This is a genomic window from Streptomyces sp. NPDC052109 (assembly GCF_040680195.1).
In the GTDB taxonomy this organism is placed as follows: Bacteria; Actinomycetota; Actinomycetes; order Streptomycetales; family Streptomycetaceae; genus Streptomyces.
The window spans coordinates 57,672-112,664 of record NZ_JBFAWF010000027.1; the positions used below are offsets into that span (position 1 = coordinate 57,672).

52 protein-coding genes and 9 pseudogenes (2 of these 61 running past the window's edge) are annotated in these 54,993 nt (G+C 71.2%); 21 read left to right on the top strand and 40 right to left on the bottom strand.

The genetic code is table 11. The annotated features are described in order from the left end of the window. From AB0L59_RS36155 to AB0L59_RS36180, 6 genes and pseudogenes are all read right to left on the bottom strand, one after another. Positions 1-1,467: the 5' portion of a SpoIIE family protein phosphatase gene (locus AB0L59_RS36155; RefSeq protein ID WP_365590972.1), read on the bottom strand. Its footprint begins 198 nt before the window's first position; the window shows 1,467 of its 1,665 coding nt (coding positions 1-1,467); it begins with the start codon at positions 1,465-1,467; the stop codon falls past the left edge of the window. A 456-nt stretch (positions 1,468-1,923) separates the two neighbouring features. Continuing rightward, positions 1,924-2,397 carry a Fur family transcriptional regulator gene (locus AB0L59_RS36160; protein ID WP_365590974.1) on the bottom strand — a complete coding sequence of 158 codons (474 nt, stop codon included), beginning with the start codon at positions 2,395-2,397 and terminating at the stop codon, positions 1,924-1,926. A 929-nt stretch (positions 2,398-3,326) separates the two neighbouring features. Further along, positions 3,327-4,328: a cytochrome c oxidase assembly protein gene (locus AB0L59_RS36165; RefSeq protein ID WP_365590976.1), complete on the bottom strand. Its 1,002-nt coding sequence runs from the start codon at positions 4,326-4,328 to the stop codon at positions 3,327-3,329. Between the two features lie 168 nt (positions 4,329-4,496). Further along, a pseudogene (locus tag AB0L59_RS36170) lies at positions 4,497-6,272 on the bottom strand (molybdopterin-dependent oxidoreductase); the annotation flags it as partial. Between the two features lie 413 nt (positions 6,273-6,685). Next, positions 6,686-7,243 (bottom strand): lamin tail domain-containing protein, encoded by a 558-nt coding sequence (locus tag AB0L59_RS36175; protein WP_365590978.1) that lies wholly within the window; start codon positions 7,241-7,243, stop codon positions 6,686-6,688. A 670-nt stretch (positions 7,244-7,913) separates the two neighbouring features. Further along, positions 7,914-8,681, bottom strand: coding sequence for an alpha/beta hydrolase (locus AB0L59_RS36180; protein WP_365590979.1), 768 nt, complete (start codon positions 8,679-8,681; stop codon positions 7,914-7,916). Between the two features lie 337 nt (positions 8,682-9,018). Between AB0L59_RS36180 and AB0L59_RS36185 the strand changes: the two genes are divergently transcribed. Further along, positions 9,019-9,672, top strand: coding sequence for a methyltransferase domain-containing protein (locus AB0L59_RS36185; protein WP_365590981.1), 654 nt, complete (start codon positions 9,019-9,021; stop codon positions 9,670-9,672). Between the two features lie 91 nt (positions 9,673-9,763). Here the strand turns inward: AB0L59_RS36185 and AB0L59_RS36190 are convergent. Together AB0L59_RS36190 and AB0L59_RS36195 are read right to left on the bottom strand one after the other, a co-directional pair. Beyond that, positions 9,764-10,737, bottom strand: a pseudogene (locus AB0L59_RS36190) (helix-turn-helix domain-containing protein); the annotation flags it as partial. Positions 10,738-10,833: 96 nt separating this feature from the next. Continuing rightward, positions 10,834-11,781: a GNAT family N-acetyltransferase gene (locus AB0L59_RS36195; RefSeq protein WP_365590983.1), complete on the bottom strand. Its 948-nt coding sequence runs from the start codon at positions 11,779-11,781 to the stop codon at positions 10,834-10,836. 337 nt (positions 11,782-12,118) lie between these two features. Here AB0L59_RS36195 and AB0L59_RS36200 point away from each other — a divergent pair, with 337 nt between their 5' ends. Next, entirely contained in the window at positions 12,119-13,369 is a 1,251-nt protein-coding gene (locus AB0L59_RS36200; protein ID WP_365590985.1) for a class I SAM-dependent methyltransferase, read from the top strand. A 47-nt stretch (positions 13,370-13,416) separates the two neighbouring features. Next, positions 13,417-13,671 carry a hypothetical protein gene (locus AB0L59_RS36205; protein ID WP_365590986.1) on the top strand — a complete coding sequence of 85 codons (255 nt, stop codon included), beginning with the start codon at positions 13,417-13,419 and terminating at the stop codon, positions 13,669-13,671. Positions 13,672-13,764: 93 nt separating this feature from the next. Here the strand turns inward: AB0L59_RS36205 and AB0L59_RS36210 are convergent, their stop codons facing one another. The 3 genes from AB0L59_RS36210 to AB0L59_RS36220 all read right to left on the bottom strand — a co-directional run bounded on the left by AB0L59_RS36210 (position 13,765) and on the right by AB0L59_RS36220 (position 16,110). Further along, the gene (locus tag AB0L59_RS36210) at positions 13,765-14,262 is read right to left on the bottom strand and encodes a hypothetical protein (RefSeq protein WP_365590988.1); all 498 of its coding nucleotides are present in this window, start codon (positions 14,260-14,262) and stop codon (positions 13,765-13,767) included. Between the two features lie 43 nt (positions 14,263-14,305). After that, positions 14,306-14,941: a DUF1345 domain-containing protein gene (locus AB0L59_RS36215; protein ID WP_365590990.1), complete on the bottom strand. Its 636-nt coding sequence runs from the start codon at positions 14,939-14,941 to the stop codon at positions 14,306-14,308. A gap of 212 nt (positions 14,942-15,153) precedes the next feature. Further along, on the bottom strand, positions 15,154-16,110 hold the full coding sequence (locus AB0L59_RS36220) for an SDR family NAD(P)-dependent oxidoreductase (protein WP_365590992.1): 957 nt from the start codon (positions 16,108-16,110) through the stop codon (positions 15,154-15,156). Between the two features lie 110 nt (positions 16,111-16,220). Here AB0L59_RS36220 and AB0L59_RS36225 point away from each other — a divergent pair, with 110 nt between their 5' ends. Beyond that, positions 16,221-16,808 (top strand): TetR family transcriptional regulator, encoded by a 588-nt coding sequence (locus tag AB0L59_RS36225; RefSeq protein WP_365590994.1) that lies wholly within the window; start codon positions 16,221-16,223, stop codon positions 16,806-16,808. Positions 16,809-17,226: 418 nt separating this feature from the next. Here AB0L59_RS36225 and AB0L59_RS36230 read toward each other — a convergent pair whose 3' ends face one another. The 3 genes from AB0L59_RS36230 to AB0L59_RS36240 all read right to left on the bottom strand — a co-directional run bounded on the left by AB0L59_RS36230 (position 17,227) and on the right by AB0L59_RS36240 (position 20,292). Beyond that, on the bottom strand, positions 17,227-18,417 hold the full coding sequence (locus AB0L59_RS36230) for a DSD1 family PLP-dependent enzyme (RefSeq protein ID WP_365590996.1): 1,191 nt from the start codon (positions 18,415-18,417) through the stop codon (positions 17,227-17,229). Positions 18,418-18,462: 45 nt separating this feature from the next. Continuing rightward, a complete protein-coding gene (locus AB0L59_RS36235; RefSeq protein ID WP_365591062.1) occupies positions 18,463-19,068 on the bottom strand; it encodes a PAS domain-containing protein in 606 nt (201 codons plus the stop codon). A gap of 234 nt (positions 19,069-19,302) precedes the next feature. Beyond that, positions 19,303-20,292, bottom strand: a complete 990-nt coding sequence (locus AB0L59_RS36240; RefSeq protein ID WP_365590998.1) for a WYL domain-containing protein — start codon at positions 20,290-20,292, stop codon at positions 19,303-19,305. A gap of 105 nt (positions 20,293-20,397) precedes the next feature. Here AB0L59_RS36240 and AB0L59_RS36245 point away from each other — a divergent pair, with 105 nt between their 5' ends. Continuing rightward, positions 20,398-20,898, top strand: coding sequence for a hypothetical protein (locus AB0L59_RS36245; protein WP_365590999.1), 501 nt, complete (start codon positions 20,398-20,400; stop codon positions 20,896-20,898). Further along, the gene (locus AB0L59_RS36250) at positions 20,895-22,211 is read left to right on the top strand and encodes an amino acid permease (RefSeq protein WP_365591001.1); all 1,317 of its coding nucleotides are present in this window, start codon (positions 20,895-20,897) and stop codon (positions 22,209-22,211) included. Before AB0L59_RS36245 ends, AB0L59_RS36250 begins: the two co-directional genes overlap by 4 nt. A 74-nt stretch (positions 22,212-22,285) precedes the next feature. Here the strand turns inward: AB0L59_RS36250 and htpG are convergent, their stop codons facing one another. Then, positions 22,286-24,196: a molecular chaperone HtpG gene (htpG, locus tag AB0L59_RS36255; RefSeq protein WP_365591003.1), complete on the bottom strand. Its 1,911-nt coding sequence runs from the start codon at positions 24,194-24,196 to the stop codon at positions 22,286-22,288. Between the two features lie 247 nt (positions 24,197-24,443). Between htpG and AB0L59_RS36260 the strand changes: the two genes are divergently transcribed. Further along, positions 24,444-24,794 carry a DUF1330 domain-containing protein gene (locus AB0L59_RS36260; protein ID WP_365591005.1) on the top strand — a complete coding sequence of 117 codons (351 nt, stop codon included), beginning with the start codon at positions 24,444-24,446 and terminating at the stop codon, positions 24,792-24,794. 286 nt (positions 24,795-25,080) lie between these two features. Next, positions 25,081-25,173 (top strand): annotated as a pseudogene (locus AB0L59_RS36265) (IS5/IS1182 family transposase); the annotation flags it as partial. A gap of 50 nt (positions 25,174-25,223) precedes the next feature. Here AB0L59_RS36265 and AB0L59_RS36270 read toward each other — a convergent pair. The 4 genes and pseudogenes from AB0L59_RS36270 to AB0L59_RS36285 all read right to left on the bottom strand — a co-directional run bounded on the left by AB0L59_RS36270 (position 25,224) and on the right by AB0L59_RS36285 (position 27,394). Further along, positions 25,224-25,588 (bottom strand): annotated as a pseudogene (locus tag AB0L59_RS36270) (peptidase inhibitor family I36 protein). A gap of 476 nt (positions 25,589-26,064) precedes the next feature. Continuing rightward, entirely contained in the window at positions 26,065-26,505 is a 441-nt protein-coding gene (locus AB0L59_RS36275; RefSeq protein ID WP_365591006.1) for an SRPBCC domain-containing protein, read from the bottom strand. Between the two features lie 89 nt (positions 26,506-26,594). Continuing rightward, complete coding sequence (locus AB0L59_RS36280; RefSeq protein ID WP_365591008.1) at positions 26,595-26,933, bottom strand: metalloregulator ArsR/SmtB family transcription factor; 339 nt, start codon at positions 26,931-26,933, stop codon at positions 26,595-26,597. Further along, positions 26,930-27,394, bottom strand: coding sequence for an SRPBCC family protein (locus AB0L59_RS36285; protein WP_365591010.1), 465 nt, complete (start codon positions 27,392-27,394; stop codon positions 26,930-26,932). The genes AB0L59_RS36280 and AB0L59_RS36285 overlap by 4 nt, the downstream gene beginning before the upstream one ends. A gap of 557 nt (positions 27,395-27,951) precedes the next feature. Here AB0L59_RS36285 and AB0L59_RS36290 point away from each other — a divergent pair. Further along, the gene (locus AB0L59_RS36290) at positions 27,952-28,227 is read left to right on the top strand and encodes a hypothetical protein (protein ID WP_365591011.1); all 276 of its coding nucleotides are present in this window, start codon (positions 27,952-27,954) and stop codon (positions 28,225-28,227) included. Here AB0L59_RS36290 and AB0L59_RS36295 read toward each other — a convergent pair. After that, complete coding sequence (locus AB0L59_RS36295) at positions 28,198-28,626, bottom strand: ester cyclase (RefSeq protein ID WP_365591012.1); 429 nt, start codon at positions 28,624-28,626, stop codon at positions 28,198-28,200. The two genes, AB0L59_RS36290 and AB0L59_RS36295, sit on opposite strands and share 30 nt — an antisense overlap. 306 nt (positions 28,627-28,932) lie before the next feature. Here AB0L59_RS36295 and AB0L59_RS36300 point away from each other — a divergent pair. The 3 genes and pseudogenes from AB0L59_RS36300 to AB0L59_RS36310 all read left to right on the top strand — a co-directional run. Then, positions 28,933-29,089 (top strand): annotated as a pseudogene (locus AB0L59_RS36300) (chitinase); the annotation flags it as partial. Positions 29,090-29,207: 118 nt separating this feature from the next. Further along, positions 29,208-29,960: an NPP1 family protein gene (locus AB0L59_RS36305; protein WP_365591064.1), complete on the top strand. Its 753-nt coding sequence runs from the start codon at positions 29,208-29,210 to the stop codon at positions 29,958-29,960. A 128-nt stretch (positions 29,961-30,088) separates the two neighbouring features. Further along, positions 30,089-30,412, top strand: coding sequence for a hypothetical protein (locus AB0L59_RS36310; protein WP_365591066.1), 324 nt, complete (start codon positions 30,089-30,091; stop codon positions 30,410-30,412). Between the two features lie 117 nt (positions 30,413-30,529). Here the strand turns inward: AB0L59_RS36310 and AB0L59_RS36315 are convergent, their stop codons facing one another. The 6 genes from AB0L59_RS36315 to AB0L59_RS36340 form a co-directional block, all read right to left on the bottom strand. Then, complete coding sequence (locus tag AB0L59_RS36315; protein WP_365591014.1) at positions 30,530-31,111, bottom strand: NAD(P)H-dependent oxidoreductase; 582 nt, start codon at positions 31,109-31,111, stop codon at positions 30,530-30,532. Further along, positions 31,108-32,100 (bottom strand): RNA polymerase sigma-70 factor, encoded by a 993-nt coding sequence (locus tag AB0L59_RS36320; protein ID WP_365591015.1) that lies wholly within the window; start codon positions 32,098-32,100, stop codon positions 31,108-31,110. The genes AB0L59_RS36315 and AB0L59_RS36320 overlap by 4 nt, the downstream gene beginning before the upstream one ends. Continuing rightward, positions 32,097-32,402 (bottom strand): hypothetical protein, encoded by a 306-nt coding sequence (locus tag AB0L59_RS36325; protein WP_365591017.1) that lies wholly within the window; start codon positions 32,400-32,402, stop codon positions 32,097-32,099. The genes AB0L59_RS36320 and AB0L59_RS36325 overlap by 4 nt, the downstream gene beginning before the upstream one ends. Before the next feature lie 89 nt (positions 32,403-32,491). Continuing rightward, a complete protein-coding gene (locus tag AB0L59_RS36330; RefSeq protein WP_365591018.1) occupies positions 32,492-33,229 on the bottom strand; it encodes a hypothetical protein in 738 nt (245 codons plus the stop codon). Between the two features lie 487 nt (positions 33,230-33,716). Continuing rightward, complete coding sequence (locus tag AB0L59_RS36335) at positions 33,717-34,124, bottom strand: LysE family translocator (protein ID WP_365591020.1); 408 nt, start codon at positions 34,122-34,124, stop codon at positions 33,717-33,719. 89 nt (positions 34,125-34,213) lie between these two features. Next, positions 34,214-35,335, bottom strand: a complete 1,122-nt coding sequence (locus tag AB0L59_RS36340) for a diaminopropionate ammonia-lyase (protein ID WP_365591022.1) — start codon at positions 35,333-35,335, stop codon at positions 34,214-34,216. Positions 35,336-35,448: 113 nt separating this feature from the next. Between AB0L59_RS36340 and AB0L59_RS36345 the strand changes: the two genes are divergently transcribed. Then, positions 35,449-36,369 (top strand): LysR substrate-binding domain-containing protein, encoded by a 921-nt coding sequence (locus AB0L59_RS36345; protein WP_365591023.1) that lies wholly within the window; start codon positions 35,449-35,451, stop codon positions 36,367-36,369. A 46-nt stretch (positions 36,370-36,415) separates the two neighbouring features. Here AB0L59_RS36345 and AB0L59_RS36350 read toward each other — a convergent pair whose 3' ends face one another. Both AB0L59_RS36350 and AB0L59_RS36355 read right to left on the bottom strand, forming a co-directional pair. Next, positions 36,416-37,867 carry a cytosine permease gene (locus tag AB0L59_RS36350; RefSeq protein WP_365591025.1) on the bottom strand — a complete coding sequence of 484 codons (1,452 nt, stop codon included), beginning with the start codon at positions 37,865-37,867 and terminating at the stop codon, positions 36,416-36,418. Positions 37,868-38,024: 157 nt separating this feature from the next. After that, positions 38,025-38,885, bottom strand: a complete 861-nt coding sequence (locus AB0L59_RS36355) for a polysaccharide deacetylase family protein (RefSeq protein ID WP_365591026.1) — start codon at positions 38,883-38,885, stop codon at positions 38,025-38,027. Positions 38,886-39,184: 299 nt separating this feature from the next. Here AB0L59_RS36355 and AB0L59_RS36360 point away from each other — a divergent pair, with 299 nt between their 5' ends. Then, positions 39,185-39,406: a hypothetical protein gene (locus AB0L59_RS36360; protein ID WP_365591028.1), complete on the top strand. Its 222-nt coding sequence runs from the start codon at positions 39,185-39,187 to the stop codon at positions 39,404-39,406. A 171-nt stretch (positions 39,407-39,577) separates the two neighbouring features. Here AB0L59_RS36360 and AB0L59_RS36365 read toward each other — a convergent pair whose 3' ends face one another. The 8 genes and pseudogenes from AB0L59_RS36365 to AB0L59_RS36400 form a co-directional block, all read right to left on the bottom strand. Next, on the bottom strand, positions 39,578-39,700 hold the full coding sequence (locus AB0L59_RS36365) for a 50S ribosomal protein L36 (RefSeq protein WP_365591030.1): 123 nt from the start codon (positions 39,698-39,700) through the stop codon (positions 39,578-39,580). Between the two features lie 36 nt (positions 39,701-39,736). Beyond that, a complete protein-coding gene (locus AB0L59_RS36370) occupies positions 39,737-39,997 on the bottom strand; it encodes a type B 50S ribosomal protein L31 (RefSeq protein WP_365591032.1) in 261 nt (86 codons plus the stop codon). Positions 39,998-40,044: 47 nt separating this feature from the next. Next, positions 40,045-40,209, bottom strand: coding sequence for a 50S ribosomal protein L33 (gene rpmG, locus AB0L59_RS36375; protein WP_365591034.1), 165 nt, complete (start codon positions 40,207-40,209; stop codon positions 40,045-40,047). A 587-nt stretch (positions 40,210-40,796) separates the two neighbouring features. After that, positions 40,797-41,852: pseudogene (locus tag AB0L59_RS36380) on the bottom strand (acyl-CoA desaturase); the annotation flags it as partial. A 198-nt stretch (positions 41,853-42,050) separates the two neighbouring features. After that, positions 42,051-43,049 (bottom strand): type I glyceraldehyde-3-phosphate dehydrogenase, encoded by a 999-nt coding sequence (gene gap, locus AB0L59_RS36385; RefSeq protein ID WP_365591036.1) that lies wholly within the window; start codon positions 43,047-43,049, stop codon positions 42,051-42,053. A gap of 101 nt (positions 43,050-43,150) precedes the next feature. After that, entirely contained in the window at positions 43,151-44,107 is a 957-nt protein-coding gene (locus AB0L59_RS36390) for a helix-turn-helix domain-containing protein (RefSeq protein ID WP_365591037.1), read from the bottom strand. A 123-nt stretch (positions 44,108-44,230) separates the two neighbouring features. Continuing rightward, positions 44,231-45,679 (bottom strand): argininosuccinate synthase, encoded by a 1,449-nt coding sequence (gene argG / locus AB0L59_RS36395; protein WP_365591067.1) that lies wholly within the window; start codon positions 45,677-45,679, stop codon positions 44,231-44,233. 69 nt (positions 45,680-45,748) lie between these two features. Further along, a pseudogene (locus AB0L59_RS36400) lies at positions 45,749-45,994 on the bottom strand (LLM class F420-dependent oxidoreductase); the annotation flags it as partial. Between AB0L59_RS36400 and AB0L59_RS36405 the strand changes: the two are divergent. Further along, positions 45,995-46,193 (top strand): annotated as a pseudogene (locus AB0L59_RS36405) (LLM class F420-dependent oxidoreductase); the annotation flags it as partial. It lies immediately after the preceding pseudogene. Between the two features lie 238 nt (positions 46,194-46,431). Here the strand turns inward: AB0L59_RS36405 and AB0L59_RS36410 are convergent. Then, positions 46,432-46,989 carry a YciI family protein gene (locus AB0L59_RS36410; RefSeq protein ID WP_365591039.1) on the bottom strand — a complete coding sequence of 186 codons (558 nt, stop codon included), beginning with the start codon at positions 46,987-46,989 and terminating at the stop codon, positions 46,432-46,434. Between the two features lie 240 nt (positions 46,990-47,229). Between AB0L59_RS36410 and AB0L59_RS36415 the strand changes: the two genes are divergently transcribed. After that, the gene (locus tag AB0L59_RS36415) at positions 47,230-47,778 is read left to right on the top strand and encodes an O-methyltransferase (protein ID WP_365591041.1); all 549 of its coding nucleotides are present in this window, start codon (positions 47,230-47,232) and stop codon (positions 47,776-47,778) included. Between the two features lie 113 nt (positions 47,779-47,891). On the opposite strand, the gene AB0L59_RS36420 is transcribed toward AB0L59_RS36415, so the two are convergent. Then, on the bottom strand, positions 47,892-49,550 hold the full coding sequence (locus tag AB0L59_RS36420) for a penicillin-binding transpeptidase domain-containing protein (RefSeq protein WP_365591043.1): 1,659 nt from the start codon (positions 49,548-49,550) through the stop codon (positions 47,892-47,894). A 141-nt stretch (positions 49,551-49,691) separates the two neighbouring features. Here AB0L59_RS36420 and AB0L59_RS36425 point away from each other — a divergent pair. Further along, positions 49,692-49,986 (top strand): annotated as a pseudogene (locus tag AB0L59_RS36425) (Tat pathway signal sequence domain protein); the annotation flags it as partial. A 139-nt stretch (positions 49,987-50,125) separates the two neighbouring features. Here AB0L59_RS36425 and AB0L59_RS36430 read toward each other — a convergent pair. After that, positions 50,126-50,692 carry a helix-turn-helix domain-containing protein gene (locus tag AB0L59_RS36430; RefSeq protein WP_365591045.1) on the bottom strand — a complete coding sequence of 189 codons (567 nt, stop codon included), beginning with the start codon at positions 50,690-50,692 and terminating at the stop codon, positions 50,126-50,128. 84 nt (positions 50,693-50,776) lie between these two features. Between AB0L59_RS36430 and AB0L59_RS36435 the strand changes: the two genes are divergently transcribed. From AB0L59_RS36435 to AB0L59_RS36450, 4 genes are all read left to right on the top strand, one after another. Next, positions 50,777-51,700: an SDR family oxidoreductase gene (locus tag AB0L59_RS36435; RefSeq protein WP_365591047.1), complete on the top strand. Its 924-nt coding sequence runs from the start codon at positions 50,777-50,779 to the stop codon at positions 51,698-51,700. Between the two features lie 382 nt (positions 51,701-52,082). Continuing rightward, positions 52,083-52,481 carry an ACT domain-containing protein gene (locus tag AB0L59_RS36440; protein WP_365591048.1) on the top strand — a complete coding sequence of 133 codons (399 nt, stop codon included), beginning with the start codon at positions 52,083-52,085 and terminating at the stop codon, positions 52,479-52,481. 505 nt (positions 52,482-52,986) lie between these two features. Next, positions 52,987-53,637 (top strand): methyltransferase domain-containing protein, encoded by a 651-nt coding sequence (locus AB0L59_RS36445; protein ID WP_365591049.1) that lies wholly within the window; start codon positions 52,987-52,989, stop codon positions 53,635-53,637. A 100-nt stretch (positions 53,638-53,737) separates the two neighbouring features. Next, positions 53,738-54,712 (top strand): MerR family transcriptional regulator, encoded by a 975-nt coding sequence (locus AB0L59_RS36450; protein WP_365591051.1) that lies wholly within the window; start codon positions 53,738-53,740, stop codon positions 54,710-54,712. An 87-nt stretch (positions 54,713-54,799) separates the two neighbouring features. Here the strand turns inward: AB0L59_RS36450 and AB0L59_RS36455 are convergent, their stop codons facing one another. Further along, positions 54,800-54,993, bottom strand: the 3' portion of a protein-coding gene (locus AB0L59_RS36455; protein ID WP_365591052.1) for a hypothetical protein. Its footprint extends 43 nt past the window's final position; 194 of the gene's 237 nt are visible here — the last part of the coding sequence; its start codon lies beyond the right edge, outside the window; it ends in the stop codon at positions 54,800-54,802.

Below are 54,993 nucleotides of genomic sequence, written 5' to 3' on the forward strand. Positions count from 1 at the left end.
CAGTTCCGTCGGTCCGGTCGCGTAGCGGATGGCATTGGTCACGAGTTCACTGACGATCAAGGCGGTGGTGTAAGCGAGTTCGTCGAGCATCCATGTCCTCAACTGCCGGCGGGTCCAGGCGCGGGCGGCGGCGACAGCTGCGGGGTCGGACGGTAGGGCCAGGCTCGCGACGTTCTTTGCGTCCAAGGCCTGTGCACGGGCCACGAGCAGGGCCGGCTCATGGCCCGGGGCCACGTCGCGACGGGCGCTCTCGATGATCTTCCGCACGTCGGGTCCAGACCGGTTCACCACCTCACGGAGGTGTTCTGCGGTCGCGTCGCCATCGGGGTGCGCATCGTCGATACCGCCGCTCTTCAGGAGCAGGACCGTACCCGGGGGTACGTCGACCTCGGTGGTCTCGTAAGGATGCCCATCGGAGCCCAGAGTCGGATGGGAGGGCAGGCCCGGTGCGCTGACGACACCGTCCGGGCGGATGACCACGAGCTGCGAAGCGCCGGCCCGTGACGAGATGCAGCGCCCGGTGACGGGGTCGTAGACCACACAGAGGCAACTGGAACCCGCGTACTTCACGTCGGACGGGAGCCGGCCGGACACCAGGGGCTCCCCCAGGCGGTTCGCCATGTCGTCCAGGCGCGCGAGTATCTCGTCCGGCGCCAGGTCCTGTATGGCCAGCGCGACGATCATCGCTCTCAACTGGCTCATGCCGACTGCGGCATCGACGCCCCGCCCTTGTGTTGCTCCCACCACCAGGGCCGCGCGTGCACCGGACAGCGGGATGATGTCGAACCACTCGCCACCTGAGCCCTCCACCGGAACCTGTCCTTCGGCAGCCTCGAACGCTCCGAGGGACGGAAGCACCTCAGGAAGCAGGTTTCGCTGCAGGAGCCGGGCGTGGACGCGTCCCTGGATCCGGCCACGGACGACGTCCAGACACTGCGCGGCCCGCTCCGCGAACCTGATGGCCGCCTGGAGGTCGTCCACGTCGAAGGGAGCGGATTCTGCCCGTCGATACATGCCCACCAGCCCGAGAACGGCGCCACCGACGATCATGGGGACCACCATGGCGGAGTGGGCCTGCGCCTCCCTGATGCGGTGTGCGCGGGTGGGATCGTGCACCAGCCACCGCCCGTCGCGGACCAGGTCGAGGATGAGGCGAGGGTGCAGATCGACGAGGGTCTGCCGGTAGGGGGTCGCACGAGGGATCCGGGACACGTCACCCACCGCGTACGCGGGCCTGACGTCGGTTCCGGGCTTGGACTGGAAGGCGGCGCGTCGAAACGGTGTGCCGCTGCACAGAGGGCGGGGCGTGGACACGTCGCCGTGCAGTGTCGGCTCCGACACCTCGATGGCGACGAAGTCGGCCAGGTCGGCCACCGCTGCCTGAGCGAGCTTGTCCGCGGTGTGGAAGACGTCTGTGCTGGTGCCGAGGGCGGTGCTCTCCGGCTCTGGGCGGATGCAGGTAACCACGATGATCGTCCTGTTTTGGGTAGACACCGGTTCGCGAGGCGCCGAGCGCGAACCCACCCCATGGACGCAGGCAAAGCGCCGCTGGTGGATGTGACCGCGCCTTGTAGTGCTGCTGTGGCCCGTTCCTCCGCGGCCACCGGGAGCGCATCGCCTTGGCGAGTGAGAGTGAGACGTCCTCTCAGCTGAACTCTGCGCCGTTCGGGATCCGAACCTTCTTGAGCTCCACTCTAGTTTGTGGAATGACTCAAGACAATGGAGAAATTAAAATATCTTGCGTCTACTTGAGCCTGCCGCTTGAGCCTGAATCGGGACTGACCTCGGGACGCACCATCGACAAGACGTGCTGCCGCGCCAAGCCGCCCCCGAAATCAGCACCGACGAACATCGGATCGGCCCCGCACCTCGGGATACGCCGCACCCAGCGCCAAGCCAGGCGTCCATGTGCCGGCGAAGCGATCAGCGCCGCTCGGCGTCACCGGACGACTCGCCGGAAGTACCGGCCGAGGATGCGCAGCGTTCGCAGGTACCCCAGAAGGTGACTGCGGCTTCGTCGATCCGGTAGGAGGCGGGAAGGTTGGCGTCAAGGCAGGGAGCCGCACCGACCGCGCACTCCACATCGATGATGTCGCCGCAGACGCGGCACACGAAGTGGTGGTGATTATCTTTGCGTTCGGGTTCGTACCGTGCCGGAAGACCTGCGATCTGGGTACAGCGGATCATGCCGGCCTCGGTCAGCACACGAAGGACGTTGTACGTGGCCTGCAGCGACAATTGGCCCGTCACCTGCTGCGCACGGGTCCGAATGGCTTCGACGTCCGGATGTCCGGGCAGCTCGTCGACAGCGGAGAGTACGGCCATGCGCTGCGCAGTCACCCGAAGCTGCGCGTCGCGCAGACGCGTGGCAGCTCGGGCCATCGGCTCCTGCTCCACTGGACCCCCGTCCGCTGCCGCGGCATGACGGGCGTCTCGGCGCCCGGTGCCGGCCAGAATCGATCGATTCCTAGCCATCACTGCCTCCAGAATGTGCAGAACGCGAGCCAATACCTCGACAAGGACGATCGGTCGCAGCCGTACCTGTCACGCACACCCGGACCCGTCGCGAGGCCACGGCGGCGCCGGCTCGCCGTCGACGCCGTTTGCACGCTTCATCCGTAACCTTTATGTACCCAATCTAAATTCTGGAGCGACTCAAGTCAATGGAGTGCGCCGTTAAAATGCAGCTACACGTCTGCTTGAGCGTGTTGTCAGCAGCCTGCGGCTTTGCACACGACGACCTCCTTGCTCTCGCGGCTGCCTTCGGTGCCTTCCCTCGTCGGGGATTGTCGGGCCGTCCGCTCACCGTGTGCGGCCTGGCGGGGTGATCGTCGGCCTGGGCGGAACCGCACTGCTGCCCCGCTTCGCGCCGCTCGACGTCGCGCCCCGGCTCGCAGTCCCGGCCCTGTTCTCCGGCGGCGTCGGAAGCGGTTCGTGGTCTCCCCCAGCACCACCCTGACCCCGCGCGGGACGTACCCGTTGCATGGCGGGCGCGGCGGGCGGCGCCCTGCAGACCGGGCGGCGGCTCGGTGCGGCGGTGGGTACGGCCGCTCCGCCCGGCCTCTTCCACCTCTGCTCGGCAGGAGCCACGACCACCGCGGCGCCCTCGTCACCGTGCTGGGCGCGGCCCTCCCCGGCGGCATGGCGGCGTCGGCGCTCGCGACGTTCGACTGGCGGCCCGCCCGGTGGATGCGCCGGCGGCACCGGAAGTGCCCGGACGAGGTCGCCAAGGAAACCCGATGCGCTCCCGGCAGACCTGACCGACGCCGTGCGCGCCGGGCAGCCGGTCTCCGACGGCCCCGCCGGGAGCCGGGGGCCGTCGTCGGTCACTTCTCCCGGTGCTGGCTGCGGATCCTCGCGGCCACGTCGTTCTGTTCGGTCTCCCACCAGGGGCGAACCCGCTCGGCGGACGGTGCCTGGTCGTGTTCCGAGGCAGGCACGGTGGCGGGGGCGAGCTCCGCGTCCAGGCGACGGTCGAGGGCCGCGGTCTGGACCCGCTCCGCGCGCGCCCACTGGTACAGCAGCGCCAGCAGGAAGGGCAACGCGACCAGCTCGGCGATGCTGAGCATCGCCCCGCCGCCGATCTGCTGATCGTGCTGGACGTCCGGGGACCAGGTCGGCGCGTGGTGCAGGTACCAGGCGCCCGCGATCAGGGTGCTGTGCGTCATGACCACCACTCCCGGCACCGCGTCGACGACGCCGTCCAGGAAGACCAGCGCGGCCCGCACCGGATGCGTGCACCAGGCGGGCAGCGTCTTCTCGTGGGTCAGCACCGGTACGACGAAGAGGCAGCCTGCCACGAGCAGGTGCAGATACATCAGCTCGTGCAGCCAGCCAACGCGCAGGGCGGTCTCGAAGTACGGCGTGAAGTACACCGTGAGCTCGGTCGCGAGCACCAGGGCCGTACTGACCAGGGGAAACGTCACCACACGCACCAGGCGCCCGGTCATGGCCCGGCGCACTCGCGCGGCGGAGTCCTCCGGCAGGGCGTGGACGGCGAGGCGCAGGGGGTCGCCCAGGGCCAGACCCAGGGGCGCGACGAGGTCGAGGAGGATGTTCTGCACGGCGGCCGGCCAGAACAACACATGGTCGTAGACGGCCAGAGCGGACATCGTGGCCACCACCAGCGCGCCCAGGCCGAGCAGCGCGAACGCGGCGACACGGGCGGGCGGCCATGGCTCGCCCCGCTTGCGCAGCCGGGCGACGCCCCAGCCGTACAGCGCGCCCAGGGCGATGACCAGCAGCAGCGCAGGGACGTCCAGGTGCCAGGTGGTCAGCAGGCGCCCTGTGGTCAGTTCCGGGAGCTGGCCGGCCGACAGTTCGGTCATCGCGTGACCATCCATCGCGATTCGTCCTCCTTCGACTCGACACGGAAGAACCGGCTCGCTCCGTGCCGGGAAAACGCTAGTCCCCCACGGCTCCCCGGCGGGCATCGGGGTGAGGCACGCCGGGGTGAAATCCGGGGATCCGGCTGGACCGGCGCTCATGCGGCCCGCTCAGTACACGTCCCGCACATACCGCCTCTCGGCCGCGAGCTGCTTGACGTACGCCGCCGCCTGACCCGCGTCCAGGCCGCCGTGCACGGTGGCGATCTCCTGGAGGGCCCGGTCGACGTCCTTGGCCATGCGGGAGGCGTCGCCGCACACGTAGAGGCGGGCACCGTCGAGGAGCCAGGACCACAGCAGCGGGCCGTGTTCGCGCATCCGGTCCTGGACGTAGATCTTGGCGCGCTGGTCACGGGAGAAGGCGGTGTCCAGGCGGGTGAGCGTGCCCTCGGCCAGGAACGCGGCCGGCTCCGCCTCGTAGTAGAAGTCCGTCGCGCGGTGCTGTTCTCCGAAGAACAGCCAGTTCGGGGCTCGGTGGCCGCGGGCGCGGCGTTCCTCCAGGAAGCCGATGAAGGGCGCGATGCCCGTGCCGGGGCCCACCATCACCGCCGGTGTGGCGGGGTCGGCGGGCGGGCGGAAGTGCGGGGCCCGCTGGACGCGGACCGGCACTGGCGTGCCGCGCTCGGCGTCGGTGAGGAAGGGGGAGCAGACCCCCTGGCGGGGCCGGCCGGCCAGGTTCTCGTACCGGACGACGGAGACCGTCAGGGACACCAGGTGCGGGTCGGTGAGGGGACTGGAGCATATGGAGTACAGGCGGGGGTTCAGGCGCCCCAGCACGTCGGTCCACTCCTGTGCCCCGGCCCGGATGCCGAACTCGGTGACCACGTCGACGGCCTGGCGTCCCCAGGACCACTGCGCCGGCTCCCCCTTGTTGTCCGGCCGCGGCAGCTTGCGCAGCTCTCGCGGGTCGCGGGCGCGGTCGGCGACGAAACGCAGCAGGTCGGGCGACGCGGGTGATGTCCAGATGGCGCCGCAGGGCCTCGGCGAACGGCATGTCTTCGGCGCTCTTGACCCGAACCGGCGCGTCCGCGTCCAGTCCGGTGACCGCCAGCCATTCCGTGACGAGGCCGGGCTCGTTCAGCGGGTGGACCGACAGGGCGTCCCCCGCTTCGTAGACCAGCGGTGTGTCGCTGTCCCGGGTGTCAATGGTGAAGCGCCGGACTTCATTGCCGGCGCCGGGCAGGCTGAGCAGGCGGTTGCCGGTGAGGCGTGACGTGCGGGCAGGCGTGGAGGGCCGCACGGCAGGTCGCGGTCGGGAAGGTGGGTGAGCCGTCCGCGCCGACGTACCGGATCGGGTTGCGGTCCGAGCCGTTCGCGGTCGCCGCCGGCCACTGCACCGGGGTGACCCGCAGTCGCTCATAGCTCGCTCCGCGCAGGTCCCAGCCGGTCGCCGGGTTCCAGGCGCGCTTGAGCTCCTCGAATACCTCTTCGACGCTGTCGTACCCGAACCCCTTCTCGTAACCCATCGCACGGGCCACGGCCGCGATGATCCGCCAGTCCGCCGTGGCCTCGCCGGGTGGATCGACGGCCGGCCGGGCCAGCGTGAGGTTGCGTTCGCTGTCGATCAGGACGCCCTCGGTCTCGGTCCACAGCGCGCCGGGCAGGACGACGTCGGCGTACTCGTTCGTCTCCGTCTCGGCGAACACGTCCTGGGTGACGACGAACTCGGCGGCCTCCAGGCCTTCGATCACCGTTTTCCGGTTCGCGACCGAGGCGACCGGGTTGGTGCAGATGATCCAGCACGCCTTGATGTCCCCGTCGGCCATCTTCCGGAACATCTCGACCGTGCCCTTGCCGACGCCGTCGGCGCGCAGCGTGCCCGGCTCCAGGTCCCACAGTTCCTCGACGAAGGCCCGGTCGGCGTCGACCAGGGACCGTATGGCGCCCGTCCGGTCCGCTGCCGGCGTCGAGGACGATGCCGGAGCCCACGCCGCAGTACGAGCAGACCGTCCGCACCTTCGTCGTGCCCTCACTCCGCGAGCCCGGCGCGGCCACGGGCGTCACCCCTCTCGTGTGCTCGACCTGATCTCACCCTTCGTGACCGTACGAACCGCTCATTACGCGGGTGTCTCCGAGCCTGATCATCAGGGGTTACGCCCATCGCACAGGGGCTGGGAGGCGGGTGTGAGCACAGGGCCTGTTTCGGGGGAGTTCCGGGGAGCGAGGAGTCCGAGGTCCGGCCGGCCGGCACCTTGCACAGCAAGGGGTCAGGCCCCGGTCGGCGCGAAGGCCGTCCGGTGCCTGACCCGTGCAGAGGTGTGTCAGCGGTGGTGCACCCGGGGCGTGGGCCGCGGGCCGGGTCAGTGGTGGCGACCGCCGACGTGGTCGCCGCGGTGCTGGAGACCGGCGTGGTGCCAGCCGGCCCCGTCACGGCGGCCCGCGCCGTGGCTGCGGTGGCTCTGGCCCCAGGAGACGGAGTCGACGAGGCGGCCGCGGGCGTCACGCAGGACGGCGGTGTCGGCGTTGGCGTCCCACACGCGCGTGCGGCGGTCCTGGTAGACGTCGGTCCGGGTGTCGCGGCCGACACCGGTGTGGACGCGGACGGTGCCCCGGCCCGCGAGGAGCACGTGGTGGAAGGTGTACGTGTGGCCGTCCCGGTCGGACAGCGTCCAGCTGTCCAGGTTCATCGCCCGGCGGGTGTTGTTCGTGATGGCCACCCACTGCTTGTTCAGGGAGCGGTTGGAGCGGTCGTCCCGGCTCTGCCAGGCGTGCTGTACGCCACTGATGAACACGGCTCCGTGCCGCGCATGGCCCGGCTGGTGACCGACGGCAGCGGCCGGGAGCGCCAGGGCGCCTACCGTGGCGGCGGCCACGGCGGCGACGGCGGTCGTACGGCGGACGGAAGAAGCAACGGACACGAGGTCCCCCTTCGCGAGGATGCGCGAGTCGGCGGCCGGTCGGCCGCACAGCCACACCCTGCAACCTGCGCCCGGTTTTGGTGGGGTACCGCGCACAGCATTACGCATCCTGCATAAATCCATGACTCTCGCATGCAACGACCATTTATGTCCTGAATGCTGGAGTCTGGGCATTTATCAACCGCATGTCCCCTTGGAAACACAAGCCCGAGGCAACCGATCGCCAGGCTGCGCCACCCCGCCCACCGCCCATGCGGTCACCCGAAAGTGGGTAACGAACCGCTACGCCGACCGGAGCAGCCGCATGAGGGGTGCGGGAGGGGTGCGCGGGTCGGCGCGCGGGGAGGATCCGGGTGTGATGGATGCGGACGGCGACCAGGTTCCGCGGGCCGAAGCCCAGCAGCCGCAGGATCGTCGGGGCGATCTGCGTGGTGTGGACCGGTCCGTGGACGCGGACGCCGCGCGGGGTGGCGGCGCCGGAGACGACCAGCGCAACGCTGCATCGACAAGATCCGGGCATGGCGGGGCCTGGCCCCGCGCTACGACAGGACGCCCGCGAGCTGCATGGCGGGGCTCCAACTACGCCGCTCCATCATCTGGATGCGCAGCCTCAATCCGGGGCCGCCGTCGCGGCGCCCGGCCGGCAAGCCGGACGCCGCAACCGCGCATGTCAGGCCGGCGAGGTGATCGGCCGGCCGAAGTGCCGGGCGAAGAACCGGACCGCGCTGTCGGCCTCGAACCGGGGTAGCTCCTTGTGCTTGCCCGAGTTCACGTGCAACGACTTCTCCTCTGAGGCGAAGGCGTCGAACAGCGCGAGGCCCTCCTCGCGCGAGATGTGCTCGTCGTCCCACTGCAGGTCGAACTCGATCGGGATGGTGATCTGCTTTGCCTTCTGGGCCAGGGCATCGGGCCAGTGCTGGCCGAAGACCGCGGCGGTGATCCTGGGTTCGATCGCCACGAACGGTATGCCGATCGCGGTGCCCATGTTGATGCCCCAGAAGCCGACCGGCCCGTCGGTGCCGATCTCCGGGAGTTCCTGGAGGGCGTCCAGGGTCGCCTGGTACTCGGGCACGGCGAGCTCCGCCAGGTGCGCGTTGTAGCGCACGACGATCGGGCCTTCGGGCTCGCCCGCCGCCCGCGCCCGGAACAGCTCGGCGATTTCCGCCTCGTCGTGCGTCGTGCGCGGCCGGTCACCGTGTCCGGGCGCGTCGATTACGGCGACGTGGAAACCGCAGCCGGTCACGAGGAGCCGGGCGCGGCCGGACATCGCCGGATGCTTCTTGTGGTTGCCGCCGCCGTGGGCCATCAGGACCAGGGGCGCGCGATCGGCTGCGCCGGAAGCCGGCGACCAGAGAACGCCGGGGACGCCGCCCACGATGAAGTCGCGTTCGATCATGCCGTTCGACGACGACTCGGCGGTGAACTGCAGAGAGTACATAGGTGTTGCCTTTCGGGAGTGCCTTGTTGTCGAGGCGCTCCCGGCGACACCTACGTCAATCGCCTGCCGTGATGGGAAGGGGGAGCACCCACGTTGATACAGCGTTCATGGGTCTCACCTCCTCGGGCGGTGTCACGGTCGACTGAAAGCTACCAGCCCGATGATCACCCCTCAACCCTTTTCCCGTCACGTCGTTACGACTTCGGACAGGCCCTCGTGCTGTGACCGCATCAGGTTCGTCGGGTCGGTGTGGCGGCCGGGTGTCTGCAGGGGTGGATGTCGGGCAGGTCAACAAGGTCGTGCCGGCCTGTCAGTTGTCTGGTCTAGGGTCGCCCGCATGGCCGAGCCTTCCTTTCTGACCGCTGTCCGGGAGTCGTACGACACGGTCGCCGCCGACTATGTCGAACGCGTCCCGCCTCCAGCAGAGATGGACCCGCTGTCCCGCGCGATGCTGGCGGGGTTCGCTGAACTCGTGCGGACGGCCGGTCTGGGGCCGGTCGCAGACCTGGGGTGCGGCCCCGGCCGCGTAACGGCGCACCTGGCCGGGCTGGGGGTGTCCGCATTCGGTGTCGATCTGTCACCGAAGATGATCGGGCTGGCCCGCCACGCCCACCCGGACCTGCGGTTCACCGAGGGCTCGATGACGGCCCTGGAGACGGGGGACGACGAGCTCGGCGGCATCCTGGCCTGGTATTCCACCCACCACACGCCCCCGCAGTGGCTGCCGGCGGTGTTCGCTGAATTCCACCGCACGCTCGCGCCCGGCGGCTTCCTGCTCTGGGGAGATTACGTCGGCAATGAACGGCTGCGGCCGACCCACGGCTATGGCCGTCCGGTGTCCTACGAGTCGCACGTTCTGCCCCTGGGCCACATGGTCGGCCTGCTGGGCCAGGCCGGACTCGTCGTCACCGCGCGATTGGAGCAGGAGCCCGGCGGACGGGTGAACAGACCACACGCCTGCCTCCTGGCCCGCAAGCCAGAAAGGCCCTGACAGAGCAGGTTCCTGCGGCGAGGCCCCCGTGCTGGGTCACTGACGATCAAGGGGCGGGTGGTCAGACCGCGGGGTTGAGAGGGCGGCCGCCTCAGCGGATGCCCTGCCCTTCTCGCTGCCGGCCCCGGGGCGTACCCGGCGCTGGGCGGCCAGGACGCCAGGATGGCGGGCGTTCTGGTTGCGCCCGTACAGGTAGCGGTGCAACGCACGGGTCTGGACCGTGTGGTTGGGGTGGTTCGAGTGGGCTAGGGTGAACTGCCGCAGCGGCCCGAAGTGCGCCTCGATCGGGTTCGCCCAGGACGCGTTCGTCGGCGTGAAGCAGAGCTCGACCTTGTTCCTGGCCGCCCACCGGCGGATCTTGCTGCCTGTGTGTGCGGAGACCGTGGTCGGCGCCCGTGCGGCGCCGTGTTGACGGCCCAGAGGGTCTCGTCGCCGACCGAGTAGCCTCCGTGGATGCAGCACACTCCGTGGGTGCGGTGGTAGGCGGCCGGAAGCCGGTCGGGCCTGCGCGGCCCGGGCCAGCAGGTCCCGGCGGTCGGGCGGATGCCGAGCGGGCCGAACTCGTCGGTGGCGAAGGCTCGGTCGGGTCGCTCGGTGAGGGCCTACTCGATGCGCTCTAGCTTGGCGTCGAACTTGGCGTCGAAGTCCGGGTCGGTGGACTCCTTCCACGTCTTGGTGTGCTGAAAGGTGATCCCGCGGCGGGCGAGAAGGCAGCGCAGGTCTCACGGCCGATCCGTATCGGACGGGAGACATTGCGCCGCAGGTGGTCGGCTGGCTTACGGATCGACCAGCGGGTGAAGGGCTTGCCGGGCGTGGTCGGTCGGGTGGTGGCCGCCTGGACGACGAAATCCTCGTCCTCATCGCTGAGCAGGCGGGGACGGCCTCCCGCCCACCGAGGGGCCAGGCGGGCCAGGCCGATCTCGTGAAATCGTGGAGCACATCGCGGACGGTGTCCTCGTCTGCCTGCACGAGATTCGCGACCACCGGGACGCTGTTCCCGCCCGCCGAGGCGAGCAGCACCATCGCGCGACGGAAGCGCAACGTGCTGGTGCTGCCCCTGCGCACGGTCCCCCGTCTCCCCGCACCGATCGGACGTGTCATCACATCCAACCGGCACAGAAGCCGTGAGCACCAACTCGGCGAACCTGTGCGCTCACAGCACTAGCCTCCGGTCTTGATGAGCGGCGCGTCTCGTGTGAACTTCCGGAACCCGACGCTGTAGTAAAGCCCGCGCGCCCTGGGGTGCCCCGGTGCGCCCAGGCAGACGACCGTCATGTGAGCGGCCCCGGCCTCCCGCGCCCGGTGCATCCCGTGCAGCAGCATCGCCCTGCCCAGCCCGCGCCGTCGGTGGTCCGGATGCGTTCCGACCGGCTCGAACTGGGCGGTCCTGTTCGCCTCGTCGAGCCACATGATCGTCGATGCGGCCATCGTCCCGTCCGGCGCCTCCACCAGGACGTGCAGGTCGGCGCGGTACGGCGGTGTCTGCCGGACGCCCTCGTAGCCCTCGACCGTGTACGTCGACGCAGCCCAGGCGTCCACATGGGCCTGGACCGCGGCCTGCGGCCCGACCTCGTCGGCGGTGCGGAACCGGTACCCGTCCGGCAGCACCGGCCGTTCCACGTCCTTGAGGTCCCGCTCGTTGAGTTGGGTCCAGGAGCCGGTGTCGCCGAGCGAGTCCGGATCGGTCTCATAGCCGTGCGCCGCCCATCGCTTCAGGGCGAACTCATCGGCGGCGCTCGGCACCACGGTTCGCTCGATGCCGACCGTCACACCGTCGTACCAGTCGATCACCTCGTCCACCAGCTCGGTGTGGTCGGGATGGACCTGATATGCCAGGGAGGCGCCGGTGACGTCCTTCACCGACCCGTCACTGCGCCTCACCTCGTGGGGCAGACAGGCCCAGCCCCACGCGACCAGAACTTCACCGGAGAACCACAGCCGACGCAGCCAGCTCTGGCCCTCGCTCGCGTGCCCTCTGCCCCAGATCCAGGCCAGCTCGCCCACTGACGCGTCGCTGTTCACCAGGTCGGGACGGACGGCAGTGACCCGCTGCGCCAGACCCTGCATGAGCTGTACGTCCGCAGCGGTCACGAGTTCGGAGTCATCCATGGTGCGCCACTGTGCCAGGGCTCCGCGAAGCCTTCGAACCATTTTCCACCAGCGGCCCTGCAGTTCGCCGGCTCTCGCCCTTCGCCGGCGCGTAACTTGCCAGGCCGACCAGAGAGCTGACGTGCCCTCCATCGACTCCCGCCGCACGCCGCACGCCGCACGCTGCCCGTCGCACGGGTATCGCGCCCCGCCCCGCCTACGTCCTGCGCGGGCGGCCGTGACCGGGCAGGGCCCACCAGTGCCTGCGGCAGGCGACGGTCGAGGTGTCGGAGCAGCAAGATTCGGCCCGCGGTGACTCTCTCGCCGCCGCGGCGATCCGCCTGGTGGGATCCGGCGCATGACTGCTTCTGCTTCCGGGGGCGCCCCGGCGACGGCGACGTACGACCGCATCGGCATCGGCTACCGGCGGATCCGCAGGCCCGACCCGCGTCCGGCGGCGCTGGTCCACCGGGCCCTTGCGGGAGCCCGTACGGTCGTCAACGCGGGTGCGGGTACCGGCTCCCACGAGCCGGCCGATGCGGAGGTGACCGCGGTGGACCCTTCGCGGGTCATGCTGGACCAGCATCCCGGTCGGCGGAAGGTCCTGGCCGGTGCGGAGGAACTGCCGTTCAGCAGCGGTGAGTTCGAGGCCGCCATGGCGGTGATGACCGGGCACCACTGGCCCGACCTCCACCGTGGCCTCGGTGAACTGCTGCGCGTCTCCCACCGGCAGGTGGTCTTCACCTGGGACCCACAGCACCTGCCCGAACTGTGGCTGATCGAGGAGTACCTGCCCGAGATCCGGCAGCTCGAACACACCCGGTTCACCTCCCTCTCCGATGTCGTGGCAGCGCTGGACGCGCACACCGTGGTGCCCTTCGCCGTCCCGCACGACCTCACCGACGGCTTCCGGATCGCGCACTGGCGGCGGCCCGAGTTCTGTCTCGACCCGGCGATCCGGCGGGCGAGCCCCACATTCGCCCAACTCCCGCCGCCCGTCGTCGAACGGGCGATGGCGCGCCTGCGCGCGGACCTGGCGTCCGGAGCCTGGCGGCGCGGCCACACGGACCTGCTGAACCGGGACTGCATGGACTACGGCTGCCGTCTGGTCGTCGCGGGGGGGCAGCGAGTCAGGTACGTGCCGACACGGCCGGCGACGACACGGTGTCCGCGAAAGTCGGTGATCCCACGGGGTGTTCGGACCGGCCGGTCCGCAGGCGCGGCCGGACGTTCCGCAGCTCGGAGGCGACGGCGCTTCTCCGGCTGCCATACGATCCCGGCCATGGGCAGGGACACGATGCACGAGCGGTTGCGAGCCATGGCCGGCACCGCGGGATACGGGGCGGCGGCCGAGGACTTGGCCGATCAGTACGAGAGCGTGACCTTCGCCGAGGTGCATCGTGAGGTGCTGCACCTGTTCCCCGTGCGGCCGAGCGTGGTGCTGGACATCGGGGCGGGCAGCGGTCGCGACGCGGCGGTGCTGGCCGCCCGGGACACCGGGTCGTCGCCGCGGAGCCCACCGCCGAACTGCGCCTGCTGGGCCGGCGTCTCCGCGCCGATCAGCAGATCGAGTGGACCGATGACGCGCTGCCCGAACTGCCCGGCCTGACCGCCTCTCGGAGACGCTTCGACCTGATCCTGCTCAGCGCGGTCTGGATGCACCTCGACGAGGAACAGCGTGCCTCGGCGATGGTCTGCCTGACCGGCCTTCTCGGCACCGGCGGCCGGATCATCCTTTCCCTGCGCCACGGCCCCGTGCCGGTGGGCCGCCGCATGTTCCCCGTCACCGCACAGGAGACGATCGGCCTCGCCCGCAGGCACGGCCTGGGCGTCCTCCACCACGCCCAGCGCGAGGATCCGCACGGCCGCCCGGGCGTGTCCTGGACCTGTCTCGGTCTCCAGCACGGGTAACCGCACGCCGGCAGGGAGAGCGGGCGGCCTGTGACGCGCCGTGGTGGAAGGTCTGTTCCGGCACGGGGACGTACCGCGGCCGCCGTGCGTCGATCACCGGTGGTCGGCAAGGAAGTCCACGATCGCCGCGACGAGTTCCGGCCCGCCGGCCGCCGTCCGGTGATCTCCGGGCACAACGGCCCGAGTGCCGCGCGGGAGTGCCGGGACCAGTTCGTCGGCCGGGGCGGCACGCACGTCGTCGGCACCCACCGCGACGAGCGTCGGCACCTCGACACGTCCCGACTGCTCGGCCGGCGTGGCGACGAGCGAGTCCAGGACGTGCAGGAGGGCCACCGGGTCGGCACCCGTCGACCGGAGCCACAGCCGGGAGCACTCCTCCGGCGATCCCGGCTCGAACGTCCCCACCCGGTGGGGACCGGCCTGAGGGACGCGCCCGCTCCGCCCCCGGTACCGAGGACCTGCATCGGCCTGCCCGTGGTGCAGCCACAGGGTGGCGTCTCCGGTGACTCCGTGCGGCAGCACCAGCGGTCTGCCCTCACCCGACCCCCGGTAGGCGAGGCGGACGCCGTCACGGCCGGAGAAGAAGGACACGTCGGGACTGGCCGTGGACCGGACCGTGCGCCGGGCAGGCCGGTCAGCGGGCGACCATCCCCGCGACCAGGTTGAGGGTGGTGGCCAGGATGCCGGTGCCGAACACGTACGACAGCAGCGTGTGCCGTAGCACCACCGCGCGGATGACCGGGCTGGACACGTCGGTGTCGGAGACCTGGTAGGTCATGCCGAGGTTGTAGCTGAAGTAGAGGAAGTCCCTGTACGCGGGTGGCTGGTCGGAGTTGAAGTCGATGCCGCCGGCGGATCCGTCGTAGTACAGGACGGCGTAGCGGGTGGCATACATCAGATGCAGGGCCGCCCAGGCCAGGAAGACACCGGCCAGTGCCGTCACGGCGGCGGCGTCGCCGGTCCGGGAGCCGTTCAGGAGGAGCAGCAGCACGATCCCGACCAGGCCGCCCAGCGAGGCGGACACCACGACCAGTTCCTCCGCGACCGGCCGCAGGTCCTCGCGCAGGGTGTTGCGGCGGGTCGTGGCGGCGTCCATCGGCCAGAGCACCAGCCAGCCCGTCACGACGAAGACGGCCCCCGTCACCGCCGCCCCGGCGAGGATCCCCAGCGGCGGGCTCGTCGCCACGCCGACGACCACTCCGACCGCCCCGCCGAGGGCCACCGCGCCGGACAGCCTGGGGAACGCGGACAGGGGCAGCCACATGGTCATGCGACCCAACGGTAGTGGTCCCGCCGCAGGTCAGCCCGGCACGGCATGCGGGCTAGCGCCGATCGGGATCCCGTCCGCCGCCGGTTGGCCGTGGGCGGGCGGACGGCTGCGGCGGGGCAGGCACCTTGGTCCTTGCCCGCTCATCGGGTCGTTGCCGGTTCCGCCGTGGGCCCCTGCTCGTGTCGCGAGGTCGTGCCGGCAGCGTGGAGCCGCTATCCGGCGAGAGCCTCGGAGACGGTCCAGAGCCGGTCCGCGTTGTCCCGGTCCAGGGCGTACGGCGCGACACCCGCGACCGCACCGGGGCGCTCGGTGACCGGCTTGGCCTGCGCGCAGTCCTCGAAGTAACGGCCCGTGATGCCCTCCACCGTCGGCGATGCGGCCAGCAGCACGGAGGTCGCGGCACCCTGCTGCACCGTCTTCTGCGGGGGCAGTGCGATGGCTCCCGAGGCGATGAAGTCGGCCACCTGCTGCATGTCCATGTGCCGGGCGAGGGACGTGTCGGCGATGTTGCCCGGCATCAGGGCGTTCGCGGTGATGCCGTCGTCGGCCCAGCGTTCCGCAGCACCGACGGCGAACAGGATGTTGGCGGTCTTCGACTGTCCGTAGGAGATCCAGGGGTCGTAGGGGCGGAAGCGGTATGCCAGGTCGTCGAAGACGACCGGGGAGAAGAGGTGGCCGATGGAACTGACCGAGACGATCCGTGCGCCGTCCGCCGCGGCGAGTGCCGGGTGGAGGCCGGCGGCGAGGGCGAAGTGGCCCAGGTGGTTGACGGCGAACTGCACTTCCTGGCCGTCAGGGGTGCGGGTGAGCTCGGGCGGGGCCATCAGTCCGGCGTTGTTGACCAGGATGTGCAACGGGCCGTGCCAGGCCGCCACGAACGCCGCGACCGTCGACCGGTCGGCCAGGTCGAGCCGCTCGACCGTCAACTTTCCCGATTCGGGCGGCAGTTCCTCCGCGAGACGCGCCGCGACGCGGGCACCCGCGTCGGTGTTGCGCACGGCGAGGGTGACGTCGGCGCCGGCAGCGGCGAGCGCCCGGGCGGTCTCCACCCCGATTCCGGAACTGGCTCCGGTGACCACCGCCCGGCGGCCGTGCAGGTCGACGCCGTCGATCACGTCGGCGGCGGTTGTGCTCGCCCCGAACGTGCGGGGCGTCTGGGGTACGGACATGGGTGGGCTCTCCTGACAGCAGCACTGGTAACTAACTGGATAGATATTTACCATAGGAGTGCGGGCCGACGGTGTCAATAACCAGATAGTTACTTGCTAAGGTGGTGGGCATGTCACGGGATTCCAGCGCCACCAAGACCCGGCTGCTCGACGCCGCTTTCGCCGAGTTCGCCGCTTACGGGATCGCCGGTGCGCGAGTGGACAGGATCGCCGAGGCCGCGGGCGCGAACAAGCGGCTGATCTACGTCTATTTCGGCAACAAGGAACAATTGTTCGACGAGGTCCTGGGGCGAGCCATGGCGGCGGGCGCCGAGTCGGTGCCGTTCGACGTCGGTGATCTGCCCGGATACGCCGGCGCGATCTTCGACCACCTGGTCGCCCGGCCGGATCTGATGCGTCTGCGGCTGTGGAAGCTGCTGGAGCGTCCCTCCGCCACCGGGCTCGAGCAGGAGGCCTTCAGCCGCAAGGCCGGTGAAGTGGCCGAGGCGCAGCGGCGTGGCGAGGTCGCCCCGGAGATGCAGCCCGACGATCTCCTCACCATGGTTCTCGCCGCGGCCCAGGCCTGGTTCTGGGCCGCCGAGGGCGTCGGCCCCGGCGAGGTCGGCGGGCCCTGGTCGCCGGAGCGGCTGGCCCTGCACCGCTCGGCGGTCGTCGAGGCCGCGCGCCGGCTGACCGAGCCGAAGAACGCCGGCGAGTAGCGAGGATCCGGGCCGTTGCGGCCGGGGATGGCGCGCGGGCTTACGGAGACGGGCGGGCTTGCGGCAGTCGGCAGCCTGGCGCGCCTAGGTCCGCTCGGGTGCCGAGACGCTGGTCTCGGTGGACGCGACGGAACTCGACCGGGTACCGCGACCTCCGCCTTCGCGACTCGTGGCCGAGGCGGAGGGGCAGGCCCACGGACCCGGCACGTCGCGGGGCGCCGTTCGTCGAGTAGTCCCCGAGCCGCGGCGGTGGGGGCGCTCCACGCGGATCGGCTGGGGCCTCAGCCGAGAGGCGTACGGACTCGATGGCCCGTGAGGAGACCGCCGGAGACTACGGCCGAGGGATCCGCTGGAGTCACGGCGGCTGCGCCGACGGCGCCGATGACGCCACTGACATCGTTTTTCCGGGGGCCGGGGCTCACCAGCCGATGACGCGTTCCCAGAAGGTCTCGACCGCGGGTGCCGGGCCGGCGGGGCGGGTGCCGTCGACGATGTGATAGCCGCGGTGCTGTGCCGCGGTGGCGCAGGCGTGGTTGGGCAGGATGCGCAGGCGGGTGCCCACCGGCAGGTCGGGCAGGTCGGCGCCGTCGCGGGCCGTGAGGGTGCCGTGCTCCTGGCTCGCCGCCGTCATGACCAGGCCCGGGACGAGGTGGCCGGCGAGGTCGGTGACCAGGCCGTAGCCCTGGTCCTGCGTCTGCGCGGCGGTCCCGCGATCGCGGGACATGGCCATCCAGCCGCCGTCGGTCATGATCCACCCGTGTTCGGGGCGGTGACCGATGACGGTGACGACCACCGACAGGGCGATGTCCTCGACCCGGCAGACGCCGAGACCGGCCATGACCAGATCGAAGAAGACGTAGTTCCCGGCGCGCAGTTCGGTGACGCCCGTGAGGTCCCCGGCGGCGTGAGCGGTGGGGGTGGAGCCCACGCTGACGACGTTCACGGACAGGCCGGCCGCACGCAGCCGTTCTGCGGCGGCGACGGCGGTGTCGCGTTCGTTCTCCGCCGCCAGGCGCTGTTCCTCTGCGGTGCGGGCGAAGTAGGACTCACCCGCATGGGTGAGGACCCCGTCCAGACAGCCCGCGTCGTGCAGGGCGCGGCCGATCGCCAGGAGCGCGGGGTCATCGGGCTTGACCCCGCCGCGGTGGCCGTCGCAGTCGATCTCGATCTGGGCGGGGAGGGGGATGCCCGCCTGCCGGGAGGCTTCGGCGACGAACGACGCCTGTTCGGTGCTGTCAAGCAGGATGCGCAGGGTGACGCCGCGGCGCAACAGCGCGACGACACGCGGGAGTTTGTGGGGATCGATGCCGACGGCGTATGTGATGTCCGTGTAGCCGCCGTCGGCGAAGGCCTCGGCCTCCGCCAGGGTGGACACGGTGACCGGGCACGGGGTGCCCGAGTGCAGGAGGGCGGCGACGTCGAGGCTCTTGGCGGTCTTGACGTGCGGACGCAGGGTGACCTCGAGCCGGTCGGCCCTGGCCCTCAGGCGCGCTATGTTGCGCCGCACGGTGTGCACGTCGACGACGGCGAACGGTGTGTCCGGGTCGGCCAGGGTCCGTGCTCGGGAGGACGGGGTGGTGCTCTCACGGGTGTTGACAGGGGAGTTCACAGAGGGATGTCTCCTAGGACGCGCGCGGCAGACCGAGCACTGCCGCTACTTGGCGTAGTTGTAGACGGTCGCCCGGGACACGCCCAGCAGGTCCGCGATGGTCTGCGCGGCGTCGCGCGAGTCGAAGTAGCCGTCGCGCTGCAACTGCCGTACGAGTGCCTTCTTGTCCTCGCGGCTCAGTGACCGTGGCGTCGCGGCGTGCTCCGCGGCGTGCGCCTCCACCGCTCGGCGCAGTTCACGTGTGTTGCGGTCCCGCAGGGTCTCCACGGGCTGCTCGCGCTGCTCGGTGTCCGTGGCCACCAGATTGGACAGCGCGAGCGTCACCGGTGACAGCACGGACACGTCCAGGTTCAGGCAGAGCGCCGCGATGTACTCCCCGGCGGCGTTCTTGATGCCGATGGACGTGCTCTTGGCCGGCCGGCCGTCGGGGAACTGGTTGGGATAGTTCTGGATGACGCTGGGGTAGTCGGGGTCCTCGATGCGGGCCAGGCCCAACTCGGTTGTGGAGTCGCCGACCTGGCGGCCCGAGAGGTTGTTCTCGATCGCCCTGATCGAGTGGTCCGGGACCCGCAGGTCGTGCAGGACCACTTCGCACAGGCCCGGGAACATACGGCCCAACGCCACGGCGATCTTCTCGGCCTCGCGGACGATGTGCTCGTCTGCCTCGGCGGAAGCGGCCGCGACGGTGCCGTCGCCGTCTCGCTCGCCGTTGCCCCGGCCTTCCGCCACCTCGTCCACGGAGTCTTCCCCACATAATCTGGACTGATTGTCCATCTCTGGATCAGCAGTCTAGATGAGGCGCTCTGTTTCTCCAACGTTCCCCCGACGGGACCGTCGCTCGTGGAGGCCGCGGGAGGCGCAGATGCCCGCCCGTGGCACCGGCGGTCATGGCTCCGTGGTCGGCTCGCGGTAGGTGTCGGCCAGAGCGGTGATCGTCCGTGTCATCAGTGCCCGCAACTCGGGGGGTGCCGTCACCTCCGCCTCCGCACCGAGTCGCAGCAGCATGCCGACGGCGTGGTCGGGGGACTCGACGGGGATGGCGGCCTGGACGCGCCCGTCGGGCCCGGGCGGTCCGGCGCTGTCCTGGGCGGCGCGGGCCACCGCCGGTTCCAGGAGGTCGGGCAGCTGCGCGAGGAGGCGCGGTGTCAGTCGAACGACCGCTGTGCCTCTCAGGCGGCGGGCGTCGAAGTCGGCCAGGTACGACCGCCACTGTGCGGCCAGGTCGAAGTCGCGGGGACGCTCGAAGCCGTCCTGAAGCACCTGGGCCCGGAGGATCTGGGAGACCCGGTAGGTGCGGACGCGCCCCTGCCGGGCTGCCACCAGGTACCAGCGGCCGGACTTGAGCACCAGCCCGTAGGGGTCGAGCGTCCGGGTCGCCTCCTGGGGAGCCTTCCACCGCCGGTAGCGAACGCGGATGCGGCGCTGCCGCCACACCGCCTCGGTCACGGTGGCCAGGTGCGGGGTGGCGTCCGCTTCCGCGTACCAGGCGGAGGTGTCCAGGTGGAACCGCCGCCGTATCTCGCCGGCCCGGTCGCGGAGCTCGGCGGGCAGTGCTGCCGTCAACTTCAGCTGCGCGGTGGCGAGTACGGTCCCGAGCCCGAGGTCGGCGGCCGGTCCGGGCAGACCGGCCAGGGTGAGCGCCTCCGCCTCCTCGCGGGTCAGTCCGGTCAGGCGGGTGCGGAAACCGTCGATCAGCCGGTAACCGCCGTCGTGACCGGGATCGCCGTAGAGCGGCACGCCGGCCGCGGCGAGCGACTCCATGTCCCGGTACACCGTACGGACCGACACCTCGAGTTCCTCGGCCAGCTGAAGGGCGGTCATCCGGCCGCGGGTCTGGAGCAGCAACAGGGCGGACAGCAGTCGGCTCGCACGCATGCCGAGATTCTGCCGTACTCCACTGACACAGGTTGTCAGGTAAGCCGGGCTACTTTCCGGCCGGGCGTGGGCTCCACGCACGGACACAGCGAAGGACATGCGCAGATGAGCAATCCAGCCACCCGCAGGCCCGGTGTGGGGGACTTCGACTTCCTGGTGGGCACCTGGGTCGTGGCGAACCGGCGGCTCGTCGCGCCGCTGACCGGCAGCACCGAGTGGGACGAGTTTCCGGGCACCGCGGTGTGTCACGGCACCCTGTTCGGCGGTGCCGCGAACCTCGACGAGATCATCTTCCCGACGAAGGGCTTCGGCGGCCTGACCCTCCGCCTCTTCGACCCGGTCCGCGCCGAGTGGTCGCTGAACTGGGTGAGCAGCCGTACCGGGCTGGTCCAACCGCCTGTCGTCGGCCGGTTCGACGCCGACGGCCGGGGCGAGTTCCACGGGGACGACGCGCACGAAGGCACCCCCGTGCGGTGTCGTTTCGTCCGGTCGCGCATCACCCCGGCATCGGCCCACTGGGAGCAGGCGTTCTCCACCGACTGCGGCCGGACCTGGCGCACCAACTGGACCATGGACTTCCGCCGGTCCGGAAAGGCTCCCGCATGAGCGGGACGGCGGCCGCCCGGGAGCACTCCGCCGAGCGGACCGGGAGCCTGACCCTCTGGCAGGGGGCCGCACTGTACGTCGGGGCGGTCCTCGGCACCGGGGTGATCGCCCTTCCCGCGATGGCCGCCCGGGCGGCCGGGCCGGCCTCGCTGCTGGCCTGGCTCGGGCTGGTCGGGGTCTCCGTGCCGCTCGCGGCCACGTTCGCCGCGCTCGGCGCCCGGTACCCGGACGGCGGCGGTGTCTCCACCTATGCGCGGCACGCCTTCGGCGCGCGGGCCGCTGCGGTGGTCGGATGGTGTTTCTACTTCGCCGTGCCGGCCGGTGCGCCCGCTGCGGGGATGTTCGCCGGCGCGTACGTGGCGACCGCGCTCGGCGGCGGCCGGCACACCGTGGTGGTCACGGCGGCGGTGCTGCTCCTCCTGGTGACGGTGGCCAACGCGTTCGGGCTGACCGTGTCGGGCCGACTGCAGCTCGCGCTCGCCGTGCTCCTCGTCACGCTGCTTGGGGCGGCGGTCGTGACCGCGCTGCCCCACGCCCACCCACGGAACCTGCACCCGTTCGCGCCGCACGGCTGGTCGGCGGTGGGTTCGGCCGCGGCCCTGCTGGTGTGGAGCTTCGCGGGCTGGGAGGCGATCACCCACCTGGCCGCCGACTTCCGCCGCCCGGCGCGTGATCTGCCCCGCGCCACCGCCCTGGCGGTCGCCGTCGTCGGCGTGCTGTACCTTGCCGTCGCCGCCACCAGCGTCCTCGTACTCGGCCCGGCCGTCGGCACCTCCGACGCCCCGCTGGCCGAACTGCTGGCCCTAGGCGTCGGCGGTACGGTCCAGGTGCCGGCCGCGGCCGCCGCGCTGCTGCTCACGCTCGGCACGATGAACGCCTACTTCGCGGGCGCGGCCCGACTGGGTGCCGCACTCGGCCGGGACGGCGCGCTGCCCGCCTGGCTGGCCCGGGGCGGCAGTGTCGGCGAGGTGCCACGCCGCAGCCTGGCCCTCGTATCGGGCCTGTCGGGCCTCGCGCTGGCCGCCACCACACTTGGCGGCGTGGGCCCGCAGCCGCTCGTGCTGCTCACCACCGGGTCGTTCGTGACGGTGTACGCGCTGGGCACGGCCGCCGCCCTACGGCTCCTGCCCCGCGGCGGTCTGCCCCACCGCTGCGCGCTCCTCGCTCTCGTCGTGGTCGCCGCACTCCTGGTCATGGCGGGCTGGTACCTGCTGTGGCCGCTGCTCGTCGCGGCGAGCGCCCTGTGTTACCTGCGTCGGCCGCGAGGGCGGCGGACGGCAGATCCGGCTGCCGGCCTGGAACCGGGCACCTGATCCCTGTCCGGGCGCGACTCCGGCAGCCCGTCCCGCTCGGTGGGACGGGCTGCCGGTACCTGACGGAGACGGGCTTACAGCGCGCGTTCCAAGCGGTCCGCCATCAGCCTGACGAAGCGGGCGGGGTCCTTCGGCTGGGCGCCCTCGGCGAGCACCGCCAGACCGTGCAGGAGCTCGGCGGTCTCGGTGAGTTCCGTGTGGTCCTCGCGCTCCGTGTACGCCTTGTGGAGGCCCTTCACCAGCCGGTGGTCGGGGTTGAGCTCCAGGATCCGCTTGGCGCGGGGCACCTCCTGGCCCATCGCGCGGTACATGTTCTCCAGCGCCGGGGTGAGGTCGCCCGCGTCGGAGACGACACAGGCCGGTGACACGGTGAGCCGCGAGGACAGGCGCACCTCCTTGATGTCCTCGTCCAGCTGCTCCTTCAGCCAGCCGAGCAGGCCGGCGTACTCCTCGTTCTGCTTCTCCCGCTCGCCCTCGGAGGTGTCGTCGTCCTGGGCGTCGAGGTCGATCTGTCCCTTGGCGACGGACCGCAGCTTCTTGCCCTCGTACTCGCCGACGGCGTCCGCCCACACCTCGTCGACCGCGTCGGTGAGCAGCAGCACCTCGATGCCCCGGTCCCGGAAGGCCTCCATGTGCGGGGAGTTCTCGATGCTCTGCCGGGACTCGCCGGTCAGGTAGTAGATGTCCTCCTGACCGTCCTTCATCCGCTCCACGTAACTCTTGAGCGTGGTCGGCTCGGTGTCGTGGTGCGTGCTCGCGAAGGAGGCGACGGCGAGGATGGCATCGCGGTTCTCCGGCTCGGTGACCAGCCCCTCCTTCACGACGGTGCCGAACTCCCGCCAGAACGTGGCGTAGCGGTCCTGGTCCTTGGTCATCATGTCCTTGACCGTGGACAGGACCTTCTTCGTCAGCCGGCGCCGCATCATCTCGATGTGCCGGTCCTGCTGGAGGATCTCGCGGGACACGTTGAGCGAGAGGTCGGCCGCGTCGACGACGCCCTTGACGAACCGCAGGTACGGCGGCAGCAGCGCCTCGCAGTCGTCCATGATGAACACGCGCCTGACGTACAGCTGCACGCCGCGCCGGAAGTCCCTCGTGAACAGGTCGTGGGGGGCGTGCGCGGGGAGGAACAGCAGGGCCTGGAACTCGAAGGTGCCCTCGGCCTGGAGCCGGATCGTCTCGAGCGGGTCGCGCCAGTCGTGGCCGATGTGCTTGTACAGCTCGTGGTACTCGTCGTCGGACACCTCGTCACGCGGACGCGCCCACAGGGCCTTCATCGAATTGAGCGTCTCGGGTTCGGGCGCCTCGTCGCTCTCCCCGGTCGCGGCGGGCGCCTCGGGCACCATCCGGACGGGCCAGGTGATGAAGTCGGAGTACCGCTTGATGATCTCCCTGATCTTCCACGGGGAGGTGTAGTCGTGGAGCTGGTTCTCCGGGTCGGCGGGCTTGAGGTGGAGGGTGACCGAGGTGCCCTGCGGCGCGTCGTCGACGGGCTCCAGTGTGTACGTGTCCTCGCCGCGCGAGGTCCACCGGGTGCCCTTGGTCTCGCCGGCGCGCCGGGTGACCAGGGTGACTTCGTCCGCCACCATGAACCCGGAGTAGAAGCCGACACCGAACTGGCCGATGAGCCCCTCCGCCCCGGCCGCGTCCTTGGCCTCGCGCAGCTCCTGGAGGAACTTGGCGGTACCGGAGTTGGCGATGGTGCCGATGAGCTGCCCTACCTCGTCGTACGACATTCCGATGCCGTTGTCGCGCACGGTGAGGGTGCGGGCGTCCTTGTCGATGTCGATCTCGATGTGCAGATCGGACAGGTCGGCGTCCAGCGAGTCGTCCCTCAGCTTCTCCAGACGCAGCTTGTCCAGCGCGTCGGAGGCGTTGGAGACGAGCTCCCGCAGGAAGACGTCCTTGTTGGAGTAGACCGAGTGGATCATCAGCTGCAGCAGCTGACGGGCCTCTACCTGAAACTCGAGCGTTTCAGTCGGCATGGTCGCGCTTACCTCACAGATGTTATCGCCGGAACTGATGCCAGCCACTGTAAAACACCATGTCAGGGCGTCGGCCGGGATACGGCGGCGGTGGCTGGATTCCGACCCTGTGTCCTGCCCCCCGGCGAGCAGGAGACGCGTCGCCACTCGCCGGCACGGGGTTCATTACCTGGCAGGTCATCGATCCCGGCGCGCCCCGGCGGCAGGATTGACGACGTCAGCAGCCAGCCGGCCGGAAGGACGGACCATGTCGGCCTACGCGATAGCTCACCTGAAGGAAGCCGCCCCGCACCCGGAGATCGCCGAGTACATCGCGCGCATCACCGCCACGTTCGAGCCGTACGGCGGCCGGTTCCTCGTACACGGCACGGCGCACGAGGTGAAGGAGGGCGCGTGGCCCGGGCACGTCGTCGTGATCGGCTTCCCGTCGATGGACCAGGCTCGCGCCTGGTGGGACTCCGACGCCTACCGGGCCATCGCGCCGCTGCGCGCACGGCACATCGAGGGCGACATCATCCTGGTTCCGGGGGTGCGGGAGGACTACGACGCGACCGTCACCGCACGGACCATGCTGGAAGCCCTCTCCGCCGCCCGCTAGCCCCTGTCTCCCGACCTAGGCGGGGATGTGAAGGGTTGGACCCCGAGCGCACGTCGCTTGAGCCGCACAGAGCGGGACGCGGGCGGCCTCCTGCCCGACCGGGTCCCGGTCTCTGTGCCGGCCACCGCCTGCAAGCCTCGGTGACCACGGGCGGGCGCCCGCGCCTGCCGACCGACGAGTTGTCGGCACGCCCGGCGTCCTGGCTTGCCCACAACGGCGGGAAGACGGGGCGCCGGTTCGCCGACCACCGTCGCCTAGTCGATCGGCTCATCCACGGCGGCGCACGCCCCGCACTCCCGACGCCGAGACCTACAGGCGCAGGATCGTCGTGGAGCGGTCCTTCCACCTGCTCACGCGGTGGCGGGGCCTGGCCGCCCGTCAGTCGAGGGGACAGGGCCCAGGGCGACGTCTGCGGGGCCGCCTGCGCGCTCAGCAGCCCATCGTCCAGGTGTGGGAGGCGCCTTGGTCGATCGCGGCGGCGTTGTAGCCGACCTCCTCGCCCGGTGCCAGGCAGATGGTCACGTGGCCGGACAGTTCGCGGCCGGAGCAGACCTGGACACGGTCCTTCACACCGGGCCCGGAGATCCCGTGGTTCGCCGAGGAGGAGTCGAGCCAGGCCATGTCGCCCCTCCCACCAGTGGTCGTCACCGCTGTGCTCGATCTTCAGCCCCTGGAAGTTGGCATCGGTCCACACGCAGAAGTCGCCGCTGCCGCAGGGCCACCGCCTGCGCCGAGGCGGAGGTGACGAGCACGGCCCCGGCGAACAGCGCGGCGGCGGCGAGACGCCTGGTCATGACGAGGGGTTCCTGTATCCCGGTGGCCGTAGTCCCAGGCACCGCCGGGTCCCATCTGCCCCGGTTGCGGCCATAAGCAGACATGGCCGGAAGGCACGGTCGCGACATGCGCGAGCGTGGAGGGGCGGCGGCCGGGGCGAAGGCAGCCACCAGCGCGGACATGATCACGAGGGGACGCATGGCCAGGGCATGCCCGAGGCGTTGATCCCCCATGCGGCGCCGACGTCCGCTTCACCGCTTCCGGCGATGAAGCGAAAGGGCCGCAGAACGTGCTCGCGCACGAGGTGCGCACGCCGGTGCCCGGCCGTAGCGCGGTGGAGAAGCCACCCTGGGACGTCGAACCGGGCGGGGCTGGGCGGCGCCCGGCCGGCGGCGCGGCGCCGCCGGCTGTCCGCGGACGGTGCCCGGCCCCATCTGCGGCACACCGGGCCCGCGGTGGCTCGCCGATGTCCTCGCGGCGGCCAAGTGACGCCCGTTCAGTGCCAGTTGCTGATCCGGACGTCGTGTGGTGCGGGATCGCCCTTGCCGGTTTCGAGCAGCTTCTTCAGGCTCATGAGGAAGATCGCCCACTTGGTGCTGCAGTGGTGCATGAACTCGGCCGGCTCCCGCCACCCCTCGTGCCGGAACAGCACGATCGTGAAGTCGTCCTCCTGTTTGAGGTCGAAGCGGATCCTCGTGCCGATCCATTCCTCGGGACCGTCGACGACCTCCCAGAGCACGCGCTCGGCGGGCTCCGTCTCCAGGACCTTCATGTCGAACCCGCCCGGCCCGAAGCGGAACCGGAGCACTCCCCCGACATCGCCGTCGCCGTCCGTCTCTTCGGTCCACCAGCTCGCCAGCCCGTCGACCGTGGTCAGGGCGGCGTAGACGGCGTCGGGAGCCGAGGTGACGCCGATTCTGTGCAGGATGTCCACCATGTCTGTGCCTCTTTCTCGTGCGGACGCCCGCATCCGGGGCGCCGTTCGCCGGTTCCGCCCCGGCCGGGGCGGCGTCCTTCCCTGCGCGGTCACCCGTCCTGGCCGCGCTGAATCGCTTCAGCGATCCGCTTGACGCGCTGCAGGCGCGCGTCCCAGGCCGCCCCGACGGACGACAGTTGCGCGACCGCGCGGGCGAGCTGGGCCTCGTCGACCTCGTAGCGCCGCTCGCGTCCGGCCGGTGTGACATGAACCAGTCCGACCCGGTCGAGGACGGCGAGGTGTTTGGCGACCGCCTGCCGTGTGACGGGCAGCTGCTCGCTGAGCGTGGTCGCCGTTCCGCCACTGCCGGCCAGCAGCAGGTCGAGCATCCGTCGCCGCGTGGGGTCCCCCACCGCCGACCAGAGCTCGTCGTCTGTCACCAGGCTCATCCCGTCGACACCACCCGGGCGACGTACGTCACGAGGCGGGGCAGGAAGTAGTCCCATCCCTTGACGTGGTCGCGGTACTGCTCCTCGAGCACGGCCGCCTCCCAGCCCCTCTCCCGGAACCCGGTCTCGCTGAAGCGCAGCAGCGTGCCCGAACCCGACGGGACCAGCTCGAAGGTCACCAGGAGCGAGTTGGTCGGTGCAGCGGCCTCGTCCTCGTCGTACACCCATCGGAAGGAGAACCGCCGGGGCGGGTCGGCGTCCACCACCGTGAGCGGTACGACCTTCGCGTCCGGTGTGGTCGTGTCGCCGAACGCGATGACCCCGGTGCCGCCGGGCACCGGCTTGAACTCCGCTTCGTCCGGCCACCATTCCCGCAGGTGTTCCGGCTTGCTGACCACCTCGTAGACCACCTCGGGCGTGGCTTCGATGTGGATCTCGCGCTCGATACTGCCGTATTCCATCCTGCGCCCTCCTTTCGCAACCTTGGGTTGCACAACACGGTAGACCGTGACGCCGGAACGCGCAACCATCGGTTGCTTTGGCGCCATCGCCGGCCGACTCACTGAGACCGTCAGGGCCCGGATCTCCGTCCTCGCTGAGATCCGGGGGCAGCAAGAGGCCTCGCACACCGGCACCCGGGATGCCGCGGGGGCGGGGCCACATCCCGTGCGAAGCCGATCGCAACCGGTGCCGGCACCACGGGGAAGCCGGCGGGCGGGCCAGCCGAAACGGGACCGGCCTCGTCTTCGCGCCGCGGATCGCCCGCACCGCATGCGGACACACGTCGATGCGCGTCCACATGCGGGAAAGCCGGGACGATCTCTTCTGCCTCGCGCGGCAGCGCGGCAGTACGCGATCACCCGCAGGCAGCACTGCCGTCCGCCGGCACTTCCCTGCCGACTCCGCCGCCCTGGTCGTCTCCGTCCCCGCCGAGGGGCACGAAGGGCCCGCACTGCGGCCGGCTGACCCGAAGTTCCCAGGGTCGTCCACCGGCCGCCGGTGTTGTCGGAACGCTTGCATGATCGAAGGCGTCCGCATCGACAGCGCCCCGTTCGTACGCTTCGCCGGTGGTACCGAGCCGCCTTTGTCCCAGGGCGGCAGGGTCGGCGACAGGGTGTTCACCTCGGGTCAGGCGCCCCTCGCCCCGGTCACGCACGAGATGCCGGGCGAGGTCGCGGCCTTTCGATGCCGAGTACCGCGAGTTCGCGAAGGCGTGCGCGTCGAGATCGACGCCGTGGCCGCGGTGGAACGGCGGAAGAGGCCGTCACTGCGCGCCGAGTTGCCGCATCTGTGACACGACGTCGACGACCCCCCAGATCTCGGCGATCCGGCCGCTCTCGAAACGGAGGATGAACATCTCGCCGTAGCTGACCGACCTGCCGGTCGGCGCCAGCCCCCGGAACTCGCCCAGGTGGGTGCCGGTGACCGTGTTCCTGGTCACGACCCTGTCCCCCTCGGCGATCACGTCCTCGACGGCGACACGGACGTCGGGGAAGGCGTGCAGCAGCACGGTCCACACCTCCTTGAGGGCCCGCGCTCCCGTCATGCCCATCGGTACCGGCGCGTGGAACAGCACGTCCGGCTTGACGAGTTCATCGATCGCCTTCGCGACGATCTCCGGATCGCCGCTGTTCGTCGCGTCGTGAAAGCGAGCGGTGGTCTCTTTGTTACGAGTCTCTTCATCGGTGGGCATACGGCCTCTCCTTCCGTCCGGTACACACATGCCACTGCAGGTGGCCGCACACCCAAGACGAGACAGCTCTCCGGACTGTAACCCGACATGTCTGCCAACTGCCCTGCGGGAAGGGTTACTTCACCTCTTGACGTAAGTGGTCCACACCTTTAGGTTCGCGTCCGGTGCCCTCCTTCTCCCCCACGTGAAAGGCCACCCCCCGCCCATGGCCACATCCCGTTCGGCGGCCGTCTTCGAGGCGCAGTTCAATCGGACGGTCCCGAACCGGAACCCCTGGAACCTCATCCACAAGGCCGCCGGCGACGCGTCGACGGCGCGGGACTCGGCCGGACCATTCCCCCGGTCAACGGCTCCATGGAACGCGACGGCAAGAACCCGCGCCCAGCTGCAGAGCCGCGTCGCCGCCCACCAGACGTACACCCAGATACTCGGCGTCTTGCCGGGCGGCAACCTCTTCTGCTGACCACGCCCCTCCGGATCCGTCCCGCTGCGCTCAAGCCTCAGGAGTTGACGTGCGCATCCCCCTGCCCCGTACAGGAAAGTCCCGTTCCTCGGCGCCCGCCGGCAGTCGTTCGCGGCGCCTGCGCCGTTCCGCGCCGGCCGCCGCGCTGGCTGCGCTGGCCCTCACCGTCTCGCTGCCCGGCCGCGCCGACGCCGACGTCCTGCAGTTGCTGCCGCAGAACGCCGACGGCTTGGAACAGACCTTCTCGCCCGCCTACGACTACGACGGCGACGGCTGCTACGCCACCGCCGCCATCGGCGCCGACGGCACCATCAACCCGGGCCTGAAACTCGGCGGTGACGTCAACGGCCACTGCCACGACTACGCCCAACTCGCCAATGCCAACACCTATTCACGCGAGAAGTGCAACAACGGCTGGTGCGCGGTCATGTACGCCAGTTACTTCGAGAAGGACCAGGCGACCTACGGTCCGCTGGCCATCGGCCACACCCACGACTGGGAGCACGTGGTGGTGTGGATCAACAACAACGAGGTGCAGTACGTCTCCGTGTCCCAGCACTCCGGCTACCAGGTGGCCAACCGCTCCTCGGTCCGTTTCGACGGCACCCACCCCAAGATCGTCTACCACAAGGACGGTCTCTCCACCCACGACTTCCGCTTCGCCAACAGCAATGACGAGCCTCCCGAGAACGTGACCGGCGGCTGGTTCTACCCTCGCCTGGTGGGCTGGGAGGGATATCCTCCAGGTTTCCGGGACAAGTTGCTGAACGCCGACTTCGGTGAGGCCACCATCAAGATCAAGGACGGCGACTTCCAGTACGCGCTGGCGCACTCCATGCCCTCCGGAATCCCCTTCGACCCGAACGCCTGATTCAAGGGGTGTCGATACCGCTCCCGTCTCCCCGGGGGGTGATATCCCGTTGAGGACACAGGTGGCATAGCCATAAGGTCACCGGCATGTCCCTGCGTCCTCATATGCGTCAAGCCCTGCGGGAAGCGATGCGCGCCCGGGACAAGGTGGCGGTGAGCGCCCTGCGTTCCGCACTCGCGGCTCTGGACAACACCGAGGCCGTGCCGGTGGGCGCGACCGCGCTGCGCGGCGCGGCTCTCGAGCAGGTGCCGATCGGTGTCGGCGCCTCCGAGGCCGCGCGGCGTGAGCTGAGCGAGCAGGACATCACCGACATCGTGCGAGCCGAAGCCGATGAACGGCTCACGCTGGCCGCACAGTTCACGGCGCCCGCCCAGGCGGCCCGGTCCGCACGGCTCCGCGCCGAGGCCGCCGTACTGCTCCGGTTCCTCGACGGACCCGGCACGCTGGACTGAGCGCTCGGCGGTCCCGGCAGCGGGACCGCCGAGCTCCTCTTCGCCGGTGCGACCGCCTCCCCGGACGCCGGACGGCAGCCGACGCGGCGTCGTGGAGGGACGGACCCGGTCCGCCGTTCAGGCCGTGACCGCGGACACCGCGCGCAGCGGTGCGAGTGCCCGCGCCCATGCCAGCAGCTCGTCGACCATGCCGTGCACCTCGGCCACACGCGGCCGTCGCGGCCGGAAGTCGGCGAAGTCCACGAAGTCCTCATACAGCGACAACGCCACCTGCGGCCCGATGTCCGCCATCCGCAGCACGCCCGCCTGGGCCCGCAGCTTCTGCACCGCCATGACCGCGCCGAAGACGCCGTAGCCGACGTAACCGACCGGCTTGCCGCCCCACTCCTCGTAGAGGTAGTCGATGGCGTTGGTCAGGGAAGCCGGCGGGGCGGTGTTGTACTCGGGCGTGACGACGACGAAGGCGTCGTACGACCCGATCCGCTCGGCCCACCGGCGGGTGTGCGGCCGGGTCCCTGCCGCCGCGCGCGCCGGGACCGCCTCGTCGAGCAGGGGCAGCGCGTAGTCCTTCAGATCCACGACCTCGAAGTCCGCGGAGTCACCCGCGTGTTCGGCCGCGAGGTCCCGCACCCACCGGGCCACCCGGTCGCCGTTCCGGCCCGGTCGGGTGCTGCCGATGATGATGCCGATCCTGGTCATGTCCGGTTCTCCTGATCTGCTTCCGTTTCGAGCTTGTGGGTGGTGAACACGTGCGTCGGGTTCGGGCCGCGCGGGTCCGGGCGAGCCAGCCGTGCTTCGCGCAGGAGGGCCCAGGCGTCCGCCACGGGACCCATGTGTCCGAGCTTGTCGGGATTGTTGACCGCTCGGATCGTCTGGATCCGCCCGTCGAGGACCTCGAGCGTCCAGGTGTTGACGACCTTGCCGTCGCGGTCGCGGAAGACCGCACCGGGCCGGCCGTTCACCTGGCGCGGCTCCATGCGGCCGCCGATGCCGAGGAACGGACGCACGACCCCCGCGAGCATCCGGCACACCTGGTCGGCGCCGAAGAAGCCCTGGGCGAACCGCGGAGCCTTGCCCCCGCTGTCCGCGACGATCGACGCGTCGGCGGCGAGCAGGGCCCGCAGCCCCTCGACGTTGCCCTCCTTCAGGGCGTCGAAGAACCGTTCGGCGAGTTCCTCGCGTTCCTCGCGGCCGGCCTCGAACCGGGGCCGGCCGGCGTCCATGTGGCGCCGTGCGCGTACGGCGAGCTGGCGGCAGGCCGCCTCGGAGCGCCCCACGGCCGAGGCGATCTCCGGGAAGCCGAAGGCGAACACCTCCCGCAGCACGAAGACCGCCCGTTCGAGCGGGCTGAGCCGTTCCAGCAGGAGCAGCGAGGCCATGGACAGCGAGTCGGCCAGCTCCGCCGAGTGCTCCGGGTCTTCGTAGGGATCCGTCAGCAGTGGTTCGGGGAACCACGGTCCGGCGTACTCCTCGCGCCGCACGCGGGCCGAGCGCAGCACGTCGATCGAGATCCGGGTGACCGTGGCCGAGAGGAACGCCTTGGTGGACGCCGGGCGGGTCGCGGAGAGGTCGTAGCGCAGCCAGGTCTCCTGGACTGCGTCCTCGGCCTCGGTCACGCTGCCCAGGATGCGGTAGGCGATGGAGAACAGAAGCGGCCGCAGCCTCTCGAACTCCTCGACACGGCTCACGCCGCCCCCTCCTTGCCGCCCTGCCGCCACAAGGGGCAGCGCGGTTGCCGGCCCCGCCCGGCGGCGAGGACGGCGCTCGCCGCGTCGTCGATGTGCGACCGCACGGCGCACCCGGCGCCGTCCCCGACGAGCGGCGACTGCCGCCTATGTCCGGGGACGAGCCCGTCGCCGGTCGTGGGACCGACCTGTCCGAGCGGGGCCGCGCTCGTCGTCATGGCCGTCACCTGGTGGCCACGGGCCACGAGCTGCGGTACCAGCGGCCGTCCCGGAGCCCCCGTGCCGCCCGCCACGCACACACGCATGACCATCTCCTTCCTGATCCCTGAATCGTTCTCCTGGATCAGGACGAGACAGCCCGGCGGGTTGTGACATGAAGGAGCCAAGCCCCTTCCTACTTCAGGATGTTGACCGCTCTGGCGACCACGAGGACCACCGTCACCAGGGACACCGAGGACTGCAACATCATCAGCATCTTCGCCCACCGGGACAGCGGCATGACGTCGGTCGGGCTGAAGGCGGTGGCGTTGGTGAAGGAGAGGTAGAGGTAGTCCGGGAACGCCGGTTCCCAGTCGGGCGGGGCCACCTCCGGGCTCTGCATCTGCACGAAGAGAAAGTCGGCGTACTCGTGCTGTCCCCGCACCCGGGCCATGGGACCGCCCCGGTCCCATTCCCAGTACCACAGGGCGAAGACGATGACGTTCGTCACCCAGATGACACCACCGGTCAGCAGCAGCGGGACCGCGTCGGCTCCCCCGCGGCCGCTCACCAGGTCCCCGACGAGCCGCACCGCCGACCAGCCGTTGGCCAGGCTGATGACTCCGGCGAGCCCCAGGCCCAGATACCGCAGCCACGGGGTACGGGGCTCCACGCGCCGGGGATTGGCCGCGATCAGTCCGGCCAACAGCACCAGTTCCAGCGCGGGCAGGGCCCAGACCGGGTGAAGCAGGACGAGCCGGTGCGGCAGGCTCAGCTGCAGGGCAACGGCCGCCAGGATCACCGCCGTCACCGTCCAGCGGGGTTCACCACGGGTCGTCCGGCGCCAGGCGGGGACCAGGTCGCGCTCGCCGCTCTCCAGCAGACGCTCGATCCTGGCCAGCCGGCTCTCGGCGTCATCCATGTCGTCGTTCATGACGAGGATTGTCCCGGCCGGATTCTCGTGGCCGAGAGCCGGGACCTGGGTGTGGCGGGCCCGGCCGGCGTGCGCGTCCGCGTCACCATCTGCGCAGGCATGCGCATCCGCCCCTCCGCATCCGCCCCCCAACCGCACCACACCGGCACCGGCATCGTCCAAGGCCTGCCCGCGCGGGGCCGTCCGCCGGCCCTTCCGGCTTCAGGCGGGCCGTTCGTCCCGGGCGACGAGCCCCGTGGCGAGGCCGAACCACCCGCCCACCTGGTCATGACGTGCGGCTCGGCACCGTCTTCGAAGGCGCCGAGGGCCGGGAAGAGGAAGGTGAGCGCGAGCAGGAACACACCGAGCGCGCTGTGTGCGTCACCGCTGCTGCGGGACGGATGCTCCTCGTGTCCTCGTTCATGACCGGCGTCCCGTCGCCGGAAGCAGAGGACCAGCAGCCGAGTGTCGCCTGTATCTGCGTTCCGGAAACCACCCGTCTGCCGTATCAGTCAACGCCGGTCGTACGGCTGAGGGCGATCTTCGGATTGACGACGTTGCCGGCCAGTCCCGTCCGCCAGGAGCCCCGGGCTCCGGAGTGGGCGCCCGCGTCCGTGGCGCCGGCTGCGGCGCTGTGGCTCTGCCGCAGCGCCTGCACGCCGAGAAACACCAGGTAGGCGACGCCGAACAGCTTGACGGCCAGATGGGCGGCCGGTGCCGCGGCGAGCGCGGCCGTCGGCCCGGCCACGGCCAGGGCGCCCCAGAGCAGCAGCCCGGTCGCGATCCCGGCGACGGTCCGCAGGGCGTCGGCGCGACCGGCCGCGAGGGCCCGGCGGGTCACGACCGCCGTGTCCGGGCCGGGCACGACGGTCGGCAGGCCGAGGATGCCGATCGCGGCCGCGAGGTGGGTCGGCATGCCGTGCCCCTCCTCCCGGCGCAACGGGCTTCCGGGGACCTCATGCCGATGTGGTCGGTCAACTCGGAGACCCTTCCGGTGTCGCGTGGTCAGTGTCCGTTGGTGGGGTGCGGGTTGGCGGATGCGCCCTCGGTGCTCAGCAGCACGACCACCGAGGTCGTGTCGAGGCCCAGTGCCGTGCGGCGCTCGGCCGCTCCCGCGCCGGTGAGCGCGGTACGCAGACCGGCGAGTGCGGCCGCACCGCAGGGGCCCGCGGGGACGCCGAGGGCCGCGAGGCGGGCGGCCGCGCGGGCGCCTGCGGAGTCGGGTACGGCCACTGCGGCGTCCAGCCCGTCGCGCAGGTAGGGCCAGGCGAGGCTCGACGGGGTGCCGCAGTTCAGTCCGGCCATGATGGTCTCGCCCGTGGTGACGCTGACGACCTCACCCCGGATGAGGCTCGCAAGGACACACGGCGCGGCCTCCGGTTCCACCGCGAGCAGGGCGGGTGCGGGTCCGGAAACCCGGCTGCGGTAGTGGGTGATGACGGCCTGGGCGAGTGAGCCCACGCCCACCGGTATGGAGACGAGGTCGGGTCCCTCGCTCACGCCCCGGTCCGCGAGTTGCTCGTCGATCTCGGCGCAGAGGGTGGAGTATCCCTCGACGATCCACCCCGCGATCCGCTCATGGCCCGGCCAGGCGCTGTCCTGGACCAGGACCGCTTCCGGCGCGGTGGCCGCCTTCGCCGCACGGCGGACAGCCTCGTCGTACGGCCCCGCGACGGCGGTGACCTCCGCTCCCTCGCCGGCGATCGCCGCGACGGCCTGCGGATGCACCCCCCGCGGGACGAAGACGTGCGCGCGCTGTCCGTGCAGGCGGGCCATGCGGGCCACCGCGCGGCCGTGGTTGCCGTCCGTCGCGCTCACCAGGGTGACGGGGCCGGGGGCCGTGCCGCTCGCGGCCCGCGCCGCGAGGATCCGGTGGATCGCCCAGGAGGCGCCGAGTGCCTTGAAGGCGGGCAGGCCCAGACGGCTCGACTCGTCCTTCACGAAGACCCGGCTGATGCCGAAGTCGGCGGCGAGGGACGGAAGTTCGGTCAGCGGTGTGGGCGAGTAGCCGGGGAGCGCGCGGTGGAATTCCCGCGCCTCGGCGGGTGCGGGCGCGCATCGCCAGGCACGGGCACCGGGGCGCAGCGTCCATGGCGGCAGGGGGAGGGTGTAGGCGTCGTCGGGCACAGGAACAGGGTCCGCTGTCCGCCGGTGATCGGTCCAGCGAATGTTTCCGACCTATAGTCATCGGGCGAACCGATCGTTCGACGCGGCGCGACGACGAGGAGGCGGAGCCGGCGATGTTCGACCTGCACCGGCTGCGGCTCCTGCGCGAGCTCAAGCACCGTGGCACCCTGGCGGCCGTCGCCGCCGCGCTGTCCTACGCGCCGTCCTCCGTATCCCAGCAGCTCTCCCAGCTGGAGGCCGAGGTCGGCGTCCCCCTGCTGGAGCCGGTGGGGCGCCGGGTGCGGCTGACGGAGCAGGCGGAGATCCTGGTGGCCCACACCGAGGCGGTTCTGGAGCGGTTGGAGCGCGCGGAGGCGGACATCGCCGCCTCGCTGACCGATCTGACCGGTACCCTGCGCATCGCGGCGTTCCAGACGGCGGCCCTGGCCCTGGTCCCGACCGCGCTGGGCCTGTTGCGTGAGCGGCACCCGGGGCTGCGGGTGCACCTCACGCAGAGGGAACCGGAAAAGGCGCTGCCCGGCCTGCAGGCCCGTGACTTCGACCTGGTCCTCGCCGAGGAATATCCCGGGAATCCCAACCCCCGGCCCCCCGAGCTGGAGCAGCAGGACCTGCTCGACGACACCCTGCACCTCGCGCTGCCCGGACCGGACGGAACTCGATACCCCCGGGGCGCCTTGGCGGTGCTGCGCTCCCTGGGGAGCCGGCCCTGGGTGATGGAGCCCGAAGGCACGGCCGCCCGGCGCTGGGCCGTGGCCCTGTGCCGCGACGCCGGATTCGAACCCGACGTACGGTTCGAGACCACCGACCTGCTGCTCCACCTCCGCCTCGTCGAACAGGGACACGCCGCCGCCTTCCTCCCGGCTCTCGTCTGGGACGGCAGGCCTCCCCCCGTGGCCCTGCGGCACCTCCCCCGTGGCCGGCGCACGCGCCGGATCTTCACGGTCGTGCGCCGCGGCCGCAGCCGGCACCCCGCCGTCCTCGCCTGCCGCGACGCCCTGCTGCGCGCGGTGGCCCTGCGCTCGCCCCTGCCCTAGTCCCTGTCGACTCCCGTCGTCCGCCCGGAGGGCCGGCCTCGCGGCGTCAGGGCTCGCGGTGCTCGTGTGCCGCCTGTTCCAGCGCCTCGGCCTCCGCCTGGGCCACGCGCGTCTCGGCCGCCACGTCGATCGAGCGGGTCAGCCACCAGTACAGCAGGGCGGCGACCGGAAGACCGATGAACAGGGAGATGTCGGCTCCGCCCAGCGCCTTGGCGGCGGGACCGACGTACAGGGTGCCGACGGAGAAGAAGGGGATCATGACGGCGAAACCGACCAGGTAGGAGATGATGCCGTGCCAGCCCCAACGGCCGTACATGCCGTGCGGGTTGAAGATCTCGGCGATGGCGTAGTGCCCGCGGCGCACGACGTAGTAGTCCATGAGGTTCACCGCGGTCCACGGGATGAACAGGTAGAGCACCAGCAGCAGGAAGTTGTTGAAGTTCGTGAGGAAGTTGGCGGTCGCGGCCAGTGCGCCCACGAGGGAGAGCGCCGCGGTCAGGCCGAGGGTGAGCAGCCGTACGGCCAGCGTCGGCCTGACCCTTTTGAACGAGTCGATGCCGCTGATCAGGGTCAGCGAGCCGCCGTACATGTTCAGCGCGGTGACGGACACCAGGCCCAGCGCGGAGAACAGCAGCACGATCGCGCCGAAGCCGGTGAACACCTTGTCGCCGGCGGCGTTGATCGACGGGATCGTGTCGAAGTTCTTGCCCGCCCAGGCGGCCAGCAGCGACCCGAGCACCATCAGCCAGATGCCGCCGAGCGCGGAGCCGAAATACGTCCAGTAGAAGGTCTTGCGGACGGTCACGTCCGGCGGGAGATAGCGCGAGTAGTCGGAGACGTAGATGGCCCAGCTGATCTGGTAGCCGGCGACCACGCCGAACTGCGCGAGGAACGGGGTCCACTTGAAGGCGCCGAGGTCGAAGGAGCCCGCCGGGTAGTGGAGGGTGACGAGGACGCCGACGGTGAAGACCCCGAAGATGATCAGAAAGGTGTACGTCAGGATCCGCTCGGCCTTGTGGATGATGTCGTAGCCGACCAGCGCGACGACGAGCGCCACCACGGTGACCACGACCACCCACAGCTTGACGCTGCCGTGCAGGGTGGTGTGCAGGGAGTCGGCGGCGAGGATGCTGTTGAAGACGTTGAAGCCCGCGTACTGAACATAGGCGAAGAGCCACACCAGGAGCGCGCCGACATAGCCGAACTGGGGCCGGGACTGGATCATCTGGGGCAGGCCGAGCTGGGGCCCCTGGGCCGAGTGGAAGGCCATGAAGAAGGTGCCGAGGACGGTGCCGGCGACGATGGCCAGCAGGGACCAGATCAGGTTGCCGCCCTCGGTGATGCTGATCAGTCCCACGGCCAGGGTCGCGATCTGGGCGTTGGACATGAACCACAGCGGGCCCAGATGCCAGAGCTTGCCGTGCCGTTCGTCCAGCGGGACGTAGTCGATGGACCGGACCTCCAGGCCGGACACCCTTGGCTCCGCTGATGTGCTCATCACGCCTCCCGGCCGCCGGTCTGCCTCTGGGACACATTGTTCTCCCACGGGGGCACGGTGACGAGTGGTGCGCAGCGCGCGAATGCCGCCACGCCACGCGCGGACCGGTCACGTCGGGCACCCGGTCGACGCCGCCGGCGCCGCCCGGGGGCACACGTCAGGACCGGTGCAGGGCTTGCGAGAGACGCACGAAGCGGTGGCCGTCGGCCAGCAGGTGCGGCACGGCGGTGGCGATGCCCCGGGCGGTGCCGCCCTCGGGGTGGTTCATGTGGCACAGGACGATGGAACCGGCCCGGGCCGAGGCGACGGTCGTGTGCACCTGCTCGGCGGTGAACGTGGCGCCGCCGTCCCCGTTGACGGAGAAGCTGACGAAGCGTTCTCCGAGGTCGCCGACGATGCGTGCCGCGACGTCGTCGCAGTACGCGGTACCGGAGCGGAAGAACCGGGGTGGAGCGCCCAGCAGGCGGGTCAGCTTGGCCCGGTTGCCGGCGATCTCGTCGTACACCTCCCCGGCGCCGCGGGTGCCGGGGATGCCGTACGCGGAACGGCCGGTGACCGACAGCGGGCGGTGCCGGGTGCCGTGGTTGGCGATCTCGAACAGCGGGTCGGCGGCCAGTCGCCGGAACTGTGCCGGGTTGGCGTCGATCCAGCGGGAATTGATGAACAGGGTCGCAGGGATGTGCCGGGTCCGCAGGAATTCGATGAGCGCCCGGTCGTAGCCGCTGCCGCCCGGGCCGCCGCAGGCGTCGAAGGTCAGCGCGATGTCGCGGGTCGTGGACGGCAGCGAGTGCACCACGCCCGGAGCGTCGAAGCCCCAGGTGTGCGGGGTACTCCGCCCGTACCGGGCCACGATCTGCGCGCGGCTGACGGGAGGCCGCGCGGCGGAGACCGTGGCCGAGGGGTCGGCGCCGGGGGGCGGCGAGGCCGCTGTGCCCGCGCCCGTCACCGGCGACGGGGAGGCCGGGGTGGCGCTGTCGTGCTTCGGGCCCGCGCAACCGGCGAGCAGTCCTCCTGCCATGGCAGCCAGCACCGCACGGCGACCAGCCGTCATCCGCTCCCCCACACCTGATCGAAGGCCGCCACGGCCGACGACCGCCCATGACGGCAACGGTATGCAGCGCACCGCCCGCGGCCGTGAAGGCACGGGTAAGAGATCATCCAGAATCGCCCGCGAGCCGGCGCTCGCGGGGGTGCCGGCACGGGCGAGGAGGGGCCGTCGGCGGTGGGCCGCAGGCAACGTGGCGTGTCACTCCGCGGGTCCGTTCGGCCGGCCACGGTGACCGTGCCCGCCGGCTGCCGCAGGGCCACCGGGTCGTCGTGGCCGACATCGTCCGCTCAAGGGCGGTGTTGGACGCCCTGGAGCAGGGCGGGACCCTCGCCCGGGCCCCGGCCGGTCCCCTGGAGCTGCGGCTGCGGGCGGTGATCGCCGAGGCGGACAGCATGGACTGGCGTGCCGAACTGCTCACGGGTCTCGGCGACCGGGCGATTCCCCACTGCCGGACGACCGCTTCTGGGGGACCCTGGACAACCCCGTCGTGAACTCCGGCTGGTACGCCGCGCGTTGTGCGCGGGTGTCGCGGTCCACACTGTCCGGTAGCTGCTGCACAAGGTCGGCAGCCCACCGGCGGTGCGGCCGAGCGCGTCGGCGCATACGGTCCCGGCCCGGTCCTGTGTGGCAGGGCCGGGCCGGTGTCCGCCCGGCGCGGGCGGTCAGCCCTGGCGCGCCTTGAAGCGGCGGTTCTTCTTGTTGACGACGAAGACCACACCTCGGCGGCGGACCACCTGGGCGCCGGGCTTCGACTTCAGTGAGCGCAGGGACTTGCGCACCTTCATGACTGGGTTCTCCTCACGTCCAGGAGCACACGGCGGTCAGCCGCGGGGTGTGGCGGTACGGCCGTAGCGGCGCTCGAAGCGCTCGATGCGGCCGGCGGTGTCCACGACCCGTGCCGTGCCGGTGTAGAAGGGGTGGCCGGCCGACGAGATCTCCACGTCGATCAGCGGGTAGGTGGTGCCGTCCTCCCAGACGATGGTCTTCGCCGCGTCCGCGGTGGACCGGGTCAGGAAGAGGGCGTCGGCGGCCCGGTCGCGGAAGACGACCAGCCGGGATGCGGGATGGATGCCTGGCCTCATGAGGTACCTCCTGGTGGCCGTCCGCCCCTGGTGGGTGGCGGCGTGGTTCAGCGTTCCTCGCGGAAGAGGACGTGCCGGCCGGCGACCGGATCGTACTTGCGCAGGACCAGCCGGTCGGGGTCGCTCAGACGGTTCTTTCGCGTCACATAGGTGGCGCCGGTCCCCGCCGTCGACTTCAGCCTGACGACGGGACGCACGGTGTTGCGTGCCATGAGGATCTCCCTTCACCCACATCCCGGAATTGGCCCGAGCATGTCAGCACTGTTGACAACAGTGCGGGGGGCTCCCGCATTCCCGGTGCTCTCATGCGGCCCCGCCGGGTCGGCCGACGGTTCCGGCCGCGATCGTGGAAACCACACCGGGCCACCGGGCATTCCCGCCGACCCGGTGTGCCCTGGCTGCGCCCCCGTGGGCTCCCCGCACCACCGGAGACTGCGCCAGGGACACCTCGGCGTGCCGAACGCGCGCCACGAACTCAGGGTCGGCGGCTGACCCGCGCCGTGCACGGGGCCGTCCCGGTGGAACCCGACGGTGGTTTGCCGTCTCCGGCATCAGACCCGGGCCCCCTGCTCGCCGTCCTCGGCGCACCGATCGGTGCGGAGGCGGCCGTCCTCGGTGTGGGCGGCAGTGTCGTGCCCGCGCTGCGGCGCAGGCGTCCGCGCTTCTGGTCCGTCTCGTCGCCGTCCGCGCCGCCGGGGCGCTGCTCGGCGTCGTGGAGGCCGCGATGCCGCTCGCCGGCCAGGGGCCGGGAGCCTGTGACACACGGCGACGGCAGCCGTCTGGATGCCCTGCGCTGCCGCCTGATCGGTTCTCCCACGCGGTGCATGTGGGTCAGGGCCTCGCGGTAGGACTGGATCAGGCCGGTCTCGTGGTACGGCACGCCGATCTCCGCGCAGTACCGGCGCACGACGACCTGGGCCCGCCGCAGATGCGGGGTGGGCATGCTCGGGAAGAGGTGGTGCTCGATCTGGTAGTTGAGGCCGCCGAGCATCACATCGGTGAGCCGGCCGCCACGTACGTTGCGGGAGGTGAGGACCTGGCGGCGCAGGAAGTCCGGTCGTTCGTCACCGGTGAAGGTGGGCATGCCCTTGTGGTTCGGCGCGAAGGTGCAGCCGAGGTAGACACCGAAGAGGCACTGGTGCACGAAGAGGAACGCGACCGCCTTGCCGGGCGAGAGCACCAGGAACAGCGCGGACACATAGGCGGCGAGGTGCAGGAGGAGCAGGCCGCCTTCCAGCGCCCGGTGCTTCATGGACGGCGAGCGCAGCGCCCGCAGGCCCGCGACGTGCAGGTTGAAGCCCTCGAGCGTCAGCAGCGGAAAGAACAGCCAGGCCTGGTGGCCGCCGATCAGACGGGCCAGGCCGCGGCTGTCGCGGGCCTGGGCCTTGGACCACACCAGGATGTCGGGTGCGACATCCGGGTCGAGTTCCTCGTGGTTGGGATGGGCGTGGTGGCGGGTGTGTTTGTTCATCCACCAGCCGTAGCTCATGCCGATCCCGAGATTGCCGAAGAGCCGGCCCCACGTCTCGCTCGGGCGGCCGCGCCGGAAGACCTGCCGGTGCGCCAAGTCGTGTGCGACCAATGCGACCTGACCGAACGTCAGCGCGAGGAAGGCGGCGACCGCCAGCTGCCACCAGGTGTCGCCGAGCGCGAGGAAGGCCCCCCAGCCCGCTGCCAGCAGCGCGATCACCAGACCGAGCCGCACCGTGTAGTAACCGGGGCGCCGCTTCATCAGGCCCGCCTCGGCGACCCGCCGGGACAGCCGGGCGAAGTCGCTGCCGGCCTCGGAGCCGGACGGACGGGTGGAAGTGGCCGGCGCTACGGCGGCGACCGCGGCGTGCGTGGAAATCGTCATGCCGTCGAGTCTCGGCATGGCCGTGGGGCCGCGACAGCCGGTCAGGCACCGGTTCGAGCCGGGGGCTTTCCCTACGACGCCCGGGGTGTTGCCACCACTCCACGCCGCTGACCTCGGCTTTCTCGGGAGGGGCGGCAACAGCCGGCCGAGGAGGGACGGCTACGGCGCGTGGGCGGCAGGGCCTCTGCGTGTCTCCGGTCAGCGCCCGGCGAGGAGTTCGAGGGTGTCGACCACCCGGTGGGAGAAGCCCCACTCGTTGTCGTACCAGGCGACGACCTTGATGTGCCGGCCGTCGACGCGGGTGAGGGCCGAGTCGAAGATCGACGACGCCGGGTTGCCCGTGATGTCCGACGAGACCAGCGGGTCGTCGGAGTACTCCAGGATGCCCGCGAGCGGCCCCTCCGCCGCGGCGCGGTACGCCGCCAGCACGTCGTCACGGGTCACGTCCCGGGCCACGGCCGTGTTGAGCTCGACGATCGAACCGACCGGCACGGGCACGCGGATGGAGTCGCCCGACAGCTTGCCGTCCAGGTTCGGCAGCACCAGGCCGATCGCCTTCGCCGCGCCGGTGGTGGTCGGCACGATGTTGACGGCTGCGGCGCGGGCCCGGCGGGCGTCACGGTGCGGGCCGTCCTGCAGGTTCTGCTCCTGGGTGTAGGCGTGGACCGTCGTCATGAACCCGTGCTCGATCCCGGCGAGTTCGTCCAGGACGGCGGCGAGCGGCGCGAGCGCGTTGGTGGTGCAGGAGGCGTTCGAGACGATCGTGTGCAGGTCCGGGTCGTAGGCGTCGGTGTTCACGCCGTACGCGAGGGTGACGTCGGCGCCGTCGGACGGCGCGCTGACCAGGACCTTCTTCGCGCCTGCGGCGAGGTGCGCCTGAGCGGCCTTCGCCGACGTGAAGCGGCCGGTCGCCTCGAGCACGATGTCCACGCCGAGTCCGCTCCAGGGCAGCCGCGCGGGCTCGCGCTCGGCGAGCACCTTGATCCGGCGACCGTCCACGACCAGGGCGTCCCCGTCCACGGTCACGGGGCGGCCGAGCCGGCCGGCCGTGGTGTCGTAGGCGAGCAGGCGGGCGAGGGTGGCGGGTTCGGTGAGGTCGTTCACGGCGACGACCTCAAGGGCGCTGTCGCGTTCGAGCAGGGCGCGCAGCACATTGCGGCCGATGCGGCCGAACCCGTTGATGGCGATGCGAGTCATGAATGGTCTCCCTTCGGTTTCCCCACCAGATTCGCGTGCCGCGTCCGGCCGTGGCCCTGTCCAAAGCGCCATGGTTCGCAAGGATCGCGCCAGCGGGCCGGCTACTCGCCCTGGGTGAAGGTGCGCCGGTATTCGCTCGGTGTGGTGCCGAGGATGCGCTGGAAGTGGGTCCGCAGGTTGGTGCCGGTGCCGAGACCGACGTCGGCGGCGATCTGCTCGATACTGCGCTCGGAGCGTTCCAGCAGTTCCCTGGCGAGGTCGATGCGGGCGCGCATCACCCACTGCATCGGCGTGTATCCGGTGTCCTCGACAAAGCGCCGGGAGAACGTGCGCGGCGAGACCGCGGCATGCCGGGCGAGCACCGTGAGGGTGAGGGGCTCGCCGAGGCGGTGCAGAGCCCACTCCCGGGTCGCGGCGAACCGCTCCCCCAGCACCTCGGGCACACTGCGCGGCACGTACTGGGCCTGGCCTCCGCTGCGATAGGGGGCGGCGACCAGGCGGCGGGCCGCATGGTTCGACACGGCGACCCCGAGGTCACTGCGGAGGATGTGCAGGCACAGATCGATGCCGGAGGCGGCTCCGGCCGAGGTCAGCACGCTGCCCTCGTCGACGAAGAGAACGTTCTCGTCGACCCGGACGAGGGGATGCTTCACCGCGAGGGCGCGCGCATAGTGCCAGTGCGTCGTCGCCCGCCTGCCGTCGAGCAGGCCCGTGGCCGCCAGTGCGAAGGCCCCCGTCGAGATGGCGGCGAGCCGTGTGCCCCGGGCGTGGGCGGCGACCAGCGCCTCCACGACGGGCCGCGGTGGATCCTCGCGGTCCGGAAACCGGTATCCGGGGATGAACACGATGTCCGCCCAGGTGAGCGCTTCCAGGCCATGGGCGACGTGGTACGACAGCCCGTCCCCGCCCGTCACCAGCCCGGGCGCCGCCCCGCACACCCGCACCTCGTACGGCATGCTCGCCCGCGTGGTGAACACCTGCGCCGGAATCCCGACATCGAGCGGCTTGGCACCTTCGAGGACCAGGACGGCGACGCGCTGCAGGCGGGGGGACGGCACGGAACACAGCGTACGAGAGCCCGGAAGACGTCGGGTCTCCAGCCGGACGGCATACGACGACGGGCCCCGCCGGTGTGAAACCCGCGGGGCCCGCTGCCGGGGCCGAACGGCCGCTGAACGGGGTCAGTCCGTGCCGGACTCCATCGCGGCCCGGTCCAGCGCCTCGTCCTCCTCCGAAACCTCGCCGCGGGAGGCGATCGCCTCGGCGCCGCCCTGGGGCATCGCGCCGATCAGGCCCGTGGAGGCGGCCTGGGCCGCACCGATCAGGGCCGGGTGCTCGGTGCCGACCATGCCCAGGCCCGCGTACTGCTCGAGGCGCGCGCGGGAGTCGGCGATGTCGAGGTTGCGCATGGTGAGCTGACCGATGCGGTCCGACGGCCCGAACGCGGAGTCCTCGGTCCGCTCCATGGACAGCTTGTCCGGGTGGTAGCTGAACGCGGGGCCGGTGGTGTCGAGGATCGAGTAGTCCTCGCCGCGCCGCAGCCGCAGCGTCACCTCGCCGGTGACCGCCGCGCCGACCCAGCGCTGCAGCGACTCGCGGATCATCAGCGCCTGCGGGTCCAGCCAGCGGCCCTCGTACATGAGGCGACCGAGCTTGCGCCCCTCGTTGTGGTACTGGGCGAGGGTGTCCTCGTTGTGGATCGCGTTGACCAGGCGCTCGTACGCGGCGTGCAGCAGCGCCATGCCGGGCGCCTCGTAGATGCCGCGGCTCTTGGCCTCGATGATCCGGTTCTCGATCTGGTCCGACATGCCGAGGCCGTGCCGGCCGCCGATGGCGTTCGCCTCCATGACCAGGTCGACGGGAGAGGCGAACTCCTTTCCGTTGATCGTGACCGGGCGACCCTGGTCGAAGCCGACCGTCACCTCCTCGGCGGCGATCTCCACCGCGGGGTCCCAGAACCGCACGCCCATGATCGGCTCGACGGTCTCGACGCCCGTGTCCAGGTGCTCCAGCGTCTTGGCCTCGTGGGTGGCGCCCCAGATGTTGGCGTCGGTCGAGTACGCCTTCTCCGTGCTGTCGCGGTACGGCAGCCCGTGCGCGAGCAGCCACTCGGACATCTCCTTGCGGCCGCCGAGCTCGGTCACGAAGTCGGAGTCCAGCCAGGGCTTGTAGATCCGCAGGTGGGGGTTGGCGAGCAGACCGTAGCGGTAGAACCGCTCGATGTCGTTGCCCTTGAAGGTGGAGCCGTCGCCCCAGATCTGCACGTCGTCCTCGAGCATCGCCCGGACCAGGAGGGTGCCGGTGACGGCGCGGCCGAGGGGCGTGGTGTTGAAGTAGGCGCGCCCGCCCGAGCGGATGTGGAACGCACCGCAGGCGAGCGCGGCCAGCCCTTCCTCGACCAGGGCCGCGCGGCAGTCGAGCAGGCGCGCGATCTCGGCGCCGTAGGTCGTCGCACGGCCGGGCACCGACGCGATGTCGGGCTCGTCGTACTGGCCGATGTCGGCGGTGTAGGTGCACGGGATGGCGCCCTTGTCGCGCATCCAGGCGACGGCGACCGACGTGTCGAGGCCGCCGGAGAAGGCGATGCCGACGCGCTCGCCGACCGGAAGGGAAGTGAGGACCTTGGACATAGGAAGAGTATGCAACATGCCGCATGCCCATGCATAGCCCAGGCGGCAAGAACCCGCCGACCGGCTCACGCCGCCGTCGCTGTAGCGGCGTACCTCGGCGGCCACGGTCTCCTCGTCCTCGATGACGGCGAGGTCGGCGGCCCGGGCGCCGCCGGACAGCTCGATGACGTGCTGGTAGGAGGGAAAGCGCTCGGCGAAGGAGAGTGTCTCGGTCGCCGTCCGGCGCACCGCCTCGACGTCGGCGGTGACCGAGCCGGGCACGAAGGCGACGATCCTCGGCGCCGGCCGGCCCGCGGCCTCGGGCGCGGCGGTGACGACTTCCGCGGCGAGTTGCCGACGGCCACCATCCCGTTGCCCACCGCGGTGCCGGGCGCAGAACCGCCGGTGCGAGATCCTGGTCGCGGCCATGGGGCCGCAGGCCCTGCGCGTCTCCGGCGCCCTCACGGACGGCATCCTTCCGCTCCTGGCCGGCCCCCGCGCCCTGGCCGACCACCTGGTCCCGGCCGTCACCGCCATCACCGAGGTGCCCGACCTGCAGGCCGGGCGCCTCGCGGCCGACGATCGCAGCCGGCGTCGGGGGGTCGCAGGAGAAGGTCTGCCCGAGCCACGCCGAACGCGTCCGGCCTCATGGGCCTCCCGGGCAGGCCGCACCGTGGTGTCGATCCGGTTCTGGTGAGAGAGCGCTGCTCCGGTGGCCACGGACATCGCAACCGGCAGACGGCGGAAGCCGGTCGCCTCTCAGCCGGGCCTGGTCACTGGCGGCCGCCGAACATCCAGGTGTGTACCTCGACCTCCGCGTACCGGTCTGCGTTCAGGACGGCTCGTGCCGTGCCCGGGTCCGGCGCGCGGAGCAATGCGGCTGTGCCGAGCCAGGTGGTGCCGTCGTCGGAGAGCAGCGGGCCGTACGCGATCAGTTCGTCCCGGTCCGGCGGGGGCACGTCGAGGCGGGCGTCGGCCCTCCGCGCGGCGCCGAGGCCCAGCACCAGGTACCGGTTGCCACCGGTCCGGCCGCCGGGGAAGTCCCACATGGTGCGTCCCAGCATGTTGCGCCAACGACGCAGCAGCACGTCCCGGTACACGCCGGCCTGGTAGTTGGGTTCGTCGAAGGCGAAGGCCCTCGCGGCCGCGGAGTCCGGCAGGTCGAGGATGTGCACGCTGCCGGTGGGCGTCTCGTCGTCGGCGGCCAGGGTCGGGCCGCGGGCGATCATCTCCTTGGCGTGCTGGTCCATGTAGGCCCAGTGCCGTTCCAGCAACTCGTCACGCAGGGGGAGGGAGCCGAGCCGGTCGCGGTGGTAGCAGAAGAACTCCATGGGCGCAGACCCTTCCGGACCGGGAGTGGGTACCTCAACCGCTTTTGAAGTGTGGCGAGACGGCGAGGGTTGCGGTCCGGGCACCGCCGCTCCGAACCCATCGGCGGTCACCCGCCCAGGAAAGCCACTGGCAGGCCCCTGACCCGCCTACTGAGTTCCCATACGGAACTTAGTAGGTATCGAAAGGGAACTCACTGTGTCTCAGCAGACGTGGACCGCTGTCGACGACTACTTCAACGGGTGGCCCCCAACCAGGGCAAGCTGCTCAACCTGCTCGCCCGCATCCGGGGCGCCCGCCGCATCCTGGGGATCGGCACCCTGGGCGGCTACAGCACCATCTGGCTCGCCCGGGCCCTGCCGGACGACGGACGCCTGGTCACGCTGGAGAGCGACCCGCACTACGCGGCCGTCGCCGCGGCCAACGTCGCCCGTGCGGGGCTGGAGCAGGTCGTCGACATCCGCATCGGCAAGGCACTGGACTCGCTGCCCCTGCTCGCGGCCGAGGAGGCCGGCCCGTTCGACCTGGTCTTCATCGACGCGGACAAACCCTCCAACCCGGAGTACCTGGAGTGGTCCCTGGAGCTCACCCGGCCGGGGAGCGTCATCGTCGGCGACAACGTGGTCCGCGACGGCGCGGTCACCGACCCGTCCAGCGACGACCCGCGCGTCCAGGGCGTACGCCGCTTCACCGAACTCATCGCCGAGCACCCCCGGTTGACCGCCACCACCCTCCAGACCGTCGGCACCAAGGGCTACGACGGCTTCACCCTCGCCCTGGTCACGGACTGACCGAGCGGGCGACCGGCGGGACCACACAACCCCGCCGGTGACGGCAGCCCTGCCGCCCGGGGCGCGACCGCGCCGGGCAGCAGGGTCGGTCCGCTCGCCGAGGCGCCCGGAGGTCAGCTGCCGGTCAGCAGCCGCCGTACGACGTATCCGGCGGAGTCGACGCCGGAGGTGCCGCCCTCGACGAGGGCCGCGACCGAGATACGGGAGTTGTAGGCGGTCAGCCACCCGTTGGTGTGGTCCCCCTCCTCGGCGGTGCCGGTCTTGGCGCCGACGCCCACCAGTCCACCGAGTCGCGGAGCGGCCGTGCCGCTGGTGGCGACGCTGCGCATCATGGACTGCAGATAGCCGGCCGTCCGGGCGGAGATGGTCCGGGGCGCGGTGTTCTGGTGCTGCCCGGGCAGGATGACGGGCTGCTTGAAGCCGGTGTTGCGGACGGTGGCCGCCACGGAGGCCATGAACAGGGGCGTGGCGGTGACCTTGCCCTGGCCGATGAACTGGGCCGCCTGGTCGCCGCCCTGGACGTCCGGCGGGATGCTCGGGTCGGTGGTGGCGACCCCGCCGCCGATGGACCAGCTGCCCATGCCGAAGACGTTCACCGCCTCTTCGTGCAGCGCGGAGGCGTCCCCGTTTTGCACGAGGTGATGGAACCCGTCCTTGATGAAGGAGGTGTTGCAGGAGACCGTGAACGCCTGGGCGAGAGAGGCGCCGGGGTTGGCGCGCACGCCGGAGTCGTTGTGGAACAGCTGGCTGTTGGCCATCAGCGAGTCCGTACACGGCGCCGAGCTGTTCGGGGTGAGGCCCGCCTTGTCGAAGAGGGCGGCCGCGGTGATGATCTTCATCGTGGAGCCGGGGGACTTGATGCCGTTGATGGCGATGTCGCCGTCGTCGCCGGTGTGCGCGATCGCGAGGATGTGACCGGTGCGCCAGTCGAGTGCCACGGTGCCGGCGGGCTTCTGCTGAAGGTGGGCGTCCTTCACGGCCTGCTCGGCCACCGCCTGGAGGCCGGCGTCGACGGTCGTCCGGACGGTGGCCGGGCGGCCCTTGGAGAAGACCTTCAGCGTCTTGACACCCGTGCCATCGGCGTCGACCACGGCCACGCCCGTTCCAGGATTGCCGCCGGTGGGCTTCGCGTTCTTGCCGATCGCGGTCGCGATCTCCCGCAGCGAGACGAAGCGGGACAGGTCTGTCCTGCCGTCGCTCGCGACGACCTTGATACCGCCCGCACCGGCGGGCAGCCTCCCCGCGGTCAGCGTCTGGTCGTCGCCGAGGCCCGGGTACAGCACCGAGTTGTTCCAGTGGACCGCCAGCAGTCCGTTCGTGCTCTTCTGCACGGCCAGCGCGCTCGAGTAGTTCCAGGTGCCGCCCGCGACCTGTGCGGTGACATCAAAGGTGACCTTCGTGGCTCCCGACGTCACCGACGACGGCCCCCCGGACAGGACGTGGTCGAAGGACAGCTTCTTCACGCGGAGGCCGTCGGCGTAGTCCCGCAGCGCCCGTGCGGCGGTGTCCGGTACGTCGGTGTCGCTCGCCGCGCCGTCCAGGTGCCGCTGGGACCAGCTGTCCAGGAAGGCGCGGGCCAGCTTCACGGCCTCGGCGTCCGAAGGGGGCGTACTGGACAGTGCGGAGGGGTCGAAAGCGCGCGCGTCCTGGGAGGAGCCGTCATCCGCCGACCCGGAAGTCAGGCTGTGCAGGATGTTGTAGGTGCCGAGTCCCCCGAGGGCGAGCAGCGCGGTGCAGGTACCGGCGAGGCCGATCTTCACAGCTCTGTTCATGTGACGAATCGTATGTACGTTCCATGAATACCCGTGCCGATCGTCAGTGGATCGTTATCGGAACGTCAGGCGCCAGGGCCGGGTGCGGCGATGAGGGTGCAGCGGCGTTGCCACGGCACAGGTGAACCCCGACTCCGGGCAGGTGCCGTCCGGGTGTTCCCTGCCGTGCCGACCGCCTGGACACACGTCACCCTGCACAACTTCCGCACGCGGGGCGCCTGGCGGACCCCTCGTGCTGCGGCACGGACCGAGCGGAACCCTCACCGTGCTGCTGGACGACGGCACCCCGGACCGCACCAGGGACCTGGGCGACGGCACCCGCGCCATCGAGCTGCCCAACGACCGCGAGCTGCCGGTCCACTCCGGATCCCGGCCCGACCTCTCGATAGCGCCCGTCGCCATCAGCGACCCGGGCCCGGCGGGGAGCCTGCCGTAGCGATTCGGGACGGGACGGTGCTCGGTCCAGCGGAATCCCGACAGCACGTTCGCCCGTGCGGCCCAGCCGCCCTGCTGCGGCCGGCCGTTCGGCGGCGTCTCCCGACCGGCTCGAAAACCTTCGGCTGCGCCGCGATCGCTTACGCGCCCGAGGTCACGGCCTTGAGTTCGGTCAGCGACTCCCGGATCAGCAGGTGCATCGAGCGTTCCTCGGCCGGTGCGATCCAGCGTTCGAAGGCCACCTTGAAGACGGCGACCGCAGCCTCGGCGGCCAGGCTCGCGGTGGGCTCCGCGACGCCGCGGCCGCGCAGGGTGTCCGCGAGCGCGGCCGCCAACGACGCGAGCTTGATCAGCTCGCGCTCCTGCAGTTCCGCGTTCGCCGTGATCACGGCGTGCCGCCGGCGCGCGAACTCGCGTCGGTCGGCGAACATCTCGGCGACGGCGTCGAGCCCGACCCGCAGGGCGTCGAGCGTGACGGCGGCCTGCGGAGCGCCGGCGACCGCCCGGACGAACAATTCCTCCAGCTCACCCGCACCGGCGAAGAGCACCTCACGCTTGTCGGCGTAGTGCCGGAAGAAGGTCCGTTCCGTGAGCCCGGCCCGCTTGGCGATCTCCGCCACGGTGGTCTGCTCGTACCCACGCTCGGCATAGAGCGCCAGCGCGGCCTTCGCCAGGCGTCCGCGCGCGTCCGGCTCCCATCTACCCATGGCCGAGATCTTACGTGATGACAGAGCCTGACATCAGGTGTACCGTCTATGTCAGTCACTGACATCGACTGTTTGGGGTCTCCCATGCGCATCTTCGTCACCGGCGCCTCCGGCTGGATCGGATCCGCCCTCGTACCCGACCTCCTCGGAGCGGGACACCAGGTCGTCGGGCTCGCCCGCTCCGAAGCCTCCGCCGCCGCGCTCACCGCGGCGGGCGCCGAGGTCGTCCGCGGCACCGTCGACGACCTCGACGTGCTGAGGGACGCGGCCGCCGCGTCGGACGGGGTGATCCATCTGGCCTTCAAGCACGACATCGCCTTCAGCGGCGACTTCAAGGGCGCCGCCGAGGCCGACCGCCGCGCCGTCGACGTCTTCGGCGACGTGCTCGCCGGCAGCGACCGGCCCTTCGTCCTCGCCTCCGGCCTGGCCGGCCTGACGCACGGTCGGGTGGCGACCGAGCGGGACATGCCCACGCTCGACGACTCGCCGGTCTCCCTTCGGGGAGTCACGGCACAGGAAGTGCTCGGATTCGCCTCGCGCGGCATCCGCTCCTCCGTGGTACGACTCTCGCCGACCTGCCACGGCGACGGAGACAACGGGTTCATGGCGACGCTGGTCGCCGTCGCCCGCGAAAAGGGCGTCTCCGGCTACATCGGCGACGGCGCCAACCGCTGGCCCGCCGCCCACCGCCTCGACGCCGCGCGCCTGTTCCGCCTGGCCGTGGAGAAGGCTCCGGCGGGATCGGTGCTGCATGGGGTCGCGGAGGAGGGCGTCGCGATCCGTGACGTCGCCGAGGTGATCGGCCGGCACCTCGAGGTGCCGGTGAGGTCCGTGGCGCCCGAGGCCGCGGCCGGGCACTTCGGCTGGCTGGCCGGTTTCCTCGGCCTCGACGTCCCCGCGTCGAGCGCCCTCACCCGCGAACTGCTGGGCTGGCAGCCGACCCAACCGGACCTCCTCGATGACCTCGACAAGGGGCACTACTTCCACACCCCCGCCACCGGCGCCTGAGGGCCCCGCGGTCCGGCCGGGCGCGTCCCTCCCGGGCGGGAAGTCGTGGTCTACGACGAGAAGCGCGCGCTCGGCACGGCGTCCCGGCCGTGGATGCCGCTCGCCGGCGGGCCGTCGCCGGCTGGCGCGGCCCAAGCTGTCACGCACCGGCGGGAATCATCCAGCCGTCCCTACGGCGTCCGTGGATCCGGCGCACACAGGAGCCTGCCCGGTCTCCCCGGCAGCCTCGCCGGCGTACGGGAGCCCGGCAGAATCAGGTGCCGGGGGCCTGCTGGTGCCGCGTGGGGGGCGGCTCGCCACTCGGTGATGAGGGACGGCCGTCGGCATGACGGGCACCGCTCGCCTGCCTGCCGGGCGGGGGTTCGGCCCGTAGGGTGGGCCCGTGACCGGCGAGACTGATCTGCAGACACTGCTCAGCGGCATGCGTCCGGAGCTGAATCCGGGCCACTATGTCTTCACGATGGCGGAGGGCGGCGTACCTTCCGGCGTCACCCCCGTGGTGACGGTCGCCGAGCCGGAGGGCCTGACCCTCGTCGTGCCTCAGGCGGAGGCGGACGCGGCGGGGATGGCGTACGACTACGTGGCCGGATGGATCACCTTGCGGGTCCACTCCGCGCTGGCCGCGGTCGGACTGACGGCCGCGGTCTCCCGCGCCCTCGCCGACGCGGGCCTGAGCTGCAATGTCGTGGCCGGTTTCCACCACGACCACCTCTTCGTGCCGTACGAGCACGCCGAGCGGGCCGTCGACGTCCTGCGGCAACTGGCCCGCGACGCCTCCTGAGCTGCCGCCCTGAGCACGGACCAGCGCAGCCCGAGGCAGGCCAGCCACTCCCGCGAGCTCCGTGCGCGGCCGTCGGCAGGGCACACCACACGCCCGCCGCTCGGCCGAGGAGCCCCAACCCTTCGGCACCGGGGGCTGGTACCTCGGGCAGGTGCTGCAACAGGTGCCCCGGCAGCCGTGCCTTGAGCGCGGCCGCACCCGGCAGGCGGGCGTGGTGGTCGAAGGCGTCGGCGACCGCCGGCACACCCGCCACCCCGTGGCACAGGGCCTGACCGTCGCAGTAGCACCAGCGTTGCCTGCGCCCTGTGGCCGCGATCGCGCTCCTGGCCTCCCGATGACGGCTGCGAGCGGCCTCCGCCGACGCCGCCGACGGCATGGCGCGGGGGGTCGAACGACACCGTACCGGGAACCGTGACCCAGGACATGAGCGGCCACGTCCTGGATTCGTACCACCCGAGGAGACACATCCGTGACGGCGCACCCGGCTGACGAGCACGCTTGGACCGTGTACGGCCGACGTCAGCTCGATCGCGGTTACTCGCCCCCGGTACCGGACCGCCTCGACTGGGGGTTCTGGGCGGGCGTGGGTCCGGGTGCCGACGTCCTCGGGGACATCCGCGGCAAACGGGTGCTCGACATCGGCTCCGGTCCCGGACACCACGCGGTCCACCTGGCCCGCGCGTACGGTGCCCTCGTGGACGGAGTCGACCTGTCTCCCACCCAGCACCGGCGTGCGCTGAACGATCACGGCGCCGAACCCGGCGTCCGTTTCGTGTGCGCGGACGTTGCGGAGCATCTGCGGCACGCCCAGCCGTACGAGGCCGCCTACGCGCTCCGCTCGTTCGCCTGTGTGGACCCCGGCCGTCTGCTGCCGGCGCTGCGGGACGGACTGCTGGCAGGCGCGCCGCTCGTGTTCTCGGCCCTGCACACGGACGCCGACGGACAGAGGCCGTCCGAGGTGGTGGCACCGCGCCGGGAGTACATCCGGCTCCGTGACGAGGAGCCCATCCCCACGCGGATGTGGGTGTTGTCCCCGCGGCTGTGGGAGGGCCTGCTGGCCGCCCACGGGTTCACGGTGGAAGCAGTCGACCTGCTCACCGCTCCCGATCCGGACAACCCCGTGATCGTCCAGTTGGTGCGGGCTCGCCGCGGCTGACGGATGCGGGTCGTGCGCCGACGGCCCGCAGGAGAACGTCTTCCTGGTCGTCCGCCGGCAGGCGCCTCTTGACCTTGCCCCCGGGGGCAGGGTTTAGCGTGTGAGCGAGGTGAACGGCATGCGGATCGGTGAGCTGGCGCGCCTGGCCGGCGTGACGACCAAAGCGGTGCGGTACTACGAATCGCTGGGGTTGATCACACCCGGGCGCCTCGCCAACGGCTACCGGGAGTACGACCAGGACGACGTACGCCTCGTGCGGGAGATCAGGGCGCTCCAGCGGCTGGGGATCCCGGTCGAGCGCACACGCCCTTTCCTCGCGTGCCTGGCGGCCGGACGCGCCCACGCGGACGACTGCCCGGCCTCGCTCGCGAGCTACCGCGACGCCATCGACGAACTCACCGAGCGCATCGAGGCCCTGACCGCCCGCCGCGCGACGCTGATCACCCACCTGAACGTCGCCGCCCACCGCGGCAGCGGCGTCGTACCGCCCGAAAAGAAAGGCACCGGAGCCATGGACTATCTGACGCTGCCGGCCGACCTGCCCGTCCCCGAGGACGACGGCGCAGCGGACCATCTGCGGGGGCTGCAGGCGCCGGGCCTCACCCTGCCCGACACGGCGGGCCGCGCCGTTCGCCTGGACTCGCTCGGCCCCCGGCGCACGGTCGTCTATGTCTACCCCCTCACCGGCCGCCCCGGCACCGACCTGCCGGAGGGCTGGAACTCCATTCCCGGAGCCCGCGGCTGCACACCCGAGTCATGCGGCTTCCGCGACCACTTCCAGGACCTGCTCGAAGCCGGCGCCGGCCGTGTCTACGGGGTGTCCAGCCAGGACACCGCCTACCAACGCGAGGTCGTGGAGCGCCTCGGGCTGCCCTTCGACATGCTCTCCGACCCCGCTCTCGGCCTGGCCGACACACTCGGTCTGCCCACCTTCGAGGTCGACGGGATGCGGCTGTTCAAGCGCCTGACGCTCGTGATCCGCGCCAGCGTGATCGAGCACGTCTTCTACCCGGTCTTCCCCCCCAACGAGCATGCCCGGCAGGTCCTGACCTGGCTGCGCGAGAACCCTCAGTAGGCCCCAGCGAGACTCCAGCGCGCCCCCGATGCCCGTGGCGAGCCGAAAACAGCCGGGACGCAGCACGCTGGAGGTCACGGAGCCGGGCTACGGCGGCGGCCCCTCGGCGGCCTCATCGCCGCAGGCGGCGAGGTCCTGGGACACGGCCGACCGCCCGGTGCCACGCAGCTCCAGCCTGATCAGCTTCCGGTGTGCGGACAGGCCGCCCAGGTCACCCAGGTAGGTCGACTGCTGCGGCCCACCGGGCAGACACACCTCCGTCTCGCCCTCCCCCGCGACGC

What these genes read in the sequence shown, in the direction of transcription:
- AB0L59_RS36165 (WP_365590976.1), bottom strand. Translation starts at nt 4,328, where the DNA reads ATGACCGAACTGTCGGCCGGCCAGCTCCCGGAACTGACCACAGGGCGC.
- AB0L59_RS36180 (WP_365590979.1), bottom strand. Translation starts at nt 8,681, where the DNA reads ATGTACTCTCTGCAGTTCACCGCCGAGTCGTCGTCGAACGGCATGATC.
- AB0L59_RS36185 (WP_365590981.1), top strand. Translation starts at nt 9,019, where the DNA reads ATGGCCGAGCCTTCCTTTCTGACCGCTGTCCGGGAGTCGTACGACACG.
- AB0L59_RS36195 (WP_365590983.1), bottom strand. Translation starts at nt 11,781, where the DNA reads ATGGATGACTCCGAACTCGTGACCGCTGCGGACGTACAGCTCATGCAG.
- AB0L59_RS36200 (WP_365590985.1), top strand. Translation starts at nt 12,119, where the DNA reads ATGACTGCTTCTGCTTCCGGGGGCGCCCCGGCGACGGCGACGTACGAC.
- AB0L59_RS36205 (WP_365590986.1), top strand. Translation starts at nt 13,417, where the DNA reads ATGCACCTCGACGAGGAACAGCGTGCCTCGGCGATGGTCTGCCTGACC.
- AB0L59_RS36215 (WP_365590990.1), bottom strand. Translation starts at nt 14,941, where the DNA reads ATGACCATGTGGCTGCCCCTGTCCGCGTTCCCCAGGCTGTCCGGCGCG.
- AB0L59_RS36220 (WP_365590992.1), bottom strand. Translation starts at nt 16,110, where the DNA reads ATGTCCGTACCCCAGACGCCCCGCACGTTCGGGGCGAGCACAACCGCC.
- AB0L59_RS36225 (WP_365590994.1), top strand. Translation starts at nt 16,221, where the DNA reads ATGTCACGGGATTCCAGCGCCACCAAGACCCGGCTGCTCGACGCCGCT.
- AB0L59_RS36240 (WP_365590998.1), bottom strand. Translation starts at nt 20,292, where the DNA reads ATGCGTGCGAGCCGACTGCTGTCCGCCCTGTTGCTGCTCCAGACCCGC.
- AB0L59_RS36245 (WP_365590999.1), top strand. Translation starts at nt 20,398, where the DNA reads ATGAGCAATCCAGCCACCCGCAGGCCCGGTGTGGGGGACTTCGACTTC.
- AB0L59_RS36250 (WP_365591001.1), top strand. Translation starts at nt 20,895, where the DNA reads ATGAGCGGGACGGCGGCCGCCCGGGAGCACTCCGCCGAGCGGACCGGG.
- htpG (WP_365591003.1), bottom strand. Translation starts at nt 24,196, where the DNA reads ATGCCGACTGAAACGCTCGAGTTTCAGGTAGAGGCCCGTCAGCTGCTG.
- AB0L59_RS36260 (WP_365591005.1), top strand. Translation starts at nt 24,444, where the DNA reads ATGTCGGCCTACGCGATAGCTCACCTGAAGGAAGCCGCCCCGCACCCG.
- AB0L59_RS36275 (WP_365591006.1), bottom strand. Translation starts at nt 26,505, where the DNA reads ATGGTGGACATCCTGCACAGAATCGGCGTCACCTCGGCTCCCGACGCC.
- AB0L59_RS36280 (WP_365591008.1), bottom strand. Translation starts at nt 26,933, where the DNA reads ATGAGCCTGGTGACAGACGACGAGCTCTGGTCGGCGGTGGGGGACCCC.
- AB0L59_RS36285 (WP_365591010.1), bottom strand. Translation starts at nt 27,394, where the DNA reads ATGGAATACGGCAGTATCGAGCGCGAGATCCACATCGAAGCCACGCCC.
- AB0L59_RS36290 (WP_365591011.1), top strand. Translation starts at nt 27,952, where the DNA reads ATGATCGAAGGCGTCCGCATCGACAGCGCCCCGTTCGTACGCTTCGCC.
- AB0L59_RS36295 (WP_365591012.1), bottom strand. Translation starts at nt 28,626, where the DNA reads ATGCCCACCGATGAAGAGACTCGTAACAAAGAGACCACCGCTCGCTTT.
- AB0L59_RS36310 (WP_365591066.1), top strand. Translation starts at nt 30,089, where the DNA reads ATGCGCGCCCGGGACAAGGTGGCGGTGAGCGCCCTGCGTTCCGCACTC.
- AB0L59_RS36315 (WP_365591014.1), bottom strand. Translation starts at nt 31,111, where the DNA reads ATGACCAGGATCGGCATCATCATCGGCAGCACCCGACCGGGCCGGAAC.
- AB0L59_RS36325 (WP_365591017.1), bottom strand. Translation starts at nt 32,402, where the DNA reads ATGCGTGTGTGCGTGGCGGGCGGCACGGGGGCTCCGGGACGGCCGCTG.
- AB0L59_RS36330 (WP_365591018.1), bottom strand. Translation starts at nt 33,229, where the DNA reads ATGAACGACGACATGGATGACGCCGAGAGCCGGCTGGCCAGGATCGAG.
- AB0L59_RS36335 (WP_365591020.1), bottom strand. Translation starts at nt 34,124, where the DNA reads ATGCCGACCCACCTCGCGGCCGCGATCGGCATCCTCGGCCTGCCGACC.
- AB0L59_RS36345 (WP_365591023.1), top strand. Translation starts at nt 35,449, where the DNA reads ATGTTCGACCTGCACCGGCTGCGGCTCCTGCGCGAGCTCAAGCACCGT.
- AB0L59_RS36350 (WP_365591025.1), bottom strand. Translation starts at nt 37,867, where the DNA reads ATGAGCACATCAGCGGAGCCAAGGGTGTCCGGCCTGGAGGTCCGGTCC.
- AB0L59_RS36355 (WP_365591026.1), bottom strand. Translation starts at nt 38,885, where the DNA reads ATGGCAGGAGGACTGCTCGCCGGTTGCGCGGGCCCGAAGCACGACAGC.
- AB0L59_RS36365 (WP_365591030.1), bottom strand. Translation starts at nt 39,700, where the DNA reads ATGAAGGTGCGCAAGTCCCTGCGCTCACTGAAGTCGAAGCCCGGCGCC.
- AB0L59_RS36370 (WP_365591032.1), bottom strand. Translation starts at nt 39,997, where the DNA reads ATGAGGCCAGGCATCCATCCCGCATCCCGGCTGGTCGTCTTCCGCGAC.
- rpmG (WP_365591034.1), bottom strand. Translation starts at nt 40,209, where the DNA reads ATGGCACGCAACACCGTGCGTCCCGTCGTCAGGCTGAAGTCGACGGCG.
- gap (WP_365591036.1), bottom strand. Translation starts at nt 43,049, where the DNA reads ATGACTCGCATCGCCATCAACGGGTTCGGCCGCATCGGCCGCAATGTG.
- argG (WP_365591067.1), bottom strand. Translation starts at nt 45,679, where the DNA reads ATGTCCAAGGTCCTCACTTCCCTTCCGGTCGGCGAGCGCGTCGGCATC.
- AB0L59_RS36410 (WP_365591039.1), bottom strand. Translation starts at nt 46,989, where the DNA reads ATGGAGTTCTTCTGCTACCACCGCGACCGGCTCGGCTCCCTCCCCCTG.
- AB0L59_RS36420 (WP_365591043.1), bottom strand. Translation starts at nt 49,550, where the DNA reads ATGAACAGAGCTGTGAAGATCGGCCTCGCCGGTACCTGCACCGCGCTG.
- AB0L59_RS36430 (WP_365591045.1), bottom strand. Translation starts at nt 50,692, where the DNA reads ATGGGTAGATGGGAGCCGGACGCGCGCGGACGCCTGGCGAAGGCCGCG.
- AB0L59_RS36435 (WP_365591047.1), top strand. Translation starts at nt 50,777, where the DNA reads ATGCGCATCTTCGTCACCGGCGCCTCCGGCTGGATCGGATCCGCCCTC.